The organism is Mesorhizobium sp. M0001 (genome assembly GCF_040324255.1).
Classification (GTDB): Bacteria; Pseudomonadota; Alphaproteobacteria; order Rhizobiales; family Rhizobiaceae; genus Mesorhizobium.
Window position 1 is genome coordinate 1 of the sequence record NZ_JAMYVS010000005.1, and the last position, 55498, is coordinate 55498.

Annotated in this window: 56 protein-coding genes and 5 pseudogenes (1 of these 61 cut by a window edge); 19 read left to right on the forward strand and 42 right to left on the reverse strand. The window is 61.8% G+C overall.

Features of this window, described 5'->3' with window-relative positions; genetic code table 11:
• The first annotated feature begins 195 nt into the window (after nt 1–195).
• Entirely contained in the window at nt 196–519 is a 324-nt protein-coding gene (locus NKK50_RS15485) for a nucleotidyl cyclase domain-containing protein (protein ID WP_023690440.1), read from the forward strand.
• Nucleotides 520–781: 262 nt separating this feature from the next.
• Here the strand turns inward: NKK50_RS15485 and NKK50_RS15490 are convergent, their stop codons facing one another.
• The 10 genes and pseudogenes from NKK50_RS15490 to NKK50_RS15535 all read right to left on the reverse strand — a co-directional run bounded on the left by NKK50_RS15490 (nt 782) and on the right by NKK50_RS15535 (nt 14376).
• Nucleotides 782–1702 carry a DUF2493 domain-containing protein gene (locus tag NKK50_RS15490; protein WP_023690439.1) on the reverse strand — a complete coding sequence of 307 codons (921 nt, stop codon included), beginning with the start codon at nt 1700–1702 and terminating at the stop codon, nt 782–784.
• A gap of 340 nt (nt 1703–2042) precedes the next feature.
• Complete coding sequence (locus tag NKK50_RS15495) at nt 2043–3080, reverse strand: DUF7146 domain-containing protein (RefSeq protein ID WP_023690437.1); 1038 nt, start codon at nt 3078–3080, stop codon at nt 2043–2045.
• Entirely contained in the window at nt 3077–7405 is a 4329-nt protein-coding gene (locus NKK50_RS15500) for a strawberry notch-like NTP hydrolase domain-containing protein (protein ID WP_352543615.1), read from the reverse strand. The genes NKK50_RS15495 and NKK50_RS15500 overlap by 4 nt, the downstream gene beginning before the upstream one ends.
• Before the next feature lie 173 nt (nt 7406–7578).
• Nucleotides 7579–7698 (reverse strand): annotated as a pseudogene (locus NKK50_RS31335) (DUF6117 family protein); the annotation flags it as partial.
• A gap of 46 nt (nt 7699–7744) precedes the next feature.
• Entirely contained in the window at nt 7745–9865 is a 2121-nt protein-coding gene (locus NKK50_RS15510) for a ParB/RepB/Spo0J family partition protein (protein WP_352543616.1), read from the reverse strand.
• 75 nt (nt 9866–9940) lie between these two features.
• The gene (locus tag NKK50_RS31340) at nt 9941–10261 is read right to left on the reverse strand and encodes a DUF2958 domain-containing protein (protein ID WP_460221719.1); all 321 of its coding nucleotides are present in this window, start codon (nt 10259–10261) and stop codon (nt 9941–9943) included.
• 69 nt (nt 10262–10330) lie between these two features.
• Entirely contained in the window at nt 10331–11299 is a 969-nt protein-coding gene (locus NKK50_RS15520; protein WP_023690434.1) for an ArdC family protein, read from the reverse strand.
• Nucleotides 11300–11444: 145 nt separating this feature from the next.
• Nucleotides 11445–12088, reverse strand: a pseudogene (gene ligD / locus NKK50_RS15525) (non-homologous end-joining DNA ligase LigD).
• Nucleotides 12064–12480, reverse strand: a complete 417-nt coding sequence (gene ligD / locus NKK50_RS15530) for a non-homologous end-joining DNA ligase LigD (RefSeq protein ID WP_155927363.1) — start codon at nt 12478–12480, stop codon at nt 12064–12066. The pseudogene ligD (NKK50_RS15525) and the gene ligD (NKK50_RS15530) overlap by 25 nt, the downstream one beginning before the upstream one ends.
• Nucleotides 12481–13626: 1146 nt before the next feature.
• Nucleotides 13627–14376, reverse strand: a complete 750-nt coding sequence (locus NKK50_RS15535; RefSeq protein WP_023686036.1) for a Crp/Fnr family transcriptional regulator — start codon at nt 14374–14376, stop codon at nt 13627–13629.
• Between the two features lie 269 nt (nt 14377–14645).
• Here NKK50_RS15535 and NKK50_RS15540 point away from each other — a divergent pair, with 269 nt between their 5' ends.
• From NKK50_RS15540 to NKK50_RS15550, 3 genes are all read left to right on the forward strand, one after another.
• Entirely contained in the window at nt 14646–15107 is a 462-nt protein-coding gene (locus NKK50_RS15540) for a Ros/MucR family transcriptional regulator (protein WP_023673144.1), read from the forward strand.
• 218 nt (nt 15108–15325) lie between these two features.
• Nucleotides 15326–15517, forward strand: a complete 192-nt coding sequence (locus NKK50_RS15545; protein WP_023713745.1) for a hypothetical protein — start codon at nt 15326–15328, stop codon at nt 15515–15517.
• Nucleotides 15518–15557: 40 nt separating this feature from the next.
• On the forward strand, nt 15558–15779 hold the full coding sequence (locus NKK50_RS15550; RefSeq protein WP_023731691.1) for a hypothetical protein: 222 nt from the start codon (nt 15558–15560) through the stop codon (nt 15777–15779).
• A 316-nt stretch (nt 15780–16095) separates the two neighbouring features.
• Here the strand turns inward: NKK50_RS15550 and NKK50_RS15555 are convergent, their stop codons facing one another.
• The 5 genes and pseudogenes from NKK50_RS15555 to NKK50_RS15575 form a co-directional block, all read right to left on the reverse strand.
• The gene (locus NKK50_RS15555) at nt 16096–16758 is read right to left on the reverse strand and encodes an outer membrane protein (protein WP_023673148.1); all 663 of its coding nucleotides are present in this window, start codon (nt 16756–16758) and stop codon (nt 16096–16098) included.
• 208 nt (nt 16759–16966) lie between these two features.
• Nucleotides 16967–17197: a DUF768 domain-containing protein gene (locus tag NKK50_RS15560; protein WP_023673149.1), complete on the reverse strand. Its 231-nt coding sequence runs from the start codon at nt 17195–17197 to the stop codon at nt 16967–16969.
• Nucleotides 17194–17415 (reverse strand): DUF768 domain-containing protein, encoded by a 222-nt coding sequence (locus tag NKK50_RS15565; protein WP_023734069.1) that lies wholly within the window; start codon nt 17413–17415, stop codon nt 17194–17196. The genes NKK50_RS15560 and NKK50_RS15565 overlap by 4 nt, the downstream gene beginning before the upstream one ends.
• On the reverse strand, nt 17351–17587 hold the full coding sequence (locus NKK50_RS15570; protein WP_023731693.1) for a hypothetical protein: 237 nt from the start codon (nt 17585–17587) through the stop codon (nt 17351–17353). The genes NKK50_RS15565 and NKK50_RS15570 overlap by 65 nt, the downstream gene beginning before the upstream one ends.
• Before the next feature lie 71 nt (nt 17588–17658).
• Nucleotides 17659–18531, reverse strand: a pseudogene (locus tag NKK50_RS15575) (ATP-dependent DNA ligase).
• Nucleotides 18532–18657: 126 nt separating this feature from the next.
• Between NKK50_RS15575 and NKK50_RS15580 the strand changes: the two are divergent.
• The 7 genes from NKK50_RS15580 (at nt 18658) to NKK50_RS15610 (ending at nt 22150) form a co-directional block, all read left to right on the forward strand.
• Nucleotides 18658–18843 (forward strand): DUF3606 domain-containing protein, encoded by a 186-nt coding sequence (locus tag NKK50_RS15580; RefSeq protein WP_023700484.1) that lies wholly within the window; start codon nt 18658–18660, stop codon nt 18841–18843.
• 193 nt (nt 18844–19036) lie between these two features.
• Nucleotides 19037–19231: a hypothetical protein gene (locus tag NKK50_RS15585; protein WP_352543617.1), complete on the forward strand. Its 195-nt coding sequence runs from the start codon at nt 19037–19039 to the stop codon at nt 19229–19231.
• A gap of 37 nt (nt 19232–19268) precedes the next feature.
• On the forward strand, nt 19269–19496 hold the full coding sequence (locus NKK50_RS15590; RefSeq protein WP_023673160.1) for a KTSC domain-containing protein: 228 nt from the start codon (nt 19269–19271) through the stop codon (nt 19494–19496).
• A 480-nt stretch (nt 19497–19976) separates the two neighbouring features.
• Nucleotides 19977–20489, forward strand: a complete 513-nt coding sequence (locus tag NKK50_RS15595) for a DUF4142 domain-containing protein (protein WP_023731696.1) — start codon at nt 19977–19979, stop codon at nt 20487–20489.
• A gap of 196 nt (nt 20490–20685) precedes the next feature.
• The gene (locus NKK50_RS15600) at nt 20686–21042 is read left to right on the forward strand and encodes a hypothetical protein (protein ID WP_023685250.1); all 357 of its coding nucleotides are present in this window, start codon (nt 20686–20688) and stop codon (nt 21040–21042) included.
• A gap of 39 nt (nt 21043–21081) precedes the next feature.
• Complete coding sequence (locus NKK50_RS15605; protein WP_023707404.1) at nt 21082–21522, forward strand: hypothetical protein; 441 nt, start codon at nt 21082–21084, stop codon at nt 21520–21522.
• 202 nt (nt 21523–21724) lie between these two features.
• Nucleotides 21725–22150: a hypothetical protein gene (locus NKK50_RS15610; protein ID WP_156941437.1), complete on the forward strand. Its 426-nt coding sequence runs from the start codon at nt 21725–21727 to the stop codon at nt 22148–22150.
• A gap of 10 nt (nt 22151–22160) precedes the next feature.
• On the opposite strand, the gene NKK50_RS15615 is transcribed toward NKK50_RS15610, so the two are convergent.
• The 15 genes and pseudogenes from NKK50_RS15615 to NKK50_RS15685 form a co-directional block, all read right to left on the reverse strand.
• Complete coding sequence (locus NKK50_RS15615; protein ID WP_352543618.1) at nt 22161–22364, reverse strand: hypothetical protein; 204 nt, start codon at nt 22362–22364, stop codon at nt 22161–22163.
• Nucleotides 22365–22666: 302 nt separating this feature from the next.
• On the reverse strand, nt 22667–22834 hold the full coding sequence (locus NKK50_RS15620) for a hypothetical protein (protein ID WP_156935602.1): 168 nt from the start codon (nt 22832–22834) through the stop codon (nt 22667–22669).
• Between the two features lie 572 nt (nt 22835–23406).
• A pseudogene (locus NKK50_RS15625) lies at nt 23407–23699 on the reverse strand (Rieske 2Fe-2S domain-containing protein).
• Nucleotides 23700–23726: 27 nt separating this feature from the next.
• Nucleotides 23727–24821 (reverse strand): fatty acid desaturase family protein, encoded by a 1095-nt coding sequence (locus tag NKK50_RS15630; RefSeq protein ID WP_023697390.1) that lies wholly within the window; start codon nt 24819–24821, stop codon nt 23727–23729.
• 117 nt (nt 24822–24938) lie between these two features.
• Nucleotides 24939–26114: an aldose 1-epimerase family protein gene (locus NKK50_RS15635; protein WP_023697391.1), complete on the reverse strand. Its 1176-nt coding sequence runs from the start codon at nt 26112–26114 to the stop codon at nt 24939–24941.
• 10 nt (nt 26115–26124) lie between these two features.
• A complete protein-coding gene (locus tag NKK50_RS15640) occupies nt 26125–26907 on the reverse strand; it encodes an ATP-binding cassette domain-containing protein (RefSeq protein WP_023693351.1) in 783 nt (260 codons plus the stop codon).
• A complete protein-coding gene (locus NKK50_RS15645) occupies nt 26904–27908 on the reverse strand; it encodes an ABC transporter permease (RefSeq protein ID WP_050586906.1) in 1005 nt (334 codons plus the stop codon). Before NKK50_RS15645 ends, NKK50_RS15640 begins: the two co-directional genes overlap by 4 nt.
• Nucleotides 27909–27969: 61 nt before the next feature.
• On the reverse strand, nt 27970–28911 hold the full coding sequence (locus tag NKK50_RS15650) for a sugar ABC transporter substrate-binding protein (protein WP_023697393.1): 942 nt from the start codon (nt 28909–28911) through the stop codon (nt 27970–27972).
• Nucleotides 28912–28967: 56 nt separating this feature from the next.
• Nucleotides 28968–29882 carry a sugar phosphate isomerase/epimerase family protein gene (locus NKK50_RS15655; protein ID WP_023731700.1) on the reverse strand — a complete coding sequence of 305 codons (915 nt, stop codon included), beginning with the start codon at nt 29880–29882 and terminating at the stop codon, nt 28968–28970.
• Nucleotides 29883–29906: 24 nt separating this feature from the next.
• The gene (locus tag NKK50_RS15660; RefSeq protein WP_352543619.1) at nt 29907–31004 is read right to left on the reverse strand and encodes a Gfo/Idh/MocA family protein; all 1098 of its coding nucleotides are present in this window, start codon (nt 31002–31004) and stop codon (nt 29907–29909) included.
• A 35-nt stretch (nt 31005–31039) separates the two neighbouring features.
• Nucleotides 31040–32101 carry an ABC transporter ATP-binding protein gene (locus NKK50_RS15665; protein WP_023731702.1) on the reverse strand — a complete coding sequence of 354 codons (1062 nt, stop codon included), beginning with the start codon at nt 32099–32101 and terminating at the stop codon, nt 31040–31042.
• 1 nt (nt 32102) lies between these two features.
• Nucleotides 32103–33194 carry an ABC transporter ATP-binding protein gene (locus NKK50_RS15670; RefSeq protein WP_023731703.1) on the reverse strand — a complete coding sequence of 364 codons (1092 nt, stop codon included), beginning with the start codon at nt 33192–33194 and terminating at the stop codon, nt 32103–32105.
• The gene (locus NKK50_RS15675) at nt 33191–34147 is read right to left on the reverse strand and encodes a carbohydrate ABC transporter permease (protein ID WP_023834197.1); all 957 of its coding nucleotides are present in this window, start codon (nt 34145–34147) and stop codon (nt 33191–33193) included. The genes NKK50_RS15670 and NKK50_RS15675 overlap by 4 nt, the downstream gene beginning before the upstream one ends.
• Nucleotides 34144–35004, reverse strand: coding sequence for a carbohydrate ABC transporter permease (locus NKK50_RS15680; RefSeq protein WP_023669474.1), 861 nt, complete (start codon nt 35002–35004; stop codon nt 34144–34146). The genes NKK50_RS15675 and NKK50_RS15680 overlap by 4 nt, the downstream gene beginning before the upstream one ends.
• Nucleotides 35005–35085: 81 nt before the next feature.
• Entirely contained in the window at nt 35086–36699 is a 1614-nt protein-coding gene (locus NKK50_RS15685) for an extracellular solute-binding protein (protein ID WP_023682259.1), read from the reverse strand.
• A 355-nt stretch (nt 36700–37054) separates the two neighbouring features.
• Here NKK50_RS15685 and NKK50_RS15690 point away from each other — a divergent pair, with 355 nt between their 5' ends.
• From NKK50_RS15690 to NKK50_RS15705, 4 genes are all read left to right on the forward strand, one after another.
• Complete coding sequence (locus NKK50_RS15690) at nt 37055–38083, forward strand: LacI family DNA-binding transcriptional regulator (protein ID WP_023697399.1); 1029 nt, start codon at nt 37055–37057, stop codon at nt 38081–38083.
• A 417-nt stretch (nt 38084–38500) separates the two neighbouring features.
• Complete coding sequence (locus NKK50_RS15695) at nt 38501–39391, forward strand: adenylate/guanylate cyclase domain-containing protein (RefSeq protein WP_023731706.1); 891 nt, start codon at nt 38501–38503, stop codon at nt 39389–39391.
• 92 nt (nt 39392–39483) lie between these two features.
• Nucleotides 39484–39750, forward strand: a complete 267-nt coding sequence (locus NKK50_RS15700) for a hypothetical protein (protein WP_023731707.1) — start codon at nt 39484–39486, stop codon at nt 39748–39750.
• 672 nt (nt 39751–40422) lie between these two features.
• Nucleotides 40423–40683, forward strand: a complete 261-nt coding sequence (locus NKK50_RS15705) for a hypothetical protein (protein ID WP_023731708.1) — start codon at nt 40423–40425, stop codon at nt 40681–40683.
• Between the two features lie 239 nt (nt 40684–40922).
• Here the strand turns inward: NKK50_RS15705 and NKK50_RS15710 are convergent, their stop codons facing one another.
• Nucleotides 40923–41930, reverse strand: a complete 1008-nt coding sequence (locus NKK50_RS15710) for a DMT family transporter (RefSeq protein ID WP_084569994.1) — start codon at nt 41928–41930, stop codon at nt 40923–40925.
• 110 nt (nt 41931–42040) lie between these two features.
• Between NKK50_RS15710 and NKK50_RS15715 the strand changes: the two genes are divergently transcribed.
• From NKK50_RS15715 to NKK50_RS15730, 4 genes and pseudogenes are all read left to right on the forward strand, one after another.
• Nucleotides 42041–42682 carry a CGNR zinc finger domain-containing protein gene (locus NKK50_RS15715; RefSeq protein ID WP_023713722.1) on the forward strand — a complete coding sequence of 214 codons (642 nt, stop codon included), beginning with the start codon at nt 42041–42043 and terminating at the stop codon, nt 42680–42682.
• Between the two features lie 272 nt (nt 42683–42954).
• Nucleotides 42955–43158 carry a CsbD family protein gene (locus NKK50_RS15720; RefSeq protein ID WP_023682266.1) on the forward strand — a complete coding sequence of 68 codons (204 nt, stop codon included), beginning with the start codon at nt 42955–42957 and terminating at the stop codon, nt 43156–43158.
• Between the two features lie 172 nt (nt 43159–43330).
• On the forward strand, nt 43331–43666 hold the full coding sequence (locus NKK50_RS31345) for an ATPase domain-containing protein (protein WP_488505275.1): 336 nt from the start codon (nt 43331–43333) through the stop codon (nt 43664–43666).
• A gap of 320 nt (nt 43667–43986) precedes the next feature.
• Nucleotides 43987–44136 (forward strand): annotated as a pseudogene (locus NKK50_RS15730) (DUF3606 domain-containing protein); the annotation flags it as partial.
• Nucleotides 44137–44190: 54 nt separating this feature from the next.
• Here NKK50_RS15730 and ligD (NKK50_RS15735) read toward each other — a convergent pair.
• The 11 genes from ligD (NKK50_RS15735) to NKK50_RS15780 all read right to left on the reverse strand — a co-directional run.
• Entirely contained in the window at nt 44191–45960 is a 1770-nt protein-coding gene (gene ligD / locus NKK50_RS15735; protein ID WP_352543620.1) for a DNA ligase D, read from the reverse strand.
• A 96-nt stretch (nt 45961–46056) separates the two neighbouring features.
• Complete coding sequence (locus tag NKK50_RS15740; RefSeq protein ID WP_032998960.1) at nt 46057–46416, reverse strand: DUF4112 domain-containing protein; 360 nt, start codon at nt 46414–46416, stop codon at nt 46057–46059.
• Between the two features lie 55 nt (nt 46417–46471).
• Nucleotides 46472–46966 (reverse strand): YidB family protein, encoded by a 495-nt coding sequence (locus NKK50_RS15745; protein ID WP_023682271.1) that lies wholly within the window; start codon nt 46964–46966, stop codon nt 46472–46474.
• A gap of 36 nt (nt 46967–47002) precedes the next feature.
• Nucleotides 47003–47368, reverse strand: coding sequence for a DUF6894 family protein (locus tag NKK50_RS31350; RefSeq protein ID WP_023730903.1), 366 nt, complete (start codon nt 47366–47368; stop codon nt 47003–47005).
• A 41-nt stretch (nt 47369–47409) separates the two neighbouring features.
• Nucleotides 47410–49386 (reverse strand): D-apionate lactonase family protein, encoded by a 1977-nt coding sequence (locus NKK50_RS15750; RefSeq protein WP_023730902.1) that lies wholly within the window; start codon nt 49384–49386, stop codon nt 47410–47412.
• Entirely contained in the window at nt 49383–50477 is a 1095-nt protein-coding gene (locus NKK50_RS15755) for an ABC transporter ATP-binding protein (protein ID WP_023693333.1), read from the reverse strand. Before NKK50_RS15755 ends, NKK50_RS15750 begins: the two co-directional genes overlap by 4 nt.
• Before the next feature lie 11 nt (nt 50478–50488).
• A complete protein-coding gene (locus NKK50_RS15760; protein WP_050587094.1) occupies nt 50489–51337 on the reverse strand; it encodes a carbohydrate ABC transporter permease in 849 nt (282 codons plus the stop codon).
• A complete protein-coding gene (locus NKK50_RS15765; protein WP_352543621.1) occupies nt 51337–52335 on the reverse strand; it encodes a carbohydrate ABC transporter permease in 999 nt (332 codons plus the stop codon). Before NKK50_RS15765 ends, NKK50_RS15760 begins: the two co-directional genes overlap by 1 nt.
• A gap of 27 nt (nt 52336–52362) precedes the next feature.
• A complete protein-coding gene (locus NKK50_RS15770; protein WP_023693331.1) occupies nt 52363–54018 on the reverse strand; it encodes an extracellular solute-binding protein in 1656 nt (551 codons plus the stop codon).
• A gap of 121 nt (nt 54019–54139) precedes the next feature.
• Nucleotides 54140–55192 (reverse strand): NAD(P)-dependent oxidoreductase, encoded by a 1053-nt coding sequence (locus tag NKK50_RS15775; RefSeq protein ID WP_023693330.1) that lies wholly within the window; start codon nt 55190–55192, stop codon nt 54140–54142.
• Between the two features lie 14 nt (nt 55193–55206).
• On the reverse strand, nt 55207–55498 hold the end of the coding sequence (locus NKK50_RS15780; RefSeq protein WP_023730901.1) for an HpcH/HpaI aldolase family protein. It continues 485 nt past the right edge of the window; 292 of the gene's 777 nt are visible here — the last part of the coding sequence; the start codon falls outside the window, past its right edge; the stop codon is at nt 55207–55209.

The following is a 55498-nucleotide window of genomic DNA, read 5'->3' on the forward strand; positions in this document are numbered from 1 at the left end:
AGCCGAAACGAAGAGCTTCGTCAGGCACGCACCCAGTCACCAGTGAGTTGCCCTGTCCCTCGTGCGGAGCGCCAGTTGCTCCGTACGAACGGGTGCGCCCGACATGGTTGACGCGATCCCAAAGAAAACCGGAAGAGCGGACTTGGATCGCTTGACCTGGGCAAATATGATCCTGACGCCTTGCAGAGGGACTGGATGGAAATCGGTCGGGTCGAGCGCAAGCTCTCGGCGATCCTTGCGGCTGACCTCGCCGGGTACAGTCAACTGATGGGCGCTGACGAAGAAGGTGCCCTCGAGCGCTTGAACAGCCATCAACGTGACCACCTCGATCCCTGTATTGCCACGCATCGCGGCAAGATCGTCGGCGACATCATCGAACAGGACGGTCACGTCTTGGGCGCGGGGGTCAACATCGCCGCGCGTCTGGAGAGGATCGCCGAGCCTGGCAGGATCTGCGTTTCCGAACGCGTGCAGGAACATGCAGCGGGAAAGATCGGCCTGCGCTTCGAGGACTCGTGACAGTCCGGCGGAGTGCCCAGAATTTTGCCTGGTATCGTCGCGCCTCATCCATTCGGCCCAGCTGAGCATTTGCCGCGAACATAACAGCCTGAGGGCTGGCCGTTTGGCGACGCCCGCTTTTGGTGAATGGACTGAACCGGGGAACCGACTGTCATGAGGCGCGAAGCCGCCGTTCGCGTCGTGAAAGACATACCTCCACATCGGTGAGATTGTGGAATAGCGGTGACCAACCTGGACTAAGATCTAGGGTCAAAGGGGGCGCTCACGAGCCGCCTAATCGATAGACCGGGATGCCGAGCTTGCGGGCCTTGTCGGCGAGGTTCTCCTGAATGCCGGTGCCGGGAAAGATGATGACGCCGATCGGCATGACCGCCAACATCTGGTCGTTGCGCTTAAAGGGAGCGGCCTTGGCGTGTCTGCTCCAGTCGGGCTTGAAGGCGACCTGCGGCACCTTGCGATGATCGGCCCAGCGGGCGGCGATCTTTTCAGCGCCTTTGCGTGATCCGCCGTGCATCAGCACCATGTCGGGGTGCTTGGCGCGGATTTGGTCGAGCTTTGCCCAGATCATCTCGTGATCGGCGGTATCGCCGCCGGAGAAGGCGATCTTGGGGCCGGCCGGCAACATGACCTCGGTTTCCGCGCGCCGCCTGGCCGCGAGGAAGTCGCGGCTATCGATCATTGCGGCGGTGAGATGGTGGTGGTTTACCATCGACCCCGTGCGCGGTCGCCAGGCAGAACCGGTGTACTGATCGTAGTGTTCGGCGGCCTGGTCACGCATGAGCTCGAAGGCGCCCCGCCGTTCGATCATGGTCTGGCCCTGGGCGGTGAGTGTCTCGAGTTCAACCGCCTTGATCTCGCTGCCATCCTGTTCGCGCTGCAGACAGCGCTGGGCCTGCTCGTTGTCTTCCAGTTGCCGCTCGATCCGTTGTACAGCTCGGTGGAAGACATTGGTGAGGGACCAGAGCAAGTCATCGAGGTCGGGTTCGAGGCGCGTGTCAGCCAGGGTGACGATGAGGGCGTCAAAGATGTCGGCCACGGCTCCGGCCACTTGGTCGCCACCGGGGAGCGGTCGCGGATCGGGCTCGTCCGCAAATGGTCGCCAGCCATAGAGCTGGAGTTCGGTGAGGATGTGATCGGTCGCAGAAGCGGCGTGGTGCGGTTCAGTGTCGTCGTGCTCTCTCATGGGGATGCTCCCGTCGGTTTGACCGCGACCCTCGCGGCCTTCATGGCGACGAGAGCCCACGGGCGGGACGGTCCGACACCCGCAGCGATGCGGAGGGCCGGAGCGCAGCGGAGGATGGCGGCGGCCGACTATTTTGCCTCGCGATGGAAAGGCGTCGCGCCCGATCGCTGCCATTCGCGACCAGTCGCGCGCGCCGGAAAATAGTCGGCCGCCGCCATTGCCTGGCCGGCCAGTTCGTGGGCCGATCGCCCTCTCGAAGGCCGGGTCTCGGGTCTCTGCCGGCGGGTCACTCATCCATGCGCCGCACCGGCACCGTGCGCCGCGCGCTTCCCCTCCCGGCTCATGCCGCCTGTGTCAGATATCGGATGCGATCTTTGCGCATGAGCTGGTCTGCAATCGAGGCCCGGAAGGCCGCAAGTCCGAAGCGGCTGAGGTCTTCGTTGAAGTCTTGCATCGCTGGCGACAGCACGATTGCATCGATTCCGGCGTCCGTCGCGCGCTCGAGCAGGCTGTCGCGGGCACCGTCACCGGCCGGATCGTTGTCGCGGATGACATAGAGCCGGCGCAGGGTTGGCGGGAACAGGATGGCGGCTAGATGGGCTGCCGAGAGTGCCGCAGCCATCGCCATATCGGGCAAGGCGCATCTGAGCGACAGCGTCGTCTCAATGCCCTCGCCTGCCGCCATGACGCTGCCGGGTGCACCGAAGCGGACAGCGTGACCCAGAAGGTCACCCATTGCGCGACGCGGCGTGTCGACGAGCGCCTTGCCGGTGCCGTCCGGTGCGAGCCAGGTGCGGTGCGCGCCGGTCAAATGTCCATCAAGGTCGGTGACAGCAGCGATCATTGCCGGCAAGGTCTCGGTCGGTCCATGATCGCCGGGCCGGTAGTAGCAGCGCGGATGGAACCGCAGCGATCCGGTGCCGGACAAAGTCGCAATGCCACGTCCACGCAAATAGGTTTCCACGAGGGTGCCGATAATGGGCTTCGACATGGCGACCAGTCGGCGAGCCGCTTCCGGAGATCCAATGGGGACCTGCGTGATCGGCGCGGCCGGTCGGGGTGGCATGGCATCTGGCATAGCGAGAAACAGGCGCGCCTCATTGGCGACGTCCCGGAAGTTGACCAGTCCGAGGGATTCGCGGATGACGTCGAGCAGGTCGCCATGCTCGCCGGTAGCGGCGTCGGTCCATTTGCCTGGCGGTCCCTTCGGGGATGGCTGCAGACGCACGAACGTCGAGCGGCCCGGCGCATTGCGGACGTCGCCGACGCTCCAATAGTTGCCCTGGCGACGGCCATTGGAGAGGTAGTGGCGGCACACCGCCTCGGCATGTTCGGCGAGGCGGTGTGCGAGGTCGGATGCAGCGTGACGCGGAATCATGCAGCCTCCCGCTCACTGACCCGCTCGATTGGGAAGCGGTCGAGCACGCGCTCCAGCACGGCGAGCCCGTTGGCGTCGATCGGCACGAACATCCTGAGCTTCCACGAAATGATCTCGTGGAAGAGACCGTAGGCGGTGAGGCGCTCCCGCATCATGTCGGTGAAGCCCGACAGTTCGATGCGCCACGCGCCCATGACGCGGCTGCGGCGAAGCTGGAGACCCTCGGCGAGATCAAGGATCGTCCGCCCGTCGATCAGCGCCGCGAGCGCCTGCTCGGGCGATAGCGATGCGACGCCTGTCACCGTGGCGTTGGCGGCCCAGGCCGGCGTGACAAGGCGACCAATTATGCGCTCGCCCTCGTCGGTCTGAAGTCGAAAAACGCGGGTCGACTCGTTTGGCAGACGCTTCCAGATCGGCAACAACAGGCCCGTCACCATGTGCAGCACGGCATCGGCAAACTCGGGAGTCTCGGCGACCTCCGCATTCCATGCTGCAGCGAAAGCTTCACGGTGGGCCTCGACCCAGCGGGTTTCGCCCATAGCCTTGAGCGGCATGTTCTGGCCTTCCATTGGCCGGATCAGGCGGACCCGCGGCTCGATCTCGCCGTCGTCGAGCATGATGCTGGTGGTTGGGATCTGCACGGCGGCGCGGCCAGATTGCTCGTTGATCAGTAGGATGGCGCGCAAATCGCGAAGGTGATGGAGCGCCGCATCGAGCATGACGGGCCGATTGCGCTTGCGCTGGGTGATCGTCAGCAGCCGCGTTTCGGCGCCGGTGCGCGGATGGGCGTAGATGACCTGCCGGTCGGTGATGACGAAGCTCTCGGCCCGCAGGGTCTCCAGCCCGGTGTCATAGGTGCCCGAGGCGATGGCGCCACCGATCCGAGCGGCCAGAAGCTGCTCGAAGGCGCCGAACAGCACGCCCTGCACTTCGATGGTCAGCGCCAACAGGCGATTGAGGAAGGTGGTGATCGGCGGCAACTCGTCCTTGATGCCGTTGTTGTCCATCAGCTTGAGACCGGTCGCCGCCTCGAAACGCTGGAGTGTGCAACCCTCGACCTTGCCGCGTACGATCAGGAGATAGAGCTGCCGCAAGGCATCGCCGGCATAGTGGCTTTCAAGATTGTCCTCTGGCCGGAACAGCCCTTGGCCACCGGTCTGGCGCTGGCCGCGCGTGATTGCGCCCAACGTGTCGAGACGGCGGGCGATCGTCGAGTGGAAGCGCTTTTCCGCCTTCACATTGGTCGAGATCGGCCGGAACAGCGGCGGCTGCGCCTGATTGGTCCGATGCGTGCGGCCCAGGCCCTGGATGGCGGTGTCGGCCTTCCACCCGGCTTCGAGCAGATAATGCACACGCAGCCGCGTGTTCCGTGCCAAGAGTTCGGCATGGTAGGAACGACCCGTCCCGCCGGCGTCGGAAAACACCAGAACGCGCTTCTGATCGTCCATGAAGGACTGCGCCTCGGCCAGATTTGCCGACCCTGCTCGGTGCTCGACGACCAGGCGGTCGCGCTTGCGCACGATGCGGCGCGAGCGGCCAGTGACTTCGGCGACGAGGTCCGCGCCGAAATGTTGGACGATCTGGTCGAGCGCGCCGGGGACAGGCGTCAAGCTGGCGAGTTTCGCGATCAGCTCGTCGCGCCGGGCGACCGCCTCGCGGCTCTCGACCGGCTGGCCATCGCGGTAGACCGGGCGCGACGACAGATTGCCCTCCGAATCCGTGAAGGGCTCGTAGAGCTGCACCGGGAAGGAATGAGCGAGGTAGTCGAGGACGTATTCGCGCGGCGTGATGTCGACGCGAACATCGTTCCATTCCTCGGTCGGCAACTCGGCCAGCCGCCGCTCCATGAGCGCCTCACCCGTCGAGACGATCTGGAGAACGGCCGCATGGCCCTCCTCCAGATCGCCGGTGATGGATTTGATCAGGGTCGGTGTCTTCATGCTGGTCAACAAATGGCCGAAGAAGCGCTGCTTGGCGCTTTCAAAGGCGCTGCGCGCGGTCGACTTGGCCTGGGCATTGAGCGTGCCGGTGCTGCCGGTGATGTTGGCCGCCTGCATCGCAGCATCGAGATTGTTGTGGATGACGCCGAAGGCCCCAGCGTACGCGTCATAGATGCGGACCTGTTCGGGCGTCAGCTCATGCTCGAGCAGTTCGTATTCGACACCGTTGAAAGAGAGCGAGCGGGCGGTATAGAGGCCAAGTGCCCTGAGGTCGCGTGCCAGTACTTCCATCGCCGCCACGCCGCCAGCCTCGATCGCCTCGACGAACTCGGCGCGGGTCGAGAATGGAAAATGCTCGCCGCCCCAGAGGCCGAGCCGCTGGGCATAGGCGAGATTGTGCACGGTGGTGGCGCCAGTCGCCGACACATAGACGATGCGGGCATTCGGCAGGGCGTGCTGTAGCCTCAGGCCGGCACGGCCTTGCTGGGAGGGAGCGGCGTCGCCGCGTTCGCTCTTGCCGCCACCGGCATTTTGCATGGCGTGCGCCTCGTCGAAGATGATGACCCCATCGAAATCCGGACCCAACCATTCGACGATCTGCTTGACCCGCGAAAGCCTCTCGCCGCGATCGTCGGACCGCAGCGTGGCATAGGTGGTGAACAGGATGCCGTCCGCCAGCGTGATCGGCCTGCCCTGCGGGAAGCGGGAGAGCGGGGTGACCAGCAAGCGCTCCATGCCGAGCGCGGACCAGTCGCGCTGCGCATCCTCGATGAGCTTGTCTGACTTGGAGATCCAGACGGCCTTGCGACGGCCCTGCATCCAATTGTCTAGGATTACGGCGGCGGACTCGCGGCCCTTGCCTACACCGGTACCGTCGCCGATCATGAAGCCTTGCCGGAAGCGCACGGCCCGCGCCGCGTCATCTGCCGCCGCGCTAATTACGTCAAAGGTATCGTCGAGCGTCCAGGCGCCGGCGAGATACTCGGCGTGAGCATCGCCCGCATAGATGACGGTCTCGAGCTGCGCGTCCGAGAGCAGGTCAAGGACGTTCTTCGGCAGGCGCGGCCGATAACTCGGCTTGGGCGGCGCGACCGAGGCCATGGCCGCCGATTGCACGAGTTGGGTGGGGTGCGGCTGCGCGCCGGGAATGCGGATCGCCTGAAGCGCGTAGTCCTCGTAGATGGCGTCGCTGATGTGGCCGCCCTCGGCGGCCTTCCAGTCGAGCACCTGATAGGCGAGCTCAACGGCATCGGGATCAGTGAGCGGTGGCCGCGGTGTTATTCTTGCCGTGGGACCAAGATAGCCGCGCACTGTGCGGGGTGCGGCCGACGACGATGTGGGAGTTGCACCTGCGGGTATGGTGACCGGCAGCCGTGCCGGCACATGCTCGCCGACCCATGCGATCAGCGTCGCGGCATCCGGGGCAACGCCCTGATCTGCCGGGAACACGTCCGGATCGTCCGCCGGCACCCGGTCGATGACGGTGAGGCGTGTCGGAAAGGTCGTGCCATGCTTGGCGTAGGCCGAGCCGTCGATGGCGGCGGAGAAGACGATGCGGCCACGTTCCTGCAGGCGAGTAAAGGCGGCGGTCCAGGCCGGGTGGTCGGGCGCGAAGTTCGCACCGGTAATCGTCACCAGCCGCCCGCCGGGCGCAAGGCGCGCCAGGGCCGAGGCGATGTGCCGCCAGGCCGCGTCGGCCATGCGGCCCTCGACGTTGGCCATGACCGAAAAGGGCGGGTTCATCAGCACCACGCTGGGCACGGCGCCGGGATAGAGATGGTCGTCGATCTGGGCGGCGTCGAAGCGGCTGGCGCAGACGGCCGGAAAGAGGCCGGAGAGAAGTGCCGCGCGGGTTTCGGCAAGCTCGTTGAGAATGAGCGAGGCGCCGGCTATCTCGGCCAGGATGGCGAGCAGCCCGGTGCCGGCGGAAGGCTCCAGCACACGGTCGGCCGGCGTGATGGCAGCGGCCGTTGCGGCGACCATGCCGAGCGGAATCGGCGTCGAGAACTGCTGGAAGGTCTGTGCTTCTTCGGATCGGCGGGTATGCGTCGGCATGAGCCGGGCGATCTTCGACAATGCTGACAGCCGGAGAGCCGGAAACGCGGCCTTGCGGAACAACGCCTTTCCGTACTTGCGCAGGAAAAGGACCGTCGCAGCCTCGCAGGCATCGTAGGCCTGCTTCCAGTCCCAGGCGCCGGCGGCGTCGGAGGCGCCGAATGCGGCTTCCATCGCCGCGCGCAACTTTGGCGCGTCGATGCTGTCGCCGCGCTCGAGATGGGGAAGCAGAAGGCCGGCGGCGGCGAAGATAGCGCCGGCTGCACCGGTTTGGGGGAGCGGGAGCGGCGCGGCTGCGGGAACTGCCACAGCGGGCGAGATCATGTACATGGTGTGAACCTCGGGAGAGCGGGGACAGGATCGAGCCGCGCGGCGCTCTCTCTGGACCGTGCGGATTCAAAACCATCCCGGCTCGCCTCTCCCTCTCTGGCCTCCACCGAAGCCAAAATGAAACAAGCGCCCCGCCATGAGGTGGAGCGCTTGCCGGTATCAACCGATCTCGATCATATTCCGCCGTCAGGCCCCGACTTCTGTAGGAAACCATTGGCGCTGTCGGGATCGGGCGGCAGGTAGGCATCATAGGGATTGCCGTCGGCAAGATGAGCGAACGGCGTGAACTCGTAGTGAAGAAGAAAGGGCCGAGCGACCCGCGCCACTCCGCCGACGGTGCTATCCGGCGGCGACCGCGTGTGCGGCAGTCTCATGGGTGGCCGAGCCGTCCTCGTCATCACCGGCCAGGAATTCGGGGAGGTCAGCTTCCTCGCCCACATTCGGCCGGGCGGCGTCATTGCCGCGAAGGCGGAGCGGTTCGGGTAGCCAGCCACTATCGGCCAGGAGGCGCTCGGCCTCTTTGGCCATGTCGGCCTTCTTGAGATGGTCGATAAGCTGGGCGGCCTGGTCGCCGGCGCCTTCGCGCACGGCTCCGAGAATGCGGGACTTGGTGACGCGACCGAGATAGTTATCCACCGTCGGCCGCCAGCCGGCATCTACCATGTCAAGCCCGGTGGCACGGGACAACCGATCGGCTTCACGCCGGCGCTGATCGAGTCCATGCTGGGAAACGCCGCTGCCGTAGGGATTGGGTCGTTCGAACAAGGCGTTGATCCCATAGCTGACGCAATGCGCCAGCAGCGTCTGCCGGCTTGCTTCATCGAGTCCGTCGAGCCACGCCCATAGGGCCTCGTCGTCATCCAGTGGAATGTCGCTCTTCCATGCCTCATGGCGCTCATGGACGGCCTTGGCCGCAGGGCTGTCCTTGAGACCGACGTCCTGCCACGGCAAGTGGACATGTCGGACGAAGGCCTCGACGCAGCCGATGGCGGAACGCTGACCGAAGGTGTCGAGGACGAGCCGGTGCAAGAGCGCCGTGATGGCCACATGCTGGTTCTCGGCCAGTGCGTTGCGCAGCGCCAACGTGCGATGGGCAGTAAGTTCGATGACCAGGCGCTCGGGTAGCGGCTTGATGGTGTCGCCGTCATCCTCCTCAGGCTCGGACGCCTGCGCGCCGATGGTGATAATCGCGCGGGCCGAAGGATTGTGTCTGCTGTCTTCGTTCTCGGTGGCGCAACCTGGCTCGGCCGAGTGGCCGTCGACCGCCTGCATCGCTTCGTCCTCGGGGCGCACATGGGCCCGATCGACGACGAGATCGCCATCACGATCGATGCTGATGAACACACCGGCGCGGGCGATCTCGGCCCCATCGTAGTGCATCGGCCGGCTCTCGAAGGCCTCAAGCGCGGTCTCGATTTGACCGAGGCGCTGATCGACATCGTCGGGGAGTTCGTCGGATTCGCCATACTCGGCTTCCAGCCGGTCGTACTCCGCCCGCAGGGCTTCGCGTTCCGCCCGCTCCGCGTCGGTCAGACCGACGGGGGTGCCAGCGATTGCCCGCAGACCGTGATTGTACCCGTAGGGCAGATCGGCATCGACCACGATCCACTTCCAGCCCTCCGCCGCGATCTCGTCGGCGATCGACTTCAGCCTATCGCCGACCAAGCGGTCGAGCAGAGCGGGGTCCTGCAGCCAGCCGCCATTGTCGGCCTCGAACAGGTCGCGCAGCACCACGCCGCCGGCAGCGACATACGCGTCGACACCGACGAACAGCGCCCGGCGATCGCTTGCCCGCACAGTGGTCTCCGTCAGCAGGCGCCGGATCTGCTGCGGCTCCTTCGACCAGGAGTTTTCGAGCGCCTCCCAGACCTGCTCCTGACGGGCGTGATCGTCGGTCACGGTGAACGCCATGAGCTGCTCGAGCTTCATGCCATCCTGCTCGTAAATCTCCTGCAGCTTGGCCGAAACCCTGGCCAGCCTGAGGCGCTGCTGCACGAATGTTGCGGAGACGAAGAAGCGTGCGGCAATCTCCTCATGGCTCGCGCCCTGGTCATGAAGTGTCTGGAAGGCGCGAAACATGTCGAGCGGATGTAAATCTTCGCGCTGAAAATTCTCGGCCAGCGAGTCCTCCTCGATCGGGACCGCGCTGTGGGCGTCGCTTATGACGCAGGGAACTGGCTCGGTCTTGCTTATGCGCTTCTGCTTGACCAGCAGTTCCAGCGCGCGATAGCGGCGCCCGCCAGCCGGCACCTCAAACATGCCGGTCTCGTTGCCCTCGCCGTCCAACACTGGCCGGACGTTGAGGCTCTGGAGCAGGCCGCGCCGGGCGATCGACGCGGCGAGGTCCTCTATGGTTTCCCCGCGCTTGATGCGCCGGACATTGGACTGGCTCAGCATCAGCTTGTTGAAGGGGATGTCACGTGAAGCGTTGAGGGTGATCTTCTGCTTGGGCGTAGCCATGTGGACTATCTCCGCGACGGGCGGCCGAAACTCTCTCGTCCTCCAAACCCGTCAAAAAAGACGGGCGCAGCCCTCTCACTCTGAGGACTGAGCCGCACCGAAGATCCAGAGGTGGGGACAGGGCCGCAGACACGACTGCGCATCTGCGGCTTGCGGATTACAAGCTGAGATCTCACTCGCCGTCTCGGCCAGATTGGCCGGCATGGTCGAGTTGCGTTCGGCGTCGCGAAGGTTTCCGCCCCGGCGGACCGCCTCTGCCCAGACGGAAATCGGCAGGTCGGTGCCAAAGAGCATGTCCCGCTCGATGCCGATGCCGAAAGGCAGCCGGATCGACGTCATCTCGAGCGCGGTTGCGAGCCAATTCCTTCGCCGAGTTGATTTGAAGAGCTTCACCACCCGTACGTGTTCGGCGTCGCGATCGCGGCTATTGGCGAGCAGGCACGCGCAGTTCCTCGGTGAGAACGATCATGCCGCCCTCTTCTCGATTTCGACCTCGTCGACGCTGGCGGGCCCTGCCCTGGTTCCGTTGTCGGGTTGCGGAAGGAAGGCGAGCAACCAGTCGGCTGCCTTGCTGGCTTGGGAGGCGGCACGCACGATGGCTCGGTTGTCTTCGCGCAGGACGTCGAGCCAGGAGGCCAGGTAATCGGCGTGGCGCACGGTCGGCGCAATACCTCGCGAGGCGCAGCAGAAGGCTGCGTTCATTTCGGCGACCAGTTCCTCGAAAGCATATCGCTTTGTGCCGAAGGCGCAGCCGAGGTCACGGCCGACGCGGGAGGGATGGCCGGTCGCATGGCCAAGCTCGTGCAGGGCGGTGCGGTGCCAGTCAATGGTCTCGAAATACGCCTGCGGAGGCGGCACCTGCACGTAGTCGTGCGCCGGCACATAATAGGCGCTATTGCCGCCGATGCGGAAATCGATCCCTGTCGCCTTGATCAGTGCCTCGACGGCCGGTTCGATCAGTCCGGGCTCTGGTGCGGGCGGAAACACCGCCAGATCGTCGGGCAGATTTTCGCATTGCGCGACGTTGAAGACGGTGAAGCGCTTCAGAAACTGTATGGCCCGTGCTGCCTCGCCGGTCTCCCGCGCGCGTTTCTTCTCGTCGTCAGGGATGAAGCGGTCAGAATAGACGACGGTGGTCCCGTGTTCGCCCTTGCGGACATGGCCGCCCAGCGATAGCGCCTGGCGGAAAGTCAGCCAGCCCTGGACGGGAAAGCCATGCTCGACGACCGCACCCCACAGGATCAGCACGTTGATCCCCGAATAGGCACGGCCAGAGGCGGCATTGGCCGGCATGGCGAGGGGTGCTTGCTCCGCCGCCGTGCCCCAGGGCACCCAGGGAAAGCGCCCAGCCTCCAGCTCGGCGATGATCTTGTTGGTGATGTCATCATAGAGGCTTGCCCGGTCGGCGCCGGCGCGAGCGTAATGTCTGGACATCTGGTTTCTCCGCGACGGGCGCCGGAGGCCTCTCCTCCAGCTCTCAACCCGTCACGGCAAACCGGTCCGTACTCTCGCTCTAGAGGCTAGCCCAGGCCTCGAAGGGGGACGCTCCCGGACTTGGGGCAAAGGCGGTCCGCGCCAATCAGTAGTGTCGCTGACCTATGGTTATTGCTGCCGGACTGCGTGCCGAATGCGGTCGGTAAGCGTTTGTGCGACGTCGAAATAACCTTCCCAGGCTTCGCGCACCTGAGCCCGCGCGGCGGCGGCGAAGACATCGAAGCCGTTGGCGTTTTTCGCAGGTGGGCAACTCATCCCAGCTGACAGGCACCGCGCACGACGCCCCCGCGCGTGCCCGAGTCGACCAGGGGCAGATTGCAGTGGAGCCCTGGCCGTTGCGCAGGTAATCGAGAAACATTCGGCCCTTGCGCTTCGCCTTGCTCATATTGGCGACGAAGCGCGACGGATCTGTACGGGCCAGCAGTTCGGCGAAGTCCTGGCAGAAGCTCTTGACCTCGTCCCAGTCTGCCTCCGGGAGGAGCAGGACGACCACATGAACGCCCTTGCCGCCGGACAGCAACGGCCACGACTGCAATCCAAGCGCTTCCAGAATGCTCCGAATGTCGAGGGCTGCCTGCTTGACGGCAGCAAAGCCCAAGCCCTGTCGGGGTCGATGTCGAAGATCATGCGGTGCGGCAGATCCGGCTGCTGGCGACGGCTTCCCCAGATGTGGAATTCGAGCACGTTCGTCTGGACGCCCGCGATCAGCCCAGCCAAGTCATCGACCACGAGATGCGGCTTTCCTTACCGGACACCTTCTCCAAGTGGCCATCATGGATGGCCCTGGGCACGCCTGGCAGGTTGTGCTTCTGAAAGAAGGTCTGCTGCAGGTCGCCGTGAGTATCGCGCACCAGCGACAGCGGCCGATCCTGAATGTGCGGCAGCATCTTCTCGGCGACCACTGCGTAGTAGGCGGCGAGCGTGGATTTGGTCACCTTGGTGCCTGGATACATGACCTTGTCCGGATGCGTCAGCTTGACGCCGACAGCAGCGGCGATCTCGTTGCCGGATCGAGATTGGCCGAGTCTCTGGGCCGTTTGCGCCTTTTGTTGAGAGTGCCGTCTACTCGGACATGAGGAACTCGGATACATGTCAATACGCTGCCTGGGATTCGGTTCCATGCCCAAGCACCGCGCCGGCGACCGTCGGCGCTCAAGGAAGAACGGCGCATAAGCCGCAGTCCTGCGCGCGGCCGCAACAGCGGACAATTGTCACGCGCAGGACGGAGGAAATTCGCCCCCCGCCGCGGGCGGTGAACAGGACAGCCGTAGGAGCGTCAGCATAGCGCCGGCCCCAGGACGGGACGCGGGACCGACTGTCCCCGTCCGCGGTGGTCCGCATGTTTTGGTTCGAAGCCCACCGGCTGAGATCGCGCAGTTCAGTTCTCGACAGTCCGACCGCTGATCCGCGATGATGCAAACAGGATTGAACCACACCAGAGCCGAGTTTGGCTGCAAGAAATCGATCTGGTCTTGCACCCTTTCGGCTTCTTCCTCAATTGCGTTGCAGCTTGTGAATTCCAAGCCTGACAGGCCCTCCCCTGTCACAACTCGTGCAGAAAGCGCTCGCTCGACCGAACTGAGAATGCGGCTTTTCCATTGCGCTCGATGAGGCGTTTTGCCGTTGCATGGTGCGAACATGATCTGCAACAAGCTCGCAACACATGCCACTCGCGAAATGTCGAGCGCCCATACAGGCCACCGTGAACGCTGCCAGGCGCTCTCAAGCGTCAACGCCGGTTGCTGTTTAGCTGGCGACGTCCCTTGGCACGCTTTCGGTCGGAGAAAAGCGAATATCCGCCGTCCTCCCGAAATCTGCAGCGACGCATGAGCCCCGGGCTTGACCCATTGCGTCGCCGAGATTTATTCCCTTGGGCGCCGGCATGGTGTGCCCCAGGAACCTCTTCCACAGTCGCTAGCCAATAGCGGGGCTCGAATTGATGCGGCTGAGCCCACAAATTGGTCGATCGCGCGGCCAATCGAAAGCCATGAAGAGAGGTGGAAACCCTGTAGTGCCGAAGTATCACGTTGAGGGGATGGATGGTGCTACGCAGACGGCCATACGGACAGTCAACGCCCATGTGGGCCGGTAAGCATCCGAATGCACTCTGCGCGCAAGTGAACCCCTTGCGCTAACGCTTCGACGCGCCATCAAAGCATTGACCATGTTGGGGGGCGATCGCACCGCTGATGGCCAGCGAAGGCCAACAAGTGGTCCGGCTACCCTTGGAGCCAATCCGCATTTCTGGCGATTTTTCCCTGGAGCAATCAGTGCATTGACATGAACTCGGCCGTTTTATTGTTCCTTGCTGAGTGCAGGTAATCGTGCCGGAACTCAGCAAGAAAGGCCAGTCCTTCCCAATCATGGATGGTCAATTGGCCATTCACAAGTGATGTAAGGTGCTTCTCCCGAAGAGACTTGAGCGTGCGGTTGATGTGGACTGCCGACAGCCCTGTCGCCTCGCCAAGGTCAGCTTGAGTCACACCAAAAGCGCAGGTTTGATCGGACGCAAGTCCGGCATCTTCCATACGTAGCATGATTTCACAGAGAAGGTGGGCCACTCGGCCAAGCGCTTGGCGCTTCCCGACATTGACCACCCATTCGCGAAAAATCGATGCATCAACCAGTGTCGTTCGCCAAAGATTTGCCGCCAGCCTGGGGTGGCGTTCGCAGAGCAGCCGGATAGCCGAGTGATCTATGAAGCCAACACTGCAAGCGCTCACCGTTCGAACGTCGCTATCCAACAGATCGAGGTGCAGGCTCAACAGATCGGGCATGTCGCCAGGCACATGATAAGCAGTGACCTGACGCTTCCCGTCTCCTGTTACCTTCGAGGTGCTGGCTAAGCCAGCCAGGACCATTATGCACCGGGACGGCTGGTCGCCTTCCCGGACCAAGTTCTGGTTTGCGCCAATCGCAACGATCCTTATTCTTACCGCGTCGAGAGCTTGACGCTCACCTGACGTGAGGGTGAAGGCACGATGGAACTTGGCGGTTAAGGGGCTTTGATAAAGCATGTCGGCTCTCCGTTTGGGCGGGAGCGCTATGGTCTCTCAGTCACCCGCGGCCAGCAGAACGCGAATGATGCCCGACCTTATATCATAAACACCGGACCGACTTAACCTGTGATAAGTCTGGCACTGCTTCCGATGGTCCTTTCCCCATCGGCAAACACAGGCTCAACAGGATTGGTGCTTACGAGGGAAGCGGCCCATCATCGGGCCTCGAGTTGCGCAGCTGCGGCAGCAGCTATAATAGATCGTTCTCAAATTCGAGGACGCACACCATGACCGACGCCCCCGACCACGCCGCTGAACTGGTAGAACTCACGGCGGATGTGGTATCCGCGTACGTCAGCAACAATCCCGTGCCGGTCGCGGGCTTGGCGGACCTGATAGCCTCAGTGCACGGGTCGCTGTCTGGGATTGGCCATCGCGTGGCTGCCGCGACCGAAGAACCAGTGCCTGCGGTAAATCCAAAAAGGTCAGTATTTCCCGATTACATCATCTGTCTTGAAGATGGTAAGCGGTTCAAAACCCTTCGGCGACATCTGCGCGTGGATTTCGGTCTCACTCCTGACGCGTATCGAACGAAGTGGAACTTGCCATCCACTTATCCGATGGTCGCTCCCAACTATGCGGCCTCACGGTCTGCCATGGCGAAGTCGATCGGTCTGGGTAGGAAGGCACCGCAGCCCACGGCAACTGCAACGGGCAAGGCAAGGCCGACGGCTAAGGCTAAAGCGTAGCTTCCGCTATCACACCATTACCACCGCGGCACCAATCGGCGATGTATGCATCGCGGCGGACCTGTCCGCTCTTGGCCGGTGCCCACCCAGGTTCCCCAACCCATGGCGCCGGCCATTTGTGCCCACACCTCAGCTTCGTATTGCTGCCCAACCTTTTCTTGTTGTAGGCCGCTTACGACGTTAATCTCCGCTTGGCCTGATTGCTGGGAGGCAACGCCATGGCTGACATAATTCCAATTCGCAAAGCACGCCTTTGTGTCGAAGTTGGCGAACCCTGTGGCGAGTGGTTTGTCCGCGTGATCGAGGAAGACCAGGAACTCACCCGATCATTCAAGCTCGAATCCTATGCCTTGGCCTTTGCAGAAGGCCAAAGGTCGCGTCTGCATCTCAACACGTTTTCGCGGCTGTAGAGCAAGCCTATGCAGAGGTCCGCAGGGTTACTGGCGAAATTTGGGCGATAGCATCGAAGCCATCGCCGGCCACATTGCGACCATGGAAACGCGACAACTGCACCAATTGCTCAAGTCGTTGCCATCGAGATCGGAAATCGCCAGCGCGGAAATGGTGATGGGCATCCTCGTCTATCGAGAGGTTGAACTGCGCCGCCGGCGGGGGACGGGCGGCAACGTGCTGCCCTTCCCCGGTCTCGGGACTCCACCTATCCAGCACTAGGCAGCGACGCCGGACCTGTAAGAGGCCATCGGATAGCGAATCCCTGTCGGTGATTGTTTCACGGCCTTGAGCAGCACTTCATGCGGATCCTGCACGGCCTGGTGATTGTCGCAGATCGGCGACAATCGGGCCAACGATTGCCTTGTGCAGCCGTTCCGCCTCGATCTTGAAGCGGGCGAGCTGTTCCTGCGAAACGTGTTGTGAGGGGTTTTCGTCTTGACCATGGTAGCGAACTCCGTTGAGGGGATCGCCGCAAACGGTTCTTGCACAAAAAAGCCCGTCGCGGTGAGCGACAGGCTATTATGACATCAGGGGATTAGAACTTGTAGGCGATGCCGAAGCGAACCTCGTTGGTCTTCAGATCAACGTCGGCATTGACCAGACCACCAAAGGATTCTGTACCGAAGTCGGTATAGCGATACTCGCCTCGCAGCAGCAGATTGTCGGTCATGGCATAATCCAAGCCCACGCCTATCGTCCATCCTGTGAATGTATCTCCGAACGAAGGTCCGCCTCCATTATTACTTATGTCGACATCGCCAAACGCAACGCCACCCGCAATATAAGGAAGAAAGCGATCAACGGCATATCCTAGGCGCAGTCTTGCCGCCGCACTCCAGTTGAGTTCTTCGGTGGCGATGCCGCCCGGGATCGGGATACCAGGAGCGCTGAAGACTTGGCCGCTGCCATCAACATTCGCATATACGACGTCCAGCTCCGCGCCAATCACAATGTTATTGGACATCTGATAGTTGTAACCGGCGTAGACGCCACCAAGGAACCCGTCGGGATCTGTGTCGACAAAGCCCGGCCCACCGATTTCGTCTATGTTGCCATTCCCCCAAGCATAGCCTGCCTGTAGGCCGACGTACCCACCCGTCCAGCTAAAGACCGGCGCGGCTTCTGCAACGATGGCATCGGCAGCATACGCCGACGAAGCCAGCAGAGACAACGACAGACCAAGAAGCAGCTTCTTCATAGGTGATCTCCTGTAACTACCTTTTTGGTAGCAGAGCGCGCCGATTGATGCAGTTGTTTTTCTGCCACAGTTGGCCGAATTCAAATCGGCCGCCCGCACTTACATGAGAACCTTATGCCAACTCGCTGGTGGCGATCGGATCGCCCCTCGCCACAGTGGGAAACTGCTCGGCCACCCAACTGTCCAGAACCTTCAGGCCCGGGAACACTCATTCCGGTATCCCAGAATTAACATCGAGGAGGGTACGATAAAGGCTGTCGACCTCCTTGTCGTCGAACGCCTCGGTCAGCTCGCTTTCCGCAATCCCCTCAGCCTCCGCGTCGGCGATTAAGCGCTTTGCGAGCTGCTCGATCTCCGCTCGCTCTTTCGGCGCACCGGCGTCGGATAGATCGTGTTTTTTTATCCATTGGTTCAAAAATAGGACGGCCGGCTTGCTCATTCGGGAACACCTGGGGCAAAGTGCACGACGGCATCGACCAGCGTCCGATATAGGCTATCAACCTCTTCGTCGATCTCTTCGCGCTCGATCGTCAAGGCTTTAGCGTCGGCATACAATTTGTGTATGTACTCACTTACCGAAACGGCGTCGGTCTTAGCCGTTTCGGGGAAATTGTTGCCGATCCAGCGATCGAGAAAGTTGACGCCGCGTGTGCTCATGAAGCCTAAGCTCGATCCAGCGCTTAGGTTCCAGCAGGCGCTCGACGGCAGCTTCGTCGACCTCGGCTTCCATTTCGTCGTTGACAGTCTTGGTCTTGCCGAAGGCGGCCACCGGCTCACCGTCAAAGCCCTGCAGCCACGCGTCGGCATGCTCTCCCCAGTAGGCTGGCACCGCACGTCTCCTTGCCATCCTTGCTCGCTTGGGCGTACATCCAGGCGTAGGTGGCGCGCTCCTGATCTTTCCTAGCCACGGCCATCTGTGTCATCCTCTCGGAAGTCCTGCAGTGAGGCGTGGCGCAGGTCATCCTCGCCGCGCAGGTGCTTTACGCGGCCGATCAGCCCCGGCTTGACCCATTGCGTCGCAGGCCGCTTCATGACGCCCTTGGGCGCCGTGCCTGGGTGCTCTTGCGTTTCCATAGCTCTCGCGCATTTCCCGGTTCAAGGTGACGAACGCGCTGCCGACATAGCGCCCTGTGCCCCGCTCGGCCATGAGAGCGAAAGCCGGCTTGTCCGCTTCACGCTCGACGCCGAGCAGATCGAACTCGTCGATCGCATAGCACTTGGCCTTCAGCCAGTTGGCCGACGGACCGCTGCGGTATTTGCTGTCCTTCCGCTTCGACACCATGCCTTCAAGTCCGGCTTGGTCGAGCAAGTGGAGGATCGCCTTGGCTTCGCCGGGCAGAGGCTCGCTGAACTGAATACGCCGCCCGGGCTTGATCATGCTGGCCAGGATCTCGCGCCGCTCCTCAAGCGCCATGTCGCGCAGATCGTGCCCATTGAGGTGCAATAGATCGAAGACGACGAAATAGAGGTCTTGCTGTCGGCGGGTGATCGCTTTGCGCAGGTCGCCGAAGTCCGAAAGGCCAGCTTCGTTCAAGACGATGATCTCACCGTCGACAATCGCGCTTTCGGCACCAAGACTCTTTGCCTCCCCCACCAGGTCGCGATATTTCGCGGTCCAGTCGTGGCCGTTGCGCGTATACATGCGTGTGCCGTCTTCATCGATGATCATCTGCGATCGGTAGCCGTCGAACTTGACCTCGTGAGTCCAGCCTTCACCCTCGGGAGCTTCTCCACAAGGGTCGGCATCAACGGCTCGATGAACTTCAAACGCATGCACTGATCCGCCCTCCGGCAATTCAATAAGATTAAGCTAAAATAGTTCCGAAACCGGAAATCAGCCTCTTGGGTGCAACAAACACGTCAACTCGGCGTTGCGGGATGAGCGAAGGAGGAATCGATATGGCCGACGACAAGAGCAAGCGGGATTTTCGCGATCGGGACCGTGTCTCGGCCGATGAGGATTATGAAGTCGAGTATTTCGCAGCCAAGGCCGGGATCACCCCGCAGCAGGTCAAGGAATTGATCGCGAAGCACGGCAACCAACGCGAAACGCTGGAGCGAGAAGCGAAGGCTCTGCGGAAATAATGACCAGGCTATCGGATCTCGGCAGACCAATAATTGGGCACCGACATGAAGGCCCGCCCGCGAGCGAGCTCGATCATTTCATGCCTTGCCCTGTTTGCGGCCAACAGATCGATATGCGCGACTTTCGCCAGGTCGCTTATCATGCCGATCCGGATCACGATCAGCCTCTCGAACTAGACGCTTAGGAACACAAGTGCCAAAATACCACGTTGAGGAAATGGATGGCGATACCGTGATGGCTACCCACATCGTGCACGCGACAACGCCGATCAGGGCGGCGCGGGAAGCGACGGAGCGCGACGTCACCCTGCGCACCAGCGAACCCATTTGGATCAGGGTTGCCGACGAGAAGCGCGGGCACGTCTTCGAATACAGTTTCAGCCTGTAGCTGGCGATCCAACCCGGCTGAGTTTGGATGGCCTACCATGCCGTCGACTTCGATACGCAAGTTCGACTATGACCCGAACACCAGGGTTCTCTCGGTTTGGTTTGTAGCGAGCGGGAAGCATTACGAGTTTTTGGACGTACCTGCTGAGGCCGTTGCCGCGTTCAAAGCTGCCTTTGCCAAGGGCGTCTATTTTAACAGCCACATCCGCAATCGTTATGCATTCCGGCTCGCGGCAGGGAGGGCAGCAGCCGCGTCGGGCGATTGACAGAACTTCAGATTCGAGGCGGCCCGCGCCATCGCAGGGGAGCAACTGTGCGAATTGACCAGGTTCCGAGGGCAAACGAAAAGCCGGCCGGCCGGGCCAGCGGGCGCGTATTATACTAAGCTAGGTGCTGGGCCTATTTGCCCATCATCATCGCAGCTTTGCAGAAGTTTTCATGGACCTGTCGGACAGGTCTGCCACGACGCGTGACCCACGGCGACGGGTCGGCAAACAGCGCACTCCTGCGCATCCACTGGGCTTACGAAGTCGGTCGGCTGCTCTGCGATCATAGTGCCTTATCGGAGAACCGCGCTGAGCTCCGCGCAGTCACCGGTCCTGCAATACGGCCGGATCTATGATCAAAGCGCTGAGCAGGAGCCATTCGGGGTCTACGCCTGCCGCCCGGTATTTATTGTCACAAAAAGGGGAACAACGGCAGCTCGGCCGTGTTGGGCCAGTTAAGCAATATTGCAGGAGCACAACATGCATTTCGTCAAAGTGCTTTTGGCTGCGATCGCCATCGGTCTCATCAGCCCGGGGGCAATGGCTCAGACCGCGACGACGTCCCCGCAGGAATTTGTCAAAGCAGCTGCGAGTTCAGACATGTTCGAGATCCAGTCGAGTGAGTTGGCGCTGCGGAAATCGAAGACATCACGAGTGAAGGAATTCGCTCGCATGATGATCAAGGACCACACGAATTCTTCCAAGCGGCTCATTGCGGCGGCAAAGAAGGACGACGTCGCAGTGGCACCGGAGATGACAAGCAAGCATGCTGCCCAATTGGAAGCATTGAGCAACGACAGCAGCGGGGCGTTCGATAACGCCTACGTCGACGCCCAGGTTGCAGCGCACCAGGAAGCCCTGACGCTGATGACCTCCTATGCGGAAAATGGTCAGGAAAAACATCTGGCGGCCCATGCGAAAAAGACCGCGCCGGTCATCCGGCAGCATTCCAAACATGCCCAGCAACTGAGCAAGAGCGGTTCTCAGGGCTGAGTGGATCTGGCCACGACGTTGGTTCTTCGCGGCGCTGTGGAGTCTGTGCCAACCCTCTGGCACTGCCTCCGCCCCCAGGGACGCTGCAACCTTCAAGCGGTCGTCGATGCAGGAACTCTAAAGGGTGCGTCGCTCAGGTAGTCCGGCGTGCAAGCACCAGCGTCGTCGAATTTGCCAAACGAACAGGAGACCTGACATGCCAAAGCAAAACGAGACCTCGCATTCGAGACGAAGTGACTTCGCCAATGATGAACCCATTCGCCCGGAGGATGCCGCCGTGTTGGACAGCCCCGTGGGCCACGAAGACAGGCACGGCGCGGAGCCAGGTTTCGGGGGAGCCGACGATGTCGACCAGCCGATCGGCGCAAGGCCCCGCAGCGAAATTACCGGTCGTCATGATGAAGGGGCAGGCGCCAATGAGACGATCGACGGCTTAAGCGAAACCGAGGAACTGACCCGCAGCTACGCCGAGGACATACCAACCGGTGACAATGATGAGGAGGAGGAAGACATCCCTGTCTTCGAAAGAGGCCGAAGCAACACCGAACTCTGAGCGCGCCAGGTTGAACCCCGCACGGTGAGGAACATGACAATGAGCACATTCGGACTTCGGGTTGCGTCTTTGGGGCTCCGGGCTTTTTTGGGACTGGCGGCCTCGCTGACTTTGGGCGTCGAGGCATCTGCGCAGACAAGTCAGCCCGCGCAGCAATCCGGCGACTCGTCGCAAACAGCCAAGCAGGGTCGACTGCCGGCGCAAGGATCGTCGCCGACCGCCAAGGATGATGTCGGCGTTGACGTCTCGCTCGGCCGGCCGGAGGTGAAGCAACAGGTTGCAAGACATCTGGGAGTGGCTGAGACCGAGTTGCCACTGGCGGTGCACGTGCCGATCGCGCTCGCTTCGCAAGTCTGCGGGCAAGAGGTATTTACCGCCCGCGCCAATGTAAACCGAAGCTGCACCGCGACGAAATTCATTCCGGAAATCGCCGAGGCGGCACGCAACCATCCACAAACCTCCGCGGTACCGGAGCAGTAGCACCGAAAATGTCCGAACCCGGCGCGACGGTCGTGCCATGCTTATCCGAGGGTAGCGCTCCAACCCGGGGTAATCAGCCAGCCCCACCGCCGTCTGTTTTTGGCGGCATGCATGATGGCGTTCGCCGCCATCTCTTAACCAATGTGAATGCTGTTGCTCCGCAGCCACGCTACGAGATCCTGTCCGAAGCGGAGGCAGGCAGATGCCACTGGAATCCCTGATCGATCAATATGTGAGCAGCCGCAAGCGGCGGGGTCTTTTGTCGATACGGCATGCTCTCGAGGCGTTGAAAGAGGCCGTTCCGGCGCTGTCGATCGGCGAAAGCCATCTTGTCAATATGATCGCCGAGCGAGCGCTCGCCTTTGGCCTCGCCATCCACTTCGATCATTCCGGCGAGAATGCCGGGTGTAAGACATCCACGAGAGCGTCTGCTGACGAGGAACTCGGTGTTCGCGTAGCTTCATTGCCTGGTGGGCGGATCTTTCCGAGGCTGCTCCCGTCCGTGTTCTGGGCGGGTGGTGAAGGTCGCCGACGCGATGCCACGGCGTGCGCCGACTCCACCCCGGCATTCGACAAGCTCCTCCAGCTTTCGCCAGTTGGAGCTTTCGTCTACTCGCAGCAGCCCTAGCGAGGCTCGATCAGCCTCCGCGTTCGGCGGTCTCGGGTTTTGCTCCAGCGGGCGGTTCGGGCCGGCGAATTGAGGTTGAAAGGAGAAGATGATGACGGACAACAAAACCGAGCGTGATTTTCGCGACAGGAACCGGGTCGTCCAACGAACGCAACGAACTCTTCCATTTTGCCCAGCAGAACGGCATCACGCCTGAGCAGGTGATGGAGCTCATCAAAGCCGTCGGGAATGACCGCGCCTCGTTGCGGCTGCGAAGGAATTGAAATCAGTTTCCCGGGGCGGCTCGCTTACGGCATGAAGCCTCGCTGCCGAGGAGAACCTTGAGCCGTGGTGAGAATTTGAGTGTAGCATCATCCTGACGCACACGCGGAGCAGGTCGAGCGTGAAAGTGACAATTGTACCCCTGCCCAACATGCGGCAAGCGCTGGAGGTTCGAGGCTGCGCAGATCGGCTATCGTCACCCCGAACCATAATCCACTCCAACCCGAGTCCTGGACGCACGGCGTGGCACCGAGCCTACTTCCTGCCGTCGTTCAATAATAATCCCGCGCCGCAGTCAGCCAGCGAGATCACCGTCGTCTGCCGGACGCGTGTCGGCTTCCAAACTGACAACGCACCGCCTTTGTAGCGACGCTTTCCAGCCACGATCACCTGCGCAGCTTTGCCGCGCTCGCTGCGCACCAATAAATTCCATCTCCTTCCCTCACACTGATCTTGTTCAGGCGGTCGTTTTGCCGCTGCGGTAGGCGCTGTCCTTCCGCTTCGATCGCGGTAGCGCCCAGTATCAACGCTGCCAGATCAAACCGCACAATCAGCACCTCAAAGCTGATCAGCAGAAGCAGCAGTGAATCAGGACCTCGTCGATCAGGGTCAAAGGGCCAAGCACATATGTCTGGGCACGGTGACCGTGGCATAGCCGGCGCTGCAATGACGGCGTCGGTGCCCGTCTTGTGGAGCCGGAAAGCCCAACTAAGAAAACAGTCGGCGGTGCCGATCTCGAAGAAATTCTAGGCCGGCACGGTGAACAGGCTGGGGGCCGCATCGCGATCTAGGGTTCAGCACAACTCCGGCGACATCGAGACGATCGACCTCAGCCCGGTCGGCGGCCCTCGGCCACGTCCATGACCAGCACGCGCAGCATGGTCAGCTGGCGCTTACCCTCCATGGCGCGCCCGTCGGCGACGGTCTGTCTCTTTCGGCTCAGGAAAACGTCACTCTGAGTTTGCTAAACGCGGTGCTGGACCGGTTACCACGCGTCAGATCTGGATCATCACCTTGCCGGCCTCGATTCTCATCGGATAGATCGCGAGCTTGACGCAGACCGGCGCGCCCTTGACCTGGCCGGTCGCAGAGCGGCCAATGTGCTTCAAGGCATTCGATGACGTCGTCGATCACCAGCCCTTCGGCTAGATGCGCCTTCTCATGGGTCCAATATCCGTCGGTGGCGAAGAACTCGTCATCGGGCGAGCAGCAAACCGCGAGGATCGAAGCAGATGACATCCTCTTTCGAGATGTCGTCCACCGCGCACGCTTCAATCCAGTCAGCCATCTCCGGCTCCGGCAAAATTCGCTATCGCTATTCAGCGGCCGCCGACATATCCACCTGGTGAAATTCGCCGCGATAGGGTCTGGCTGTCGGTGGCAATTTCCGCTTGAGATAAAAATCCTCGTATTTCAGCTGTCGAAGCAGCACCGGCCAGACCTCGCGATAGGCATGCCAAATCGACGGGTTCGGCACCGGCAAGTCGTGCTTGATCAGCTCGTGCAGTCTTGGCAGCGCATGATAGGGCACCATCGGGAACATATGGTGTTCGACGTGATAATTCATGTTCCAGTAGATGAAGCGGCTGACCGGGTTCATGTAGACGGTGCGCGTGTTCAGCCGGTGATCGACGACATTGTCGGCCAGGCCGATATGCTGCAGCAACCCTGTCAGCACCATGTGCCAGCTGCCATAGAGGCGCGGCAGGCCGATCAGCACGAGCGGCAGCAGCGACCACGTGAACAACGCCAGCCCGACTGTCGCCGCATAGATGGCGACATGCCAGCGCGCAGCGATCACCGCCTTGTGCTGCTCCATCTCGGGGATATAGCTCTTCTCTTCATCGGACAGCTTGCCGAACGCCTGGCGCACCAGCGTCGGCAGCGAATAGCGGAAATCGAGAATACCGGTGAAGGCGAGCGCCGCCCGCAACAGATCTGGGGGACGCATGACGGCGATTTCGGCATCGCGGCCGACGATGATGGTATCGGTGTGATGGCGGGCATGGCTCCAGCGCCATTGCACGGGGTTGCGCATCAGCATGAAGCTTGAGATCTGGTAGACGACATCGTTCATCCAGCGCGTCCGGAACGCGGTGCCGTGGCCGCATTCGTGCCAGCGCGAGTCGCTCGACGAGCCGTAAAGCACGCCATAGACGAACAGGAACGGCACCACCCACCAAGTGCCCCAGAACCATACGATGCCGGCGGCCGACACCAGGATCGCCGCGACCCAGATGATCGTGTCGCGGATCGCCGGCCCGTCGGAGCGTTGCATCAACTCCTTGATCGCCCTGCGCGGGACATCGGTGTGATACCATTCGGCCGAAGCCAATCCGGTCTCGATGGCGCGCTTGGTGCTTTCACCGACCAGGCTGTAGTCGCGCTTCCTGCTTGCCGTCATCGTCATCTCCGTTTCCCGCCTGCGCTCCGCAAGGGCCGCCTGGGGTCGGCCGGGCCGCGCCTGCTTCCGTATTCCGGCGCACTTCCCGCCCGCCGCGGCAACCGATCGTGCGTTTCAAGCCGGTCACGCCTGCAGTCTCGCAAAAGCGCCCGACGGCGCAGGGTAATCCTGTTGCGGCTGCCGGGCGATCGACCCTATCCTCGCTTCCGCTTGGGCGATCTGACCGGCACCGTCGAGCACCCGGAACACGGCGTCATAGGAGCGGCTTTCGCCATGGTCCAGCCAGATCATCTCGCCCCGTTCGCGCGCGGCGAGATTGCCCAGAACATGATGCGTCGAGGGTTCGATTCCCAACGCATATAGGCCTGCCTGGAAGTTCTGCCACTGATAGGTGCAGGGCAGCTGATCCTTGCGGGTAACGACCTCGAAGCCGAGCCCCAGTTGGTCATTGACGACGGCCACCGGCACCTCGCCCGCCGCATCGGCGCCAAGCTCGTGCTCCCAGACCTGCTCGCTGAATCCCAGCTGCGGCGCCGGCACGGTTCGGTAGCCGACCTTCTGCGCCTCGTAACGATCGCCGGCGTGCGCCGCCCAGACGACATCCCGGATCGGCGCCAGGTAGCGCGAACCCTCGTCGAGCAAGGGATGGCTGACGTTGACGTGATAGAAATACATGTGCGGCGTGCGGCTGAAACCATGATTGACGACGCGGTCCGAAAGGCGGATCTCGCTGCCGCCGACATCGGCCTCGATGCGGCGCAGCAAATGGAGATCCTCGCCGAACACGGTTGCCTGCTGGACAATGCCTTCCGCCCACAGCACGCAGCGGTCGCCGTCCCAGGCCTCGCCGTAGCCGGTCAGCCGCGCCGGCACGGTGCCGATGCGGCCATGCAGCGAGTGCAATACCCGCTTGCGCCCCGGATAATTGTAGCTTTCGGCCGGCACGTCTTGCCGGCCCAGTATATGGTCGAGGCCGCAGGTGACGAGCAGCCCCGAGAACGACCGGCCAAAGGCGAAACCGTCCTCCCCTTCATGCTCGTGCAGTCCGGGCTGGCGAAAGCCGCTCGGCGAATGCCAGCCGATCGCCTGGCCCCGGAAGTCGCAATCGGCGATATCGAGCGCCCGGTCGACCAGCGCCGTGAAGCGCAGGCCGGAGCCGGTGCGGAACTCGAGCATCCGGATGCCGCGCTCCACGCCGTCGCCGAGCGTCATCAGCCGCACGCCGGCAAACTGCGACAGCATGCCGGACCGCTCGGCCACCTGCCTTCGCGACAGCGTCTTGCCGTAAAGCTCTACCATGCGACGTCCTTCACTTTGCCCTCGCCTCCTTGAGCAAGGCCGACATGTCGGCGCCGGTGATGATGCTTTCCACCGTCAACAGGTCGGTGTCGGCGACCGTCTGTTCCGCGACGATTTCGCCGCGGCGCATGACGATGATGCGGTCGGCGACCTGGAACACGTGGTGGATGTTGTGGGTGATGAGCAGCACCGAGTGGCCGGCGTCGCGCACCTCCTTGACGAAGCGCAGCACGCCGTGGGTTTCCTCGACGCCAAGATTGTTGGTCGGCTCGTCGAGTATGATCACCTTGGCGGCGAACTGCATGGCGCGCGAGATCGCGATCGATTGCCGCTCACCGCCCGAGAGCGTGCTCACCAGTGCATCGGCATCGAGCTTTTTCGAAATGCCGACCCGCTTCAGCAGCGCCGAGGCGGCGTTGCGAAGCTTGGCGAGATCGAGCGGCGCGAACACGCCGAGCCAACCGAAATTGACCGGCTCCCGGCCCAGGAAAAGATTGCGCGCGATGCTGAGGTCCGGCGCGAGCGATGTGTCCTGATGGATGGTCTCGATGCCGAGGTCCATCGCGTCGCGCGTCGAGCGGATCGATGCCTTCTCGCCGCGCACGAAGATGTCGCCGTGGTCGGCCGGGAAGACGCCGGAGATCGCTTTGATCAGCGTCGATTTCCCGGCGCCATTGTCGCCGAGCAGGGCAACCACCTCGCCTTCGTTGAGGGTGAACGAGGCGTTCTTCAGCGCACGCACGTTGCCGAAGGACTTTTGCAGGTCTTGCAGACGCAGCACTTCCATCGTCAGCTCCTTGCGGCGTTCTTCTGCAGCAAAGCGTGCAGGATGAGCATGGCGAGGATGATGACGCCGACGAAGATGTTGTATGCCAAGCCCGGCACGCCGATCAGCACGATGCCGTTGCGGATGGCGCGCAGCATCAGCGCGCCGACGATGGTGCCGAGGATGGTGCCGCGCCCGCCAGTGAGCGCCGTGCCGCCGACCACCACCATGGCGATCACTTCGAGTTCGTAGCCGGTGCCGGCCACCGGCGAGGCGGCCGAAATCCGGAACGCGCTGATCATGCCGGCCAGCCCGGCCACCACCGAGGTCAGGATGAACAGCCAGATCTTGACCGCGTCGGCCGGCACGCCGCGCGCCACCGCTGCGTTGCGGTTGCTGCCGATGGCGCTGATCCAGTTGCCGAGCTTCGCGTAGCGCAGGATGTAAATCGCCAGCAGCGACAGGCCGATGAACCACCAGAGCGAGGTGTAGAACCGGAACGAGCCTACATTGAAGCTGCCGGCAAGCAGCGTGACGAAGAAGCCGGGCTGGTCCCACGACTTCAGGGGGAATCCCTGCGTGATGTAGAGCGCCGCGCCGCGCACGACGAGCAGCATCGACAGCGTGACCAGGAACGAGGAAATGCCGATCTTGGTGACGATCAGCCCGTTGATGGCGCCGATCGCGATGCACAGCACAAGCCCGGCCAGGAGGGCGACGCCGATGTCGATACCGCCATTCTGCACCAGCAGCATCACCACGACGGGCGCAAGGCCGAACACGGCGCCGACCGACAGATCGAACTCGCCCGCCGTCAGCAGCAGCGTCATGCCGAGAGCGATGATGCCGAGCTCGGGCAGGAACGCCATCATGTTGGATATGTTGAGCGGCGACAGGAAGTTGCCGTCGGCGATGGCGAACACCACGAGTAGCACGATGAGGATGATGAGCGAGGAGAATTGCGGCGAGCGCAGCAGCGCAGACCTGCCCTTCGCTCGCTGCGTGTCGTCGTCTGCTGTGATTGCCATATCTGTCAGGACCATGCGTTTCGTCCGGGGCCCGCCATTTCGGGGCGGGCGCCGATTGTCGTCACTTGTTGTAGAGTTTCAGGATCGGCTCGACGCTCGAGGCGTCGTAGAGGCTGAATGTGTGAATGTCGTAGCCGATCGGCTCGCCAGAGGCCGCAAGCCCGAGCAGCGCCACCGGCATGAAGCCCTGCGCCGACGGGTACTGCCAGGCCGCAGCATTGACGAAGCCGGACTTGACCGCCTCGGCCGTCTCCTTTGAGTTGCCCCAGCCGACGACCGGGACCTTGCCGGCCGACACACCGGCCCCGTCGAAGACGCGTTTGATGCTTGCTGCCACGGAATCGCCGAGTGCAATGATTGCCGGCGGATTGTTGGCGACCATGTAGTCGGTCATCTTGGCGATGATGCCGGCCGGGTCGGTGCCGCAATCGACCACGTCGTACTTGATGCCGAGCGGATCGAAGACGCTGGCGATGCCCTCGGTCTCGAGCTGCTGGTAGCTGGCGCCCGGCACTTCGACCGGCAGGAACACCTTGTCGCCCTGCTTCACCATCTTGTGGTCGACGAGATACTTGGCCCAGATGACGCCCGCTTCCCTGAGGTCGGCCCCGACATAGGCCTGACGCCCGGTCGCCGGATCGTCGGTGTTGAAGAACACGATCGGTATGCCGGCGGCCTTGGCGGCCTTCACCTCCTCCGTCCACAGGCCGGGCTGAGCCGAGGTGGTAGCGATGCCGTCCGGCTTGGCGGCGAGCGCCGAGTTGAAAGCCTCCTTCTGCGCCGCCATGTCGCCGCCGCTGAACGAGATCTTGCAGGTCACCTTGAGCTGGTCGCAGGCCTTGGTCGCGCCGGCATTCCAGTCGATCCAGAACGCGTCCGAAGGGCCACCATGCGACAGCAGATAGAAGGTCTTCTGGCCGGCCTGGGCGAATGCCGGCAGGCTCAAGGAGACCCCGGCTACCAGCGTTGCCGCGGCAGCCACTTTCAATGCGAATTTCAACATTCATTCCTCCCTTGGTTGGAGTTGCGACCGCCATGCGCCGGCGGCGCAACCGGCGCTCACAGGCCGTTGGCGCGGAACTTCCCATCGAGGAATTTCTTCGCGCGCGGCACGTCGTCTTCAGAGAGATGCTCGATGATGACCGGGATGTTTGGGTGCTTTTCCGCCAGCCGCTGCAGATAGAGATCGTAATTCAGCGATCCCAGCCCGGGCGCCGGCAGCTCGATCTCGCCGACGCCGCGGAACGTGTGGCTCTCCATCGCATCCTCGTCGCCGATGTCGGCATGCTTTTCCGACTTGTCGCTGCCCGAACGCTTGACGTCCTTGGCATGCGCGATCTTGATCTTGTCGGTCAGCGTGTCGAACACCTGGTTGAGGATCTGGTCCATTTTGTCGATATTGTGGGTCTCGAAATAGTTGGTCGGATCCATCAACAGGCCGAGGCCGGGATGGTCGACCTGGGCGAACATCTTCACCGTCTCCTCGACCGAGCCCACGACGTTGTTAACGTAAGTCTCGAGGAGGAAGACCGCGCCGTGGTCGTAGGCGGTCTGGGCAAGCTCGGCGATCACCTTGCGGCATTCCTCGAAGCCTCCCTCGGTCTTGTTCTTCGGGTGATGCACCCAGTCGGATTCGGTGTTGTAGGTACCGGTCTCGGAGATCACGTAGGGCGAGCCGAAGCTGCGCGCATTGCGGATGATTTCCTTGAGATACCCGACGCGCTTATCGCGCTCGGATCTGTCGGGATGAATGATGTTGGTGTAGCCCGACACGCAGCAGATCGGCAGGTTGTTGTCGCGGAAGACGTCGCGCACCTGCTTGGCCTTGTCCTGGGTGATCTGCCCGGCCGACAGATCGACATCCCTAAAATGCAGGTCGAGCTGCACCGTGTTGAAACCGAGCCCGCGGATCTTCTTCGCCGTCTCTTCGAGGCCGTACGGGAAATAGCCCGTGAAAATACCTGCCTGCATCATGATGTGAATTCCTCCCTAAGCGATTCAGTTGGCTGATTTTATCGAGATTTCGGAAAGCTTGATGGTGCGGCCCTCGTCGATCGAGCGATAGCCGGCCTCGACCAGCGCCATCGTCTTGACGTTGTCGGCCACCGATAATGCCGGCGGCGCACCGGTCTTCACCGCGTGCTGCAATTGCTCCATGACGCCGATGAAGGCGTGCGGGAACCACATCGTGTCCCAGCTCGGGCTGACCCATTCGCCGCCGGTCGTCTCGGTCGACGCGAAGGTCAGCGTCGAGGCAGCGCCTTTCGGCCAGCCGATCGTGCCTTTGGCGACACCCTTGGTGCCGTCGACGCGCCAGTTGATGTGCTGGTCGTCCAGATAGCCCTCCTGGCGTGGGCCGGACCAGACATCCTCCAACGACACGGCGAGCACGCCGGAGGGAAAGCGCAGCGTCGAGACGGTGATGCCGTCGCTATGCTCGAATGTCGTGCGCGGGTCCTTGCGTGTCAGCGTGGTGATTTCCGAGGGATCGCCGAACAGGAAGCGCAGCACGTCGAGATGATGCACGCTCATATTGGCGAGCGTCAGCCGGTCGTAGTCCTGAAGGAAAGTCTGCCAGTGCGGGATCGCATGCATGTCGATCTGCGCGAAGACGATGTCGCCCAGCGCGCCGCCGTCGATGATCTGCTTCAGCACGCGCATCGACTGGTCGTAGCGCATGTTCTGGTTGACCGAGAGGATCTTGCCTGACTTGGCTGCCTCGTCGCGCAGCTTCACGGCTTCATCGACCGACAGCGCCAGTGGCTTCTGCGCCAGGATCGCCTTGATGTGAGGCTGCTTCAGCGCATGGCGGATCAGCGCCGGCTGCAGATCGGGTGGAAAGGCAAGGTCGACGATCTCGACCTCAGAATCCTCGATCAGCTGTTCCGGCGTGTCGTGGACGGTCGGGATGTCCCAACGCGCGGCGACCTTCTGCGCATTGGAACGGGTGCGCGAGGCGATCGCCACCACGTTGAACTCCGCTTCGCGATAGGCTGCCAGATGGCACTCGGCCATGATCATGCCAGCGCCGATGCAGCCGATACGGTATTCTTTCGTGCGGACCTTCACGTCCGGCTCGAAGCCTTCGCTCGCCATGTCTTCCTCCCGAAATTCTGTTTTCGCAGCCGCGATCATCTCGCCAACGCGCCTCCGTCCTGCCCGAAATAATGCACCCGGGCCGGCTCGCAGGATATCGCTACCACCGCATCCGGCCTGATGTCGGGCTGGCCGCGCAGCAGCGCCTTCAGCCGCGCCTCTCCGGCGGCGAGCGTTACCACCGTGTAGCCGCCAAGGGGCTCGACCTCGAATACGCGCGCCGGGCGGCCAGCGCCCCCTTCGACCCAGGGCCGGACCTTGATGTCCTCCGGCCTGAGCCCGATTTCGATCGCGTCGGCCGGAGCAGCGCGATCGTCGATGCTGACCGTGCCTTCGGCGGCCTCGAGGCCATCTTCGCCGCAAACGGATTTGAGGATGTTCATCATCGGCGAACCAAGCAGTCGCGCCACATAGGTGTTCGCCGGGCGGTCGTAGATCTCGGACGGGGCGCCGATCTGTCGGATCCTGCCATTCTCCAGAATCGCGATGCGGTCGGCGATCGACATCGCCTCTTCCTGGTCATGGGTGACGTAGATCAGCGTCTTGCCGAGTTCGCGCTGGATGCGCTTGAGCTCGACGCGCGTTTCCTCGCGCAGCCGCGCATCGAGCGCAGAGATCGGGTCGTCCATCAGATAGGCGTTCGGGTCGCGCACCAGGGCGCGGGCTATGGCCACGCGCTGCCGCTCGCCACCGGAAAGCTGCGCCGGCGGCTTGTGCAGAATATGGCCGATGTGGAGCTTGGCGGCCACATCGGCGACACGCGTTTCGATCTGGGCCTCGGCGACCTTGCGCTCGACCAGCGGGAAACGCACATTTTCGCGCGCGCTCATATGGGGGAACAGCGCCAGGTTCTGGAACACCATGGCGACATTGCGCTCGGCCGGCGAGACGGTGTTGACCGGTTTGCCGCCGATCAGGATCTCTCCGGCGTCAGGCGTCTCCAGCCCGAGCACCAGGCGCAGGATTGTCGATTTGCCCGACAGCGGCGGCCCGAAGAAGCAGAAGAATTCGTTGTCATTGACGGTGAACGAGGCGTCGTCGACCGCGAGCGTCGTGCCGTAACGCTTGCTGACATTGCGAAAGACGATATCGGCCATGTCAACCTGCCTTCATCGCAATGCCGCTGCGGGCATCGAAGACACGCACGGACGATGCCACGGGGGCGACGACGGCAAGCTCGCCGATCGACAGTCCGACAGCATTGTCGAACACCGCCTTCACGGCGGTCTCGCCATCGCCGAGATGGACGATGGTCCTCGCGCCGATCCGCTCGACGAAGCTCACCGGCATGGCGAGGCCCTGCCCGCTCTGCACCAGCGACACCTGTTCGGGCCGGAAGCCGTAAAGCACCTCAGAGCGCGATCCGCGCAAGGTGGCGGCCAGCGCATCCGGCAGCGTCGGCGTGACCCCCAGTGGCCCGAGATCGACCACCAGGCCCCGGTCGCTCTCCGCCGGCCTTCCCTTCAGCAGGTTCATGCCCGGAGCGCCGATGAAGCGGGCGACGAAGACATTGGCTGGATTGTTGTAGACTTCCAGCGGCGTTCCCACCTGCTGCAGCACGCCGTGATCCATGACGGCAATGCGGTCGGCCATGGTCATGGCCTCGAGCTGGTCATGGGTGACGTAGACCATCGTCTGCCTGAACTGGCGCTGCAGCTGCTTGAGCTCGGTCCGCATTACCGCCCGGAAGGCGGCGTCGACATTGGACAGCGGCTCGTCGAGCAGGAAGATGGCCGGCTCCATGATCGCCGAGCGTCCGATTGCCACCCGCTGCAGGATGTTGACCGAGAGCCGGTCGGCCTTGCGGTCGAGCAGCGGCGTCAACTGCAGCAGCTCGGCGGTGGCGCCGACGCGGCGGTCGATCTCAGCTTTCGCCGCACCGCGCATCCGCGGCCCATAGGCAAGGTTCTGGCGCACCGTCATGTGGGTGAAGATGGCATAGTTCTGGAAAACGAAGCCGACGCCGCGCCGGCCCATCGGCACGCCGGCCATGTCGCGCTCGCCAAACAGGATCTTGCCGCTGGTCGGCTCCTCCATGCCGGCGATCATGTTCATCGTCGTCGACTTGCCGCAGCCCGAAGGCCCGAGGAGCGCCATGAACTCGCCATCGGCGATGTCGAGGTCCATGGTCTTCAGCGCCGTGAACTCGCCAAAGGTCTTGACCAGGTTGCGCAGCTGGATCGCGCTCATGCCGGCACCAGCCTTGCCCGCGCCATGCGCTTCATGGCGAATACGGCAACGATCGAAAGCACGACCAGGATGGCCAGCGCGATCGCCGCCACATAGCCCCAGATCAGGTCCTGCGTCGTGACCTTGTAGATGTAGACGGAGATCGTCTCCGTGGCGACGCCGGGGCCGCCGCCGGTCATGATGTAGAGCGTGTCGAAGATCTTGAAGTTCTCGATGACGCGGATCGCCAGCGCGATGATGATGATCGTCTTCATCTTCGGCAGCACGATGGTGACGAAGCGCTGCCACGGGTTGGCGCCGAGCAGGGTCGCCGCCTTGATCTGGTCCTGCGGCACGCCGACCAGGCCGGCAAGCAGGATCAGGAACATCAGCGGCGTCCACTGCCAGATATCGGCGATGATCACCGCGATCAGCGCCAGTGTGGGGTCAGACAGCCAGGCGATGGTGACGCGGGAACCGCTGAGTGCCGACAGGATGTCGTTCAGCGGCCCGCCCGACTGGAACAGCATGAAGAACATGTAGCCGGCCACCGCCGGAACCACCATCATCGGCATCAGCAGGATCGAATAGAAGATCCGCTTGCCCGGAAAATCGTCCGCGAACAGCGTCGCCAATGCCAGGCCAAGCAGGAATTCGACGGGCACGCACACGACCATGACGATGGCCGTGCGCCTCAGCGCGCTCCAGAAGCGCGCATCGGCGGCAAGGTCGGTGTAGTTGGCGAAGCTGTTCCACATCTCCCATGCGTTCCACCAGCCGAGGCCGGAGAGCGGCGACCAGTCGGTGACGCTGATGTAGAGCTGCATCAGCAGCGGGAAGACGGAGATGAAGAGCACCAAAACCTGCGCCGGCAGCGTCAGCCGGAATCCCAGCCGCGCTCCCTCGTCCCGCAGCGCGGGCTTGCCAAGCGCGGCCTTTGCGTCCTTTGAGACAGTCACGGTCACCGCGCTCATTGCTTGAGCGCGCCGAACGTCAGTCCGCGCACCAGATGGCGCTGGATGGCGATGCCCATGATGACCGGCGGCACCGCGGCGATAAGACCGAGCGCGGCCTTGGCGCCATAGAGCTGCCCGGTCATCGAGGAGGACAGCGAGGCCATGTAGACCGGGATCGTCACCCATTCACGCGTCGTCAGCAGCAGCGCGATCAAATAGTCCGACCAGTTGAGGATGAAGACGAAGAGGGCGGCGCTGGCCAGCGGTGCGCGCATCATCGGCAGCGTGATGCGCGTGAAGACGCGCAGCCGCGAACAACCTTCGACAAGCGCCGCTTCCTCGATCTCGCGCGGCATGTCGTCGAAGAAGGTCTTCATGAGCCAGAAAGCGAACGGCAGGGTGACGATGCCGTAGATCAGGGCCAGGCCAAACCAGCTGTCGGTGAAGTTCAGGAAGGCCCACATGATCATGACCGGGATCATCACCGCCATTGGCGGAAACAGCCTGAGCTGGATCAGCGCCAGCGGCAGGTTCTGGCCGGAGCCGAAACGCGACAGCCCGTAGGCCGCAGCCGTGCCCGCCGACATTGCGATCGCCGTGCCGAACACCGAAGACAGCAGCGACGACAGGATCGGCTTCAGCGCGGTGCGGTCGAGCGCCACGATCAGATTGTTGTTGGACTCGCCGAAGACGAACTGGAAATTGCCGAGCGTCGGGTTCTTCGGCCACCATGTCAGGTCGGCGCCGGTCGCCGACCATTCGGCGATCGGCTTGAAGGCCATCGACACCATCCACAGGATCGGTACCAGCGTCACCGCCATCGCCGCGAAGATCGCGGCGTAGCGGAATATCTCGAAGGGGACGGAACGCTTCATCTGGCTGCTTTGCTGGTGGCGTTGACTGCGGCGGGGAGGAACAGATGCTCCTCCCCTCCAGCGCTGATCCAGGGAGACGGATCAGCTGATCGGGTCGAGAACCGTCGGCCAGGCCTCCTTGTTCGTCCTGATGGCTTCGAGCAATTTGTCCTCGCCGATGCGGCGGGCGATCTTCTTCCACTCCGCTTCCGTGTCGGCCATCGCCTGTTCCGCTGTCTTGGCCTTGGTCAGCGACGCCATCAGATTTTCGTCCAATGCGTTGTGGAAGGCGGTGGCGCCGGGATAGTTGATCGTCGGCACCGTGCGGGCGACGGTCTCGCGCACCACGTCGATGTGGTAGGCGTGGTAGGTCTGGCGCACCAGCGGATCGGAGAAATCCGAGAGCCGGAACGGATCGAGATAGCCGCCCGGATTGGCGCTCATCCAGGCATAGATGCGGGCGGAGCCCAGCCACTGCAGCAAAAGGTAGGCGACCTCCTGGTTTTTCGACTGCGACGAGACCATGCCGGTCAGCGAGAACCACAGCACGGAACGGCTGATCAGCTTGCCGTCGACTTCGCGGCCGGGCGGCAGCATCGAGCCGATCTTGCCGGTGACGGCAGAATCCTTGTTGCCGGCATTGTCGAGGAATTTCGGCAGGTTCGAGAAGGCGCAGGTCATCGCCGCGCCGCCCTTGGCGAAATTTCCATACTGCTCCGGCCAGCCCCAGGAGATCGCGTCCGGCGAGTGATGAACCAGCGAGCCGACATATTCGTTGGTGGCGGCAATGCCGTGCTCGGAATTGATCAGCGGCTTGCCGTCGTCGCCGAACAGGAACTGGTTGGGCGATGCCATCGAGACATAGCGCTGATACCAGTTGGTGTAGCCCCAGCCCTGGTTGCGCAGGTCGGTGGAGCCGAACAGGCCCTTGTCGGGCCGCTGGAAGAAGCCCGCGATGTCACTGTGCTGCTTCCAGGTCTTCGGCGGCGCCAGATCGTAGCCGAATTTGTCCTTGAACGCCTTCTGCTCGGCAGCGTCGCCGAACAGGTCGGTGCGGTAGACCCAGGTCTGGAAGTCGCCGTCCAGCGACACGCCATAGTTGGACCCGCGATATTTGTTGAGCAGCGACACGCCCTTGGCGCCGTCGACATAGCCGGTCTTGGGATCGTCCCATTCGGGCTTGTACTGGGCGACGAAGTCGTCGAGCTTGGCGATGCCGCCGGTCTCGGCAAGGTCGCCGAGGCGGTTCCATTCCGTCGAGTAGATGTCATAGGCCCCACCCTTGGTGGAGATGTCCTGCATCGTCTTGGTGAATTCCTGGCCGTTCGGCAGGCCGACGATCTCGATCTGGATGCCGGTCTCCTTTTCCCACAGCTCCTTGATCGACGGCGCACCCGCAGGGAAAGGCTGTGTGAGTTGGCCAATCGAGCCATCCGACAGGCCAAGCACGATCTTGGCCGGTGCCTTGCCAGCTCCCTTCAAGGCCTTGGCCGCCTCAACGGCACGGCCTTCCGGCGTGTCGGCGCCATATTGATAGCGCTCTGCGCCCTCGAAACCGGTGGGGCCGCCGACCATGCCTGGCGCCAGCGCGTCGGCCGCAACGGCACGGCCGGGACGGATGAATTGCGGTGCGATACCGGCCGCAGCCACGAACGCCGCGGCCTTTCCTCCGGACGCCAACAAGCCGCGTCGCGATATGCGGATCAAATCAGACATTGGAATTCCTCCCTCAGGGCCGATGTTTCCTCCACGAGCCCATTGAGGGATATTGACGGCAGCACCGGAAGGCTGTCAACATCATAAATACTCAAAATACATCGTAACACCGCAACCGCGGAGAAAATACGTCATGCAAAGGTCGACACACGGGCTCAATGCCTCGATTTGATGGGAAATCTGCCTTTCTGGCACGCGACTATCACGCCGGGCGACGCGATTTAGCCCAACCTCCTTGCGCATCGGCTAAGGCTCGATACATCATTTCCCATCAGAATCGCTGATGGCTGGCAGCTGTGGCCGTCGGACGGGCTAGCGGCATTGTGCGATCTGATGCATTGAGGAGATGAAGACGGTGCGTTCCACCTTGACTGACATAGCCCGGGAAGCCGGCGTTTCCGCCGCCACCGTCGACCGCGTGCTGAACAACAGGCCAGGTGTGCGGGCGCGCACGCGTGAGATCGTGCTCGAAATGGCGCAGCGCCTCGGCTACATCGCCGAGGGCCCGAACGGAGCGCCGCCCAGGCCCTCACCTGGAGAGGTCATCCGTCTGGACTTCGCTCTGCCGGCCGGCACCAATTCCTTCATCAAGATGCTGCATCGACACATCGAGGCGCAGGCCTTGGCGCGCCCCGATCTCGACGTCCACATCGCCACCATAGAGGGCTTCAACCCCGACCGGCTCGCCCGCCTGCTGCAAGAATTGCGTGGACAGACACAAGGCGTCGGCGTGATCGCGCTCGATCATCCGACGGTGCGCGAGGCGATCCGCTCGCTGTCGGCCAATGACGTCAAGGTGGTGACCATCGCATCCGACATCCTGCATGTGCCGAGGGTGGCCTATATCGGCATAGACAACCGCGCCGCCGGGCGGTTGGCCGGGTATCTTCTCAACCGTTTCATGGGATCGGAACGCCCAAGCAAGGTGGCGCTGTTCGCCGGCTCGCTGTCCTATCGCGGCCATGAGGAACGCGAGATGGGATTCCGGCACATCTTGACCGAGGAGTCGCCCAATCTCGAGATCGTCGAGATGCGCGAAATGCTGGATGACCGAGAGAAGGCTTATTCGGAAGCATCAGCGCTTCTGGACCGGCACCCCGATCTTGCCGCGATCTACAATGTCGGCGCCGGCAACACCGGCATCGCTCGGGCGCTCAAGGAGCGTGGACGCGCGAAAGACATTCTCTTTCTCGGCCACGAGGTGACAGACGGCACCAAGGAACTTTTGTTGGATGGGACGCTCGATGCGGTCATAGATCAAAATCCGCGCGTCGAGGCGCGGGAAGCGCTCAACATTTTAAGCCACTCTGTCAGGCACCTGAACTATGAACCGCATCAACCACGACTTCAGGTGATCTTCAAAGAGAATATACCTGAAATCTGATCAATGGATCCGTGATCTTATCGCAAAGCACAGCGTTGGCGTCGCCACCGGTCCCAAATACGAACGAGAGCCCGAATGATCTCGTCAAAGCCGCCGATCTGGCACTATTCCGCGCGAAGTCGGAGGGACGAGATCGGGTCGTGGTTGATGGTGCATGAGAAGGGCGTCGCTCGTTGCAACTCGTTCAGCCTTTCCGAACCTAAAAAGACCAAGTCCACTCATAGCACCGAGGTCGCGAACGATTGGGGCGAAGAGGGTTCTGGATGTCGGCACGAAGCCGACGAATGGCATACGCCCGTCCAACCCGCCACGATCACCTGAAGCATCGCACCGATCCAAGGCGCTCGAGCAGATATGTTGCAGGCGACCTCGTGTGCTATACACGCACGCTGAGTTTTCGGGTCGGACACGAGATCGATGGATCAGGAGACGCTTCTTGCCGCAGTCCTCTTAGCTGATGTCGTGGGCAGCACGCCGCTCTATGAGCGGATCGGAGACGATGCCGCTCTACAGCAGGTCTCGGATTGCCTGGACACGATGCGCGAGATTGTCGCCAAGCACCGTGGTGATTTCATTTATTCGAAAGGCGATGACATACTCAGCCTCTTCGAGAGCCCGGAAATGGCGCTGAGGGCCGTCTGCCAAATTACCCATCAACTGACTAAAGGGCCGTTGAGCGCCCGTATCGGATTGCATTTCGGGGCGGTCATTCGCGCGCGGGGCGCGATATTCGGTGACGTTGTCAATGTCACTGCAAGGTTGTCCACCACGGCGAACCCCGGAGAGGTGCTGATCAGCCAGAGCTTCTGCGAAGCCCTTTCCCCGAGAAGCCGCAAGGGCCTGCGGCTCCTCGACAAAATGGCCTTGAAGGGGAAGCAAGAGTTCTTCGATGTCTATACCCTGTGGAGCGACGATGGGGCCCCCGGTACGCAGATCACCAGCCATGGCGCCACTACAGATAGACGCTCGGTCCTGCCGCGGCAGATTCATCTGGTCATCCGCTACAGAGATCAGCTGCGATCCTGTCGAAACGGCGAATCCGTGACAATCGGCAGATCGGCGGAATGCGATATCATCGTCGAGCGGCCCTGGGTATCGAGGCGCCACGCCGCCTTCACCATATTGAATGGCAGAGCTCGGCTTCTCGAACGAAGCTCTTCGGGCACATTTGTGTCCATGGGACTCGGCCATGAAGTATTCGTACGCCGTGAAGATATTATCCTCTTCGGCTCCGGCGTCATCTCGCCTGGAGTGAAGTCGGCCCTCGACGAAGCCCAGCTTCTTCACTACGAAATTGTCTCGGATTGACCCGGCCCGGATACTAGCTCGACCGGTTTCGAGCTGGTTCGCTGGCGCCTCAATGTCGCGCCGTACTCTTTGACAGCCATTGGAATCGACCGTTGACAAATGTGCCAAGGCCAATCCAGGAACGTCTGCTCTCGAAGTTGAACTGCGAAGAGCTGACTTCCGTTTCCCTCGCTGAGTTCGACGGAGCCGCGGCCGGTGCATCTCCCTCGCAGGATGCGGAGTTCTACCTGCTCCGAGGCTACATTCTGCAGGTGGATGGTTTCGGCAGCAAGCTGGCCCGCTCGATCGATGACGCGCTAGGTCTTGCCGCGAAAAGGCCGGTGCGTGGGAATTGTGCTGGACTGTCGGCCAGACAATGAGCTGGCGACGGGAGCGGCCGGCTGTAGCGGGATGCCCGGACCAATTCCCCGCCCTGTGTCGCCTTGATATCCCCAGGCGCTGAAGGTCAGCACAGGCTGTTGCAGCCCGGGGTCGATGAACGCTTCATCAGACCATTTGCGCCGCAATAGCTCCTCGACCACCTGCGAAGGCTCGCGATTGGGCTACCGTCACGAAATTGGCGCAGAAGCGCAGACCACTGACATATCGCGACGTCGAGATGGAGCTCGATACCACCGTGTTTACAGCACCGGGGGGAGATTCCTCTTGGGCCGATCGAGTTCAAGTTGGTGCGCCACATGCTCGAGGATCCTGAAAGGTGATCAGCCGTGATGAATTCATCGCAGCTGGCCGGTCGCAGAAAGCCAGTGTGAGCGCCCAGGTGGTCGACGTTCACATGAGCCAGTCGCGAAAGTTGTTGAAGCAGTTGTCGCAGAGTTGCCATTCGCACCGTGCGGCTTGCCGGCTATTCTCTCGATGACACTGCGGGCTGACGATCTCGGCGATTGGGTTCAGAAAGGTCGCTGCGTGAGGCCGCAAGGGGACCCACGCGATGGGAACGGTCTTGGCAGCTAGGGGACTTAGCGCCACCAACATTGCAGCCGTGGCGCTACGCCAATTGAGAGAAAGTCGAGGCGTATAGAACAAGCGACATGAGCGTGTCGGATTGTTTGCATTCAAACAACCTTCGCGACGCTATCCGTGCCTCCGCCTTGCTGGTGCCGGAGGAAATCATGACGTCGCCCGACAATTCGGTCGAACTCGTTCGCGACAAGAAGTGGACGGTCCGCGTCAACGCCTACGGCAGCACCCTGACGTTTCCGTTCGAAGCCGAAAGCTATGCACGTTCTTATGCCGATGGTCAGGCATTCCGTCTCGGGGTTCAGGTGGCCGAACTGAAGCGATGCGGCTGACAGTCTGTCGACGTGTTGGCGGATAGCCTGCATTGCCATCGGAACGAATAGGTCGCTGATTGCAGCCTCGCGATTTTTCCATCAAATCCCGCCTGCAATCTTGACAGCAACTCGGCAAAAGCCCTCGCCGACTAGTGTTGTCATATGAGCTGGAGCTTTCCTCGCCGCCGGTGGTAGGTGGGATACGCTGCCGGGAGAGCGCTCTTTTCGCATAGACGAGAACCTTGTGCTTTTTCATCTCAAGGCTGATTGGCGGCTGGATGCGCGCGCCGTCTTTCATGTTCTGCCACGGCCCGCGCGGAGCGTGGAATCAACGGCGGGGAAGCGGATGATGTTTCCTGTTTGCGCTCGCGTAGCGCAAGAAACGCTGCGAAGAGCATGATAGCCATGCCGATGATGTCGATCAGGCTAACCTCCTCGCCGTAGGTGATCATGCCAAGCACGACGGCAATCACGGGTGAGACGAAGGCAAATGCTCCGGCGCGCGAGGCGCCGATTTCGTGCAGGAGCCGGATAAAAAGTGTGTAGCCTATGAACGAACCAAACAGCACGAGGAACAGCCACCCGACCCAGGCCGGCCAGCCCCAATCGCCTTTTAGAGCCGCGGCCGCGCCTGGCTCCACAACGAGTGAGATGAGAATTAGGAATGCGCCCCCGAAAAGGGTGGTGAAGCCGGCGATGAAGTCCGATGAATATACCTCAAGAAGCGGCCGCGCGAGCACCGAACCCCATGCATAGATTACAGCTGCCGACGCCACCGCTGTCATCGCCAGCAGCCGGAGCCCCCTGCCCTGCTGGTCTGCGTGTGTCCAACCAGCATAGGCCTCGGGCCCGAACAGGATGCACAGACCGGCCGCACCGAGCAAAATCGCAAAAAGCCTGCGGCCGTCATAGCGTTCGTCCCCCAGAAGCAACGCAAATCCAAGCAGCGTGACAGGGGTCAGCGAAAGCTCAAGAACAGCCGCGGTGCCCGTATCGACATAGAGCATGCCCCAAAAGAGTAGGCCATAGCAAAGCGGAATCATGAACAACGTAACAACGAAAAGGCGCGGCCAGTTCCTTTTCGCCACCCGTGGTAGAGCAGCGCCCCTTAAGCGCGTCGCACTGAGGATCAGCAAGCCGGCTACTGTAAAACGCGTGCCTGCGAACATCAGAGGCGGCACGGTGGCGATCCCTGCCTTGATACCGATCCACGTGGTGCCCCAGATCACACATAAAACCAGAAATGTCGCTGTGTTGCGGTTCATCGGAAGCAGCCTTCGCCGGGTCGTTGTTGGTTCGTTGTAACGGCCAAAAGACGTTTATTTCGTTACAACGGCCTCTTGCCAATACGGTTCCGCAAACCGATGTTTCCGGGATGGATTTTGCGAAGACTATCGTCGACATGCGCATGGTTGGCGGTCACGCCTGCCTGGACTTCGTCAACACGGTCGACGCGCGACGCGATGTATGGGGGCCAGACCTCTTGCAGACCTATGCCGACCTGGTCGTCTGGGCTGGACGTGCCGATTTGATCGACGTCGATGAGGCGCGAGCACTGCTCGTGGAGGCTTCCGCCCGCCCGCTCCTTGCGGAGGCGGCATTGGAAAAGGCCAAGATTTTGCGCGAGGCCGTTTACGCGGCTCTCCAGGCCGAGGCGGCAGGCGCCCGGGTGCCGGACGATGCCTTGCAAATCGTGCGCGATGCAGTCGCCCTAGCCCTGCCGAAGCGCTCGCTTTTCCCGTCCGGCGACCGCCTCGCTTGGCAGTGGACCGACGCAGCCAGTCTGAACACGATCGGCCACCGCGTGGCCTTTGAGACAGCCGAGTTTTTGGTGTCCAGGAATGACCGCCGCCGCGTGCGCGAGTGCACCGGGCCGAACTGCGGTTGGCTTTTCATCGACACCTCGCGTGGCGGGCGCAGGCGGTGGTGCTCCGATGAGAGCTGCGGCACACGCAGCCGGGTAAGGCGCTTCAGGGCAAAAGCCGCAGGGAACATGGCTCCCAACAGCAAGAATTAGTATCTGACGCCAGGCTTGGATGACGAACGCAGCATAGTTGGCTTCATGCTATCCCTGTCGGTGTTTGTCCAACGAAGCCGGTCTCGCGAGCGACTGTGGCCAAGACGGTGGAGAACACGGCCGGCGCGGCAAGCCATCATCGCGTTCCAGAGCGGGTTGCTTCGGGCCGCCTACCTCGCCACGCTTCGATGGGTCGATCTGCTCAAACTTGACGGGAACTCCGGTAGCCTGACGGCGTTTTTCTCAGTCCGAAACAAACAAGGATAGGTGCCATGGACTGGAACCGTGTCGAAGGCAATTGGAAGCAGGTAAAGGGCAAGGTCAAGGAACAGTGGGGCAAACTCACAGACGATGATCTGGACCGTATTGCCGGTAACCGCGATCAGTTGGAAGGCAAGATTCAGGAGCGCTACGGCATTGAGAAGGACCGCGCTCAGCGCGACATCGATGACTGGTATGGCCGGCAAGGCTGGTAGGTTGCCGGTTCCAAAGTGAACTTGAAAAAGGGCTCCGAGAGGTACGGCGCCTTTTTTTCCGCGTTTCCTGTCGCCTTTTCGTGAGTCTCACGACAAGAGCGCTCACCGAGAGACGTGGAACCGCCAAAGGTGCCCGTCGTTATCTGGTTCTCGAAATTACATCGGGGATTAGTTGGACAGAGAGGACGCCTCAGCGATCGCAACTGGAGTTAGCGCGCTCGACTACATTCTTCGTGGCGGCTCCGCCTGGAACCGCTCCCATCTCATCGAAGGGAAACCAGGTTCTGGAAAGACCACTCTTGGCCTCCAGTTTTTGATCGAGGCGCCAAGAAAGGCGAGACATGGCTGGTCTAGCGCTCTGGCCGAGCCATCAGTTCCGAAAAGACCGCCTCTCGAGCTCCCATATGCCTCTGCAACATTGCGAGAGCTCCGGCGTGGTCTATGCGGCCGACCTTGTGATGAAGTCCAACTCGTGCCTCGGCACTGTGACCCGGGTCATGCGTCGTAGACGAAACTTTGGGCTTTCCCGGAGCGCAGCTTTGTCGCCTTCGTGGTCACTGCCCGCCATTTTGCTCAAGATCCTCGTTGATAGCCCGGATGCGCATCTGAATCATCTGCGACCCGTCTGGGTTCCTACTGGCGTCGTAAAAACCAAGAGGCCCGCAGGCAGGCTCGATCAACGGTCAGCTATCCCGAACAGCAAACGAAATCACCCTCGCCTTCGGCCAACCAACTTTCGCCAGATCACCTTCGCAATGGCTGCGGCCCCAGTGAGGGGCCGGGAACATACAACGTCGGTCGTTGTTTCTCTGATCAGGAGGAAAGATAATGGCAGACGATAAGAGCAAGCGTGATTTTCGAGATCACAACCGTGTATCAGTCGATGAAGATTATGAGGTTCGCTATTTCGCCAAACAGCATCGTATCACGCCAGAACAGGTCCGCGAGCTAATCAGAGAACACGGCAACGACCGGAAGAAGCTCGAACGCGAGGCAAGAAACGGGCTGATATCGGCTGATGGTCGCGACGTATCACGCGGCTTTTCGACGAGCGGGTCTGAAAGGCTGCGCGAGCGTGAAAACGTCTGGCCGGATGCCCGCCTCGACTTGCTTCCATGTGACCGGGTGGGCAATTGGGAAGCCGGGCCGCGCTCGCGGGGAAAAAGCGCCTATTGCGGTATTGCCCCGTCCGTTGCGGAGATAGTCGAGAAAGATCCGGCCTCCTCGAGCTGCGGGGTCAGCTGACAACAGGTATCGGTCAGGATCGGTATCAACCAGACGGTGGGCGAGCGACTTGGCCAGTTTCCGGGCGCTGTCATGGGTCACCTTCGCAACGAGCTGGGCCATCAAGTGGATGCCTTTGCCGCCGGTGACCTTTGGCCAGCTCTCCAAGCCTGCCGCTTCCAAGATGCCCCGTAGCGCCAGCGTGGCCTCGATAACAGCGTCCCATGGGACGCCTTCTCCGGGATCGAGGTCGAGGACGAGCCGGTCCGCATTTTCGATGTCGTCAATCGTCGCGTTCCAAGGATGAAGCTCAACGGCATCCATCTCGACCAAGCCAAGCAGACCATCCATGTCATCTATCCATACCCGAATGCCTTCGCCGCCTTCGCGCTTTTGAACCCCGAGCTGGTGCACGGACGCCGGTATCCGAGGTAGCGGTCCCTTGTGATAGAAGGTTGCGCCGGAGGCGTGGCGGACCAGCTTCAGCGGTCGCCGAACCAGATGAACTAGAGCTTGATCAGCGACCCGCCGCCAATAGTCTGCCAGCCCTTCCTTGGAAGGTGCAACCGCATCGGGTAGCAGCTGGAGAATGTTCTCGCGCGGGACGCCGTGTTGTCCTTCCGACCTCCGCTTGGAGGGCGATGGAGGCTTGGGCGGGATTGCCTTAAGATCCTCGCGTAGTCCCTTGAAGACCGCCTCCCGCAAGATGCCGCGGTCAGACACGCCACTGAATTGTACCTCGGCAAGAACGTCTGGTTTGACCCATGTCGCCTTGGGCTTCTTGATCGGCTCCGACAGCGGTGACTTGGCGATTACAAGCGGATCAAGCCGCTCCCTAACGCGCCGGGCTGCGTCCAGCGTATAGCCGGTCTGGGCCTTCCCGGCATAAAGCAGCCGGTCGCCCTCTCGCCTGCCGATGTACAACGATGCGATGCGGCGCGGCTGCGCGCCAAGTTTGTCGACGAAAGCCACGATTGGAAAAGTGTCGCTCTTGACACATTTGACCTTGACCCAACTGGTCTGGACGCCCGAGCGGTAGTGAGCATCCGCTCGCTTCGATACGATTCCCTCTATGCCCATCCGGCAGGCATGGTCGAACATATCCTTGCCGTTCACCTCCAGATGCTCGGCATAAGTCAGGGTTGGCTCGGTTTCGGTCAGCAGCTTCTTCAGCGCAGCCTTGCGCTTCACTAACGGTTGTTCCCGTAGATCACGGCCATCGAGGTACAGGAGGTCGAAAGCGTAGAGAGTCATCCGCAGCGAACTTGGGTTGCCCAGCTCACGTTCCAGGGCTTGATAGTCCGGCAGACCGGTGTCGCCCAGGACGACAGCTTCACCATCGATGATAGCGGATTTGACCGGCAAGCTTGCCGCGGCCTGAACAATCCTCTTGTAACGGTGGGACCAATCGTAGCCGCGACGCGTGAATGCTCGCGCCTTTCCGCCTTCAACGACCAGCTGCGTCCTGTAGCCGTCATATTTGATCTCGTGAAGCCAATCTCCGCCTTCGGGAGCTTTCTCGACCAGTGTGGGCGATTGGAACTCGATGAACGAAAGCCGGTCAATGGCACTGGTCATATGCTCGCGACTCCAGGAATCGCGACTCAAGCCCCAGCGCCCCTGTCGGTTCCGAGCCTTTTAGAAGAATTGCATCGCGACGATTGGTTATCCGCCTCACTTGTTGATGTGACGGCGCAACAGAGTGATGTTGCGATTGTTCGCCTTAAAATAGACGTCGAAGATCGAGCCGAGAATTGGGACACTTCCTACGAGCGTATCCAGCAGCACGTTGCCTAGCATGCGGGCGACCAACCCATTTCCGGCACCGACGTTTCGAGCTCGCAAGACGATGTAGGCCGAGACAATGCCCGTCGCCGCATCTCCGAGTACGGGAACCAGACCTACGAGCGCATCCAGTCCAAAACGAATTGATGTGCCTGGAATGCGCCAGCGGGAATCGAGTAGCGCGGCCAATAGATCCAACTCGGCAAGTACGTTTGCTGTATGACCACCGTGACCGCCCTGCCCGATCATGCCAACTCGCGCGCCAGTACGATTTAGTATCTCTCCCTGATGGATAGCCGTCACCTTAGATATCGCTTTGACCGCCTGAATTCGCTTGCGTCCTGTGCGATGGCACGTCGTCGAGCAAGGTCGTCTCACCGGAGCTTTTCGGCGCCTCAACGGGCAATTCACCAGTAGGCGTCATCTTGCTGACGGCCTCAGGCAAATCTCGCGTGATCCGGCTTATGAGCTCCTCGCGCGATAGGCCGGTCTGCATCGAGAGGGAAGTCAGGGTGTCTTCGTCTATGGCTGCTTCCACCTCGCTTGGCTGGATCGGCTCGTTCGGCCCGGTGCCTACCCATGAATCGACCTTCGATCCGGCGCCTGCCCCTCTGAACCGGTCGAGAATATCGCCAAGCGCGGTCCCCGAAACGCCTTTTGAAAGCTGATCCAGAATCCCGCCTTGCGGATCATTTGGGTTGCGATCGCCCGCTCCACGGATCATGTCGCCGATCTTGTCGCGATTTTGGTATGCCAAGACGCCGAGCATCGCGATCGCCAATTTTCCTAGGTTAGCCATTGGTACCTCCACTGTTCAATGGACAAGGGCTCAACATCACAAAAGTTCCGACCGGCGACGATCTAATTGAATAAGGGCTGGCGTATCGACACAGACGTGAGCGGTGCTGCCTAACCGGCTTGTTTCCGTTTTTTGCGGTGCGGCTTCGGCCTCGCAGACGCTGATCGTGCAAAGCTCGTTGCCTGCCTGATCGCGCATGCGCACTAACCATCCGGTCATATCGTCATCGCCCAGATCAGCCAACAGGCCGATTACGCAACGGATCGCTTCGGCGCGAGCGGCCTCAAAACTTCGCGTCTCGGCAGGCGGAACCTGGCGAGCCTGGTCGCCGTGGCGATAGTAGAACGTATAAGCGAGATGGATCCCACGCGCTGCCTTAGAGTATGGAACTACCACCCTCATCTTTGACGGGGGTTTGGCCAAACAGCGAACATCGGCTAGGCCTAAGACGATCGATCGAGGTCGACTCGCGCGACGGCGTAGGCGCCAAGCGAGATGCTTTGATCATCCAGCGGTCTTGCGGAACTTTCCATGAAGTCGGGATCGGTTGCCGCCCGCTCGAACTGCTCGGCGCCGAGAAGAGCAATGCGGGCGCTGCTCGGCGAATCCGAAAGCCGCACAGATTGCGTCTTGGCGGTAAGGTTAGCGACCCACAGGGTCACGCGGCGATCTTTTTCAGCCGCGATCGTCACGACGCCGTCACAGCCGGAAGTTCCTACGGACAGCAAGGTGGCTCCGCCGAGCTTTGAGAGACCAGCCAAGACATGGAAAGCGGGATAGACCGTTGGGCCATCCTGCTGGTCATACCATGGCTGCACGAAATCAGCCTTCCTATGGATTTGGCCAAAGGGGCCAGCGAAGTCACCGAACGCGACGGCCTCGATTCCTTCGCGAGCGCAGGCCGCGAAATATCCGACAGTCCAAGCCGCATTGAACAGCCCGCGCTGACGAGGATCAATGCGCGATAGACAGACGCGAGCGTTCGCTTCATTCGGCGCAGTGGATTTCCTTCCGTATGGGTTCTCACGGCAGCCGAGCTGGATGGGACCGATACGCAGTGGCAAGCGTTCCCCCATGAAAGCATGCGCGGAGCGGATTAGATGGGGGATTGCCTGAAGTGTCTCCATCACCGAGACATCATCTGCGGCGTGCACGCTTGGACAGGTGGTGAAGGTCACGTAGTCGAGCGCTTCGGCTGGCGGACGCTTGCGGTTGAGTTCGGTGAAGTAAGCGGCCATGCCGCCGCCCAGCGCGATGCCTGGGAAAGCCCGGCGAGCAGCGGAGTAGCTTTCGTGGAAGCTGGGCATAGTCGGCCACGGTGCTCCCGGCTGTACGGATGTCATGTCCTGCGCCGGAAATACGGAGACAGCTTCTAGTTTGAGGCCGAGTGAGTGGACAGCATCCGCGACCGGCGCCAATTCGCCGAATGGATCGCGCGTGCCCTTGGTGACAATCTCGAGGACCACGCCAGCGCCGGTCAGCCGTGCGAGCGCGGCGTAGCTTTCTAGTTCGTCCTGGCCGTGTGCGATCCGGAGATCGACCTGGCAGACCATCCACTGGGGAGCCATTCGTCGTAGGAGCTCGGGGGTTTCGAGCGCGTGCTTTGCCTCGTCGGCGGCGACGCCGACGCCAGTGCGGGGCACTCGGCCGACCGGTCCGCCGATGGTCAGGTTGATGAGTGGATTGCGATTTTCAGACGTCCCGGCAGGGAGCGTTCCTGACACGTGAAGCCGGACGGCCTGCGTGAATTTCTGGCCCCTGGGCAGTCTGTAAGGCCACGGGCGACGCAGAGGGCGGACATATGTTTTATAGGAGGCGTCAGACCAATTGCGTTGGTCCTCCATCTCAAAGGCATCACCCTCCATGGTGCATGTCGCCCAGATCCCAGGCGCGATCTCGTGCGACAACGCCCGGATGTCGGTGAACGGACATTTTGGATCGATGTGGTCCGGAAAGAACGATAGCTCGTCGTGACCATCCTCATGCAGCACCTTTATCGGCTTGCCGGCTAAGCCCTCGATCGGATGAAGGACGACGAAGCCGGTCCGATTCGTCAAAACGTCAGTCTCGGGCTCTGCCTCCGCCACAAACGACAGCGCACCATCGCCACTGCCTGAGACGCGCGCCCGGTAAATCAGGCGGCCGGATGTTGCGGCACATGTTGCACGGTATTCAATGGCGAACGCATCCGGCCTCTCGTCGATCCGGAGATCATCGAGAACGGTGGTACATGTTCCCCAGTTTTCGTCCCGTACAAGAAACGAGATTCCGCGCAAGATCTCGATCGTCCCGACGTGGATGTAACGCAACGCCCCATTGTCGAACGCGACCGACAAGGATCCGGCGCGCAGTGTGCGCAGCGGTGCCTCGAGCTCTTCGGTGCCACACAAGCGGACTGCCAGGGAAGCTGCCGAGGTCAAATTGCGCGCTCCGTCGTGGCGTCGAAGATCGAGGCCCGGTTCATGTTGATGTCGATCGCAAGCTTCTCGCCCGGACGGCTGACATCGTGCGCCTGCAGCTCAGCCATCACCGGCACGCCGGCCAGTCGGAATGTCGCGTAACTGCGCGAGCCGGTCGGCTGCAGCAGGTCGATCGTTGCCTCATAGCGAAACGTGCCCTGCTCCGGCGTTGCAGTGTGCGCACGAGTGAGGTGTTCTGGCCTCAACCCGAGCAGCACCTGCTGTCCGTCCGCGACGCCCTTCAGCCCCCTGCCGCGCGCTAAAGGCAGCAGTGCATCCGCGAGCCGGATGGCAGCGGCGCCTGCGTCCAAGGCAAGGGTACCTGGCAGGAAGCTCATCCGCGGCGAACCCAGGAACCCAGCGACGAACGTTGAGGCCGGGTGCTCGAACAACTCGAGTGGCGCGCCCTGCTGCTCTATCAACCCGTCGCGCATCAGCACGATGCGGTCAGCCAACGTCATCGCTTCGATCTGGTCATGGGTGACGTAGATCATCGTTGTCGCAATGTCCTGGTGAAGGCGTTTGATTTCGCCGCGCATTTCGTCGCGGAGTTGTGCGTCGAGGTTGGACAGCGGCTCGTCGAACAAAAAGATGCGGGGGTTGCGGACTATGGCGCGGCCGATGGCGACGCGCTGGCGTTGGCCACCGGACAATTGGCGCGGAAAACGCCCCAGCAACGGAGTGATCCCAAGCATGCGTGCCGCCTCGGCCACGCGCACCTCGACCTCTGGCTTCGGCATCTTGCGAGCCTTGAGGCCGAAGCCAATGTTCTTGGCCACGTTCATATGCGGATAGAGCGCATAATCTTGAAACACCATTGCCACGTCGCGATCGCGCGGCCGGAAATCATTAACCACCTCGCCGCCAATCTCGATCGTGCCTTGTGAGCTCTCCTCCAGTCCTGCGATGGTCCTCAGCAGAGTGCTCTTGCCGCAACCGGAGGGCCCAACCAGGACAGTGAACTCGCCGTCGCGGATGTGGAGGTCAATGCCGCGCACGGCATGGAACGCGCCGTAGCGCTTGTGCAAGCCGGTAATTCTGACTTCGGCCATGCCTTCCCTTCCTATCCGCGAACGGCGCCGAGCGTCAGCCCGCGCACGAGATGTCGTTGAGCAAGCACTCCAAGGGCGATCGATGGCACAAGGGAGACGATGGCAAGGGCCGCGGCTTCGCCGTATTGCGCGCCCTGGAAGCCGATGAAGGCGCGGAAGACCGTTGGCAGCGTAAAGGCAGTTCGGCTGGTCAAGATCAGAGCGAAGAAGAACTCCGTCCAGCATGCAATGAAGGCGAAGACAGCCGCCGCGACAATGCCTGGTGCTGCCAGCGGCACGGCAACGCGCCAGAACGCCTCCCATCTCGTGCAGCCATCGACGAGGGCCGCCTCCTCCATCGACTTCGGCATGCCGCGGAAATAAGCAAACATCATCCAAACGGACACCGGCAGCGTGAAGACCGTGTAAGCTATGATCAGCCCGATATGGGTATCGTACAGCCCAACGCCGCGGTAGATAAGGAATACCGGCAGGACAATGCCGATCGGGGGCAGGAAGCGCTGCGACAGCACCCAGAAGGACAGATGCCGGCCGCCCGTGTCGTAGCGCGCCAGACTATAGGCCATCAGCGTGCCTATCAGTGCCGAAAGCACCGTGGCCGAAAGCGAAATAATCAGGCTGTTGATGAGCCCGTCGAGACCACGATAGGCGAACAGCGCAGCTTTGTAGTGGACAAGCGTCGGAGCGGCGGGGAACCAGACAGGCGGTACGGTGAGGTAGTCGTCGCTGGGCTTGATGGAGGTGTTGAACATCCAGTAGAGCGGCCACATCACGAACACCAGGAAGAACCCCAGCAGCAGAATTCGGCCGATCGGCAACGACCGGCGTTTCCTGCGGCGGGCGGGCGCGACGGCGGCCATCAGACCGGTTCTACCTTCAAGAGCCGACGCACCAGCAACGTCACGATGAGCGCCGTAAAGATCAGGAACAGCCAACTTCCTGCTGTTGCCTGCGACAGATGAAACTGCGTGAAGCCGATGGTATAAAGATAATAGGAGGCCGTGTAGGTTTGTGTTCCTGGGCCACCCCCTGTCATGATGAAAATGGTATCGAACATACGGATTGCGTCGAGCAGACGGAAGGTCAGCGCCAGCAGCATCATCGACCCGAGATGCGGGAGCGTGATCGCCCAAAAAACCTGCCAGGCGTTGACGCCGTCGAGTTCTGCCGCCTCATAGAGATTGGGTGGGATTGCGGTCAGCCCGGCGAGCAGGATGACGAACATGAACGGCGTCCACTGCCAGACATCGGCGATGATCAGCGAGACGTAGAGCCACGGGCGCTCCGTCATCCAGCCGATCGTAACCTCCTGCCCCAATAGTTGCGTCAGGACACAGTTGGTCGGTCCAAAAGGCCGCTGTAAGAGCAGCGTCCAGGCTTGGCCAACGATGACCGGGCTGATGAACAGCGGCACGATCAGGATCGACATGATCACACCGCGGCCCGGAAAGCTGCGCACCATTGTCAGCGCCACCAGGAGGCCGAGAACGAACTCTATAGCGACGCTGATGCCCGACAGCGATGCTGTCAGCAACAGCGACCAACGTGCTACGGGATCGAACACGACCCGCTCGAAGTTCTTCAATCCGACAAAGGCGTGGCCCGGCACCTGGAAGTCGTAGTTGATGAAGGATACCACCAGCGAGAACAGAAGCGGATAGATCGACAGTGCCAATATCAGCAGCACAGCGGGGGCGACCAGCAGCCACTTGAAATGACGGTCAGCCCATTGGGCAAAGGCAGACAGCCGGGGCGGTGCGCCGGCGGCCTTCAAATGGCGGATCGTGGCTGTGGGCTGCATAGGCGTATCCAATCGCCGCTTAGCGGGGAGGTGTTGCGAGCCAAGCGCCCGCAACACCAATTGCTCCAGAGAGTCCGCCTCCCTTCAGAGGGTGACCGCCATGCCAAGTTTTTCCACCGTGTTGTCGGCGGTGGCGCCAGGCAGTTTCAAGAACTCGGTGTAGAAGCCCTTCTGCGAATCCACACCCAGTCGGTCGGTCGTCTCGTTCCACTCGGCGGCCGCCGTTTCAAGCGACGCCTTCGGATCCGCACCAGCCCACACCGCCGTGCACATGCGATCGATGCTCAAGAAGTAGTCCTGCGCGCCTGGCATGATCGGGTCGAGCAGACCGACGTTTGCCGAGTTGTTGAGGTTGGCAAGGTACTCCTTGGCACTCGGGAAGAGCGCGCCGTAGAGCTCGGACTTGAAGTGCGAGATGCGGTACGGGTCGCGTAGCGCGTAGGGCAGCATGCAACGTGCCAGCGAGACGGGTGGCGAGCATACCCACTGCATGAACAGATACGCCGCCTCAGGGTTGGGCGAGTCGGCCGACAGTGCCTTGTTGTAGCCGGTGGCATGTTCCGGATTTCCCGGAACCACGGCATAGCCGACCTTGCCGGCGATTTGGGACTGCGGAATGAAGTTGATTGCCGTGGCCGACTGCGAATAGTTCGCCGCCATACGGCCGCTAGGAGGCCAGGAATAGATCATCGCGACTTTGCCGGTCAGGAAAGCCGCCCACAAGGAGACGGCGTCGAGCTCGTTGTTGCCGGGGATCGAGGCCTTGTTTGCGGCGAGCATGTTTGTCAGCGTCTTGACGCCGGCATCCGAAACCAAACCTGCCTTCATGTCGTCGCCGAAGAGTTTTCCGCCGTTGGCCCGGTACTGCTGCAGAAAGTCGAACTGATTGCCGGGGCTGCCCGCCTTGCGGAAATGTCCCGCGCCATAGACCTTTGGCGCCATCTGGTCGGTGATGAACTGGGCGATCTGGGCATATTCTTCCCATGTCTTGGGCGGCCCAAGCTTGGCGTTGAACTTCGCCTGGTAAGCCTCCATCATTTTCGGATCCTCGAAAATGTCCTTGCGGTAGTAGAGAGCGAACATGTCGCCGTCGTCGAAGAACCCCCAGATCTTGCCCTTGTAGGTCGGCAGCGCCTTGTACAGGGGATGATAGTCCTCGAGGTCTGCCGGGTTCATGTATTTGGCGATGTAGTCGTCTAGCGGGGCGATGACGCCGCCATCGGCAAGCGACGGCGTCCAGGCCGGCGAGATGTCGAGGACGTCATAGGCACCCGAGCCGGCGATGTGCTCGGCGACCGCCTTGGAGTACTGGTCCGGGTTCGACAGCTCGACGACATTCGACTTCATCCCGGTAAGCTGCTCCCACATCGGCCCACTGAAATTGCGCGGGTCGAGTGCCTGCAGGCCAGCCTCGTAGGTCATGTTGAGGGTGACGCCCGAATGCGCCTTGGCCGCCTCCGCCGCGCGAAAGGCGGAACCGTCCGCAGGCCCTTCCTTCGATGCTTTCAGGGCTGCGGCCTGCGCCTGGCCGAGCGGCGACGTGGCGTCCGCCAATTCCAATGTTTGCTGCGCCAGCGCCCAATCGGTCATCATCCCCAGCAGCGGGCCGGACACGGCCAACATGCCGGTCATCTGACCGAAGCGGGTGATGAAAGTTCGGCGGGTGGTTTCGCCGCGCATGAAGGCGTCGACCTCTGCTTCGAGACCTGCCTGAAAGTCACGTTTTTCACGATCGTTCATAGTGCTTGGTCCTCCCATTTTCCTTTTGCTTCACTCGTCCGCCGGCGCAGCGGTCAAGCATTTCCTCCCGTAAGGTCGCCGCAAACAGGCCGCGGCGGCGCGCCGAAAATCAGTGTCACTCCTAGGTTCCAAAGCGGGCGGCGAGCCCAGACAGCCTGGTCTTCCACAGCTCGCTCGAAAGCACCTCGCGATTGACCACGCCGCGCGGCTCGCGACCGCGCTGCACCTCCATTACCGCTTTGACGTCCGCCGCACCGTTGCCGGCAAAGCACTGGTCGGTCCAGCAAAGCGCGTGCGGCGCCAGGATGACATTGTCGAGTTTGAGGATCGCATCGTCTGCGTCGGGAGGCTCTTGTTCCAGCACGTCGAGACCGGCGCCGGCGATGCGGCGCTCCTGCAGTGCTTGCGTCAGCGCTTTCTGGTCGACGATCGGGCCGCGCGCGGTGTTGATCAGGTAAGCTGTCGGCTTCATCAGGGCGATCCGCTCGGCATTGACGATGTGGTGGGTCTGGGGTGACAGGGGGCAACTCACCGACAGCACGTCGGCGCGGCGAAACAGATCCTCCGGCCCTACCAGCTCGACGCCCAGGTCGGCAGCGACCCCCTTGTCGGCAAACGGGTCATGGGCAATGAATTGCATGTCAAAGGGCTTCGCCAAGCGGAAGACCTCGGCACCGATGTTGCCGATGCCCAGCGACCCAAGCGTACGCCCGACGAGGCCGACCCCCATATGTTCGGAGCGCTTCTCAAAACCAACAGACCCTTTGCGGGTGAGCGCGTCCTTTGTCAGCAGCTTGCCGGTCAGCGCCAGCATGAAGGTGATGACGGATACGGCGACGGGCCGTCGCACGCCATCGGGCGTGATGACCAAGGCAATACCGGCTGCGGTGCATGCCTCAACGTCGACAGTGTCGTAGCCGACCCCGAAGCGGGCAACGACGGCCAGGCGGCCGCTCCTGGGCACACTCGTGGCATCGAAACGATGGGCGAGGAGGATCAGCGCATCGAAATCCTCAAGTTGGTCGGCGCGAAGCGGACTGTTTGACTCCAGGAACACCATCTCGACAGCTGTCGCATTGCGCAGCGGCTCCAGATCGAAATCTGGGTAGGTCGGCGAGCCGTCCGGCCTGCGGAAATCACCGGAAAGCGCCACCCTGAATTTCACGCTGTCCATCGTCTCCTCCGCTCCTATTGGCACCCGGCCCGGATCTTGGAAACCGCGTCGGCGATCGCGTCGTGCAGGACCCAAACGTCGCCTGAATAACAAATGAAATCGAAGCCCTTTGCGTAGAACTCGTGTCCCTGGGCGACGTTGGGCACCAAGCGTCCAAGCGATTTGTTGTGCTTCTTGGCGGCGGCAACGATTTTGGCCATTGCAGCAGTGAAAGTGGGGTGGGCGAAGTCGCCAGGAATGCCGAGCGAGACGGACAGATCGAAATGTCCAACCCACAGACAATCGACCCCGTCCAGTCCCGCGATG

What these genes read in the sequence shown, in the direction of transcription:
- NKK50_RS15485 (WP_023690440.1), top strand. Translation starts at nt 196, where the DNA reads ATGGAAATCGGTCGGGTCGAGCGCAAGCTCTCGGCGATCCTTGCGGCT.
- NKK50_RS15490 (WP_023690439.1), bottom strand. Translation starts at nt 1,702, where the DNA reads ATGAGAGAGCACGACGACACTGAACCGCACCACGCCGCTTCTGCGACC.
- NKK50_RS15495 (WP_023690437.1), bottom strand. Translation starts at nt 3,080, where the DNA reads ATGATTCCGCGTCACGCTGCATCCGACCTCGCACACCGCCTCGCCGAA.
- NKK50_RS15500 (WP_352543615.1), bottom strand. Translation starts at nt 7,405, where the DNA reads ATGTACATGATCTCGCCCGCTGTGGCAGTTCCCGCAGCCGCGCCGCTC.
- NKK50_RS15510 (WP_352543616.1), bottom strand. Translation starts at nt 9,865, where the DNA reads ATGGCTACGCCCAAGCAGAAGATCACCCTCAACGCTTCACGTGACATC.
- NKK50_RS15520 (WP_023690434.1), bottom strand. Translation starts at nt 11,299, where the DNA reads ATGTCCAGACATTACGCTCGCGCCGGCGCCGACCGGGCAAGCCTCTAT.
- ligD (WP_155927363.1), bottom strand. Translation starts at nt 12,480, where the DNA reads ATGGAACCGAATCCCAGGCAGCGTATTGACATGTATCCGAGTTCCTCA.
- NKK50_RS15535 (WP_023686036.1), bottom strand. Translation starts at nt 14,376, where the DNA reads ATGCTTTATCAAAGCCCCTTAACCGCCAAGTTCCATCGTGCCTTCACC.
- NKK50_RS15540 (WP_023673144.1), top strand. Translation starts at nt 14,646, where the DNA reads ATGACCGACGCCCCCGACCACGCCGCTGAACTGGTAGAACTCACGGCG.
- NKK50_RS15545 (WP_023713745.1), top strand. Translation starts at nt 15,326, where the DNA reads ATGGCTGACATAATTCCAATTCGCAAAGCACGCCTTTGTGTCGAAGTT.
- NKK50_RS15555 (WP_023673148.1), bottom strand. Translation starts at nt 16,758, where the DNA reads ATGAAGAAGCTGCTTCTTGGTCTGTCGTTGTCTCTGCTGGCTTCGTCG.
- NKK50_RS15560 (WP_023673149.1), bottom strand. Translation starts at nt 17,197, where the DNA reads ATGAGCAAGCCGGCCGTCCTATTTTTGAACCAATGGATAAAAAAACAC.
- NKK50_RS15565 (WP_023734069.1), bottom strand. Translation starts at nt 17,415, where the DNA reads ATGAGCACACGCGGCGTCAACTTTCTCGATCGCTGGATCGGCAACAAT.
- NKK50_RS15580 (WP_023700484.1), top strand. Translation starts at nt 18,658, where the DNA reads ATGGCCGACGACAAGAGCAAGCGGGATTTTCGCGATCGGGACCGTGTC.
- NKK50_RS15590 (WP_023673160.1), top strand. Translation starts at nt 19,269, where the DNA reads ATGCCGTCGACTTCGATACGCAAGTTCGACTATGACCCGAACACCAGG.
- NKK50_RS15595 (WP_023731696.1), top strand. Translation starts at nt 19,977, where the DNA reads ATGCATTTCGTCAAAGTGCTTTTGGCTGCGATCGCCATCGGTCTCATC.
- NKK50_RS15600 (WP_023685250.1), top strand. Translation starts at nt 20,686, where the DNA reads ATGCCAAAGCAAAACGAGACCTCGCATTCGAGACGAAGTGACTTCGCC.
- NKK50_RS15605 (WP_023707404.1), top strand. Translation starts at nt 21,082, where the DNA reads ATGAGCACATTCGGACTTCGGGTTGCGTCTTTGGGGCTCCGGGCTTTT.
- NKK50_RS15610 (WP_156941437.1), top strand. Translation starts at nt 21,725, where the DNA reads ATGCCACTGGAATCCCTGATCGATCAATATGTGAGCAGCCGCAAGCGG.
- NKK50_RS15615 (WP_352543618.1), bottom strand. Translation starts at nt 22,364, where the DNA reads ATGAGCTCCATCACCTGCTCAGGCGTGATGCCGTTCTGCTGGGCAAAA.
- NKK50_RS15630 (WP_023697390.1), bottom strand. Translation starts at nt 24,821, where the DNA reads ATGACGATGACGGCAAGCAGGAAGCGCGACTACAGCCTGGTCGGTGAA.
- NKK50_RS15635 (WP_023697391.1), bottom strand. Translation starts at nt 26,114, where the DNA reads ATGGTAGAGCTTTACGGCAAGACGCTGTCGCGAAGGCAGGTGGCCGAG.
- NKK50_RS15645 (WP_050586906.1), bottom strand. Translation starts at nt 27,908, where the DNA reads ATGGCAATCACAGCAGACGACGACACGCAGCGAGCGAAGGGCAGGTCT.
- NKK50_RS15650 (WP_023697393.1), bottom strand. Translation starts at nt 28,911, where the DNA reads ATGTTGAAATTCGCATTGAAAGTGGCTGCCGCGGCAACGCTGGTAGCC.
- NKK50_RS15655 (WP_023731700.1), bottom strand. Translation starts at nt 29,882, where the DNA reads ATGATGCAGGCAGGTATTTTCACGGGCTATTTCCCGTACGGCCTCGAA.
- NKK50_RS15660 (WP_352543619.1), bottom strand. Translation starts at nt 31,004, where the DNA reads ATGGCGAGCGAAGGCTTCGAGCCGGACGTGAAGGTCCGCACGAAAGAA.
- NKK50_RS15665 (WP_023731702.1), bottom strand. Translation starts at nt 32,101, where the DNA reads ATGGCCGATATCGTCTTTCGCAATGTCAGCAAGCGTTACGGCACGACG.
- NKK50_RS15670 (WP_023731703.1), bottom strand. Translation starts at nt 33,194, where the DNA reads ATGAGCGCGATCCAGCTGCGCAACCTGGTCAAGACCTTTGGCGAGTTC.
- NKK50_RS15675 (WP_023834197.1), bottom strand. Translation starts at nt 34,147, where the DNA reads ATGAGCGCGGTGACCGTGACTGTCTCAAAGGACGCAAAGGCCGCGCTT.
- NKK50_RS15680 (WP_023669474.1), bottom strand. Translation starts at nt 35,004, where the DNA reads ATGAAGCGTTCCGTCCCCTTCGAGATATTCCGCTACGCCGCGATCTTC.
- NKK50_RS15685 (WP_023682259.1), bottom strand. Translation starts at nt 36,699, where the DNA reads ATGTCTGATTTGATCCGCATATCGCGACGCGGCTTGTTGGCGTCCGGA.
- NKK50_RS15695 (WP_023731706.1), top strand. Translation starts at nt 38,501, where the DNA reads ATGGATCAGGAGACGCTTCTTGCCGCAGTCCTCTTAGCTGATGTCGTG.
- NKK50_RS15705 (WP_023731708.1), top strand. Translation starts at nt 40,423, where the DNA reads ATGAGCGTGTCGGATTGTTTGCATTCAAACAACCTTCGCGACGCTATC.
- NKK50_RS15710 (WP_084569994.1), bottom strand. Translation starts at nt 41,930, where the DNA reads ATGAACCGCAACACAGCGACATTTCTGGTTTTATGTGTGATCTGGGGC.
- NKK50_RS15715 (WP_023713722.1), top strand. Translation starts at nt 42,041, where the DNA reads ATGGATTTTGCGAAGACTATCGTCGACATGCGCATGGTTGGCGGTCAC.
- NKK50_RS15720 (WP_023682266.1), top strand. Translation starts at nt 42,955, where the DNA reads ATGGACTGGAACCGTGTCGAAGGCAATTGGAAGCAGGTAAAGGGCAAG.
- ligD (WP_352543620.1), bottom strand. Translation starts at nt 45,960, where the DNA reads ATGACCAGTGCCATTGACCGGCTTTCGTTCATCGAGTTCCAATCGCCC.
- NKK50_RS15740 (WP_032998960.1), bottom strand. Translation starts at nt 46,416, where the DNA reads ATGATCGGGCAGGGCGGTCACGGTGGTCATACAGCAAACGTACTTGCC.
- NKK50_RS15745 (WP_023682271.1), bottom strand. Translation starts at nt 46,966, where the DNA reads ATGGCTAACCTAGGAAAATTGGCGATCGCGATGCTCGGCGTCTTGGCA.
- NKK50_RS31350 (WP_023730903.1), bottom strand. Translation starts at nt 47,368, where the DNA reads ATGAGGGTGGTAGTTCCATACTCTAAGGCAGCGCGTGGGATCCATCTC.
- NKK50_RS15755 (WP_023693333.1), bottom strand. Translation starts at nt 50,477, where the DNA reads ATGGCCGAAGTCAGAATTACCGGCTTGCACAAGCGCTACGGCGCGTTC.
- NKK50_RS15760 (WP_050587094.1), bottom strand. Translation starts at nt 51,337, where the DNA reads ATGGCCGCCGTCGCGCCCGCCCGCCGCAGGAAACGCCGGTCGTTGCCG.
- NKK50_RS15770 (WP_023693331.1), bottom strand. Translation starts at nt 54,018, where the DNA reads ATGAACGATCGTGAAAAACGTGACTTTCAGGCAGGTCTCGAAGCAGAG.
- NKK50_RS15775 (WP_023693330.1), bottom strand. Translation starts at nt 55,192, where the DNA reads ATGGACAGCGTGAAATTCAGGGTGGCGCTTTCCGGTGATTTCCGCAGG.